Origin of the sequence: Carboxylicivirga agarovorans (assembly GCF_050589845.1) — a bacterium.
GTDB classification, from domain to species: Bacteria; Bacteroidota; Bacteroidia; order Bacteroidales; family Marinilabiliaceae; genus Carboxylicivirga; species Carboxylicivirga agarovorans.
The window spans coordinates 1-57,671 of record NZ_JBNGPA010000018.1; the positions used below are offsets into that span (position 1 = coordinate 1).

At 39.0% G+C, this 57,671-nt stretch carries 49 protein-coding genes (1 of these 49 running past the window's edge); 26 read left to right on the plus strand and 23 right to left on the minus strand.

The features are described 5' to 3' along the window. Positions 1 to 470: 470 nt before the first annotated feature. Genes ACRD69_RS16365 through ACRD69_RS16375 form a run of 3 tightly spaced genes read right to left on the minus strand, consistent with a single transcriptional unit; the run spans position 471 to position 3,890 of the window. Positions 471 to 1,670 carry a carboxylate--amine ligase gene (locus tag ACRD69_RS16365; RefSeq protein ID WP_430816193.1) on the minus strand — a complete coding sequence of 400 codons (1,200 nt, stop codon included), beginning with the start codon at positions 1,668 to 1,670 and terminating at the stop codon, positions 471 to 473. A 2-nt stretch (positions 1,671 to 1,672) separates the two neighbouring features. Then, entirely contained in the window at positions 1,673 to 2,791 is a 1,119-nt protein-coding gene (locus ACRD69_RS16370) for a glycosyltransferase family 4 protein (protein ID WP_430816194.1), read from the minus strand. A gap of 40 nt (positions 2,792 to 2,831) precedes the next feature. Next, complete coding sequence (locus ACRD69_RS16375) at positions 2,832 to 3,890, minus strand: glycosyltransferase (protein WP_430816195.1); 1,059 nt, start codon at positions 3,888 to 3,890, stop codon at positions 2,832 to 2,834. 182 nt (positions 3,891 to 4,072) lie between these two features. On the opposite strand from ACRD69_RS16375, the gene ACRD69_RS16380 reads away from it, so the two are divergent. The 15 genes from ACRD69_RS16380 (at position 4,073) to ACRD69_RS16450 (ending at position 19,193) form a co-directional block, all read left to right on the plus strand. Next, entirely contained in the window at positions 4,073 to 4,888 is an 816-nt protein-coding gene (locus ACRD69_RS16380; RefSeq protein WP_430816196.1) for a hypothetical protein, read from the plus strand. Between the two features lie 5 nt (positions 4,889 to 4,893). Continuing rightward, entirely contained in the window at positions 4,894 to 5,427 is a 534-nt protein-coding gene (locus tag ACRD69_RS16385) for an acyltransferase (protein WP_430816197.1), read from the plus strand. Positions 5,428 to 5,441: 14 nt separating this feature from the next. Beyond that, complete coding sequence (locus ACRD69_RS16390; protein ID WP_430816198.1) at positions 5,442 to 6,542, plus strand: glycosyltransferase; 1,101 nt, start codon at positions 5,442 to 5,444, stop codon at positions 6,540 to 6,542. Beyond that, positions 6,523 to 7,776: a pectate lyase gene (locus ACRD69_RS16395; protein ID WP_430816199.1), complete on the plus strand. Its 1,254-nt coding sequence runs from the start codon at positions 6,523 to 6,525 to the stop codon at positions 7,774 to 7,776. The genes ACRD69_RS16390 and ACRD69_RS16395 overlap by 20 nt, the downstream gene beginning before the upstream one ends. 212 nt (positions 7,777 to 7,988) lie before the next feature. Next, positions 7,989 to 8,231, plus strand: coding sequence for an acyl carrier protein (locus ACRD69_RS16400; RefSeq protein WP_430816200.1), 243 nt, complete (start codon positions 7,989 to 7,991; stop codon positions 8,229 to 8,231). Between the two features lie 6 nt (positions 8,232 to 8,237). Then, on the plus strand, positions 8,238 to 10,211 hold the full coding sequence (gene asnB, locus ACRD69_RS16405) for an asparagine synthase (glutamine-hydrolyzing) (protein ID WP_430816201.1): 1,974 nt from the start codon (positions 8,238 to 8,240) through the stop codon (positions 10,209 to 10,211). 11 nt (positions 10,212 to 10,222) lie between these two features. Continuing rightward, positions 10,223 to 11,203 (plus strand): NAD(+) synthase, encoded by a 981-nt coding sequence (gene nadE / locus ACRD69_RS16410; RefSeq protein WP_430816202.1) that lies wholly within the window; start codon positions 10,223 to 10,225, stop codon positions 11,201 to 11,203. A gap of 10 nt (positions 11,204 to 11,213) precedes the next feature. Next, complete coding sequence (locus ACRD69_RS16415; RefSeq protein WP_430816203.1) at positions 11,214 to 12,668, plus strand: class I adenylate-forming enzyme family protein; 1,455 nt, start codon at positions 11,214 to 11,216, stop codon at positions 12,666 to 12,668. Positions 12,669 to 12,905: 237 nt separating this feature from the next. After that, a complete protein-coding gene (locus ACRD69_RS16420) occupies positions 12,906 to 14,036 on the plus strand; it encodes a sugar transferase (RefSeq protein ID WP_430816204.1) in 1,131 nt (376 codons plus the stop codon). 55 nt (positions 14,037 to 14,091) lie between these two features. Continuing rightward, positions 14,092 to 16,158: a ComEC/Rec2 family competence protein gene (locus tag ACRD69_RS16425; RefSeq protein ID WP_430816205.1), complete on the plus strand. Its 2,067-nt coding sequence runs from the start codon at positions 14,092 to 14,094 to the stop codon at positions 16,156 to 16,158. A gap of 97 nt (positions 16,159 to 16,255) precedes the next feature. Next, complete coding sequence (gene trkA / locus ACRD69_RS16430; protein ID WP_430816206.1) at positions 16,256 to 17,596, plus strand: Trk system potassium transporter TrkA; 1,341 nt, start codon at positions 16,256 to 16,258, stop codon at positions 17,594 to 17,596. 13 nt (positions 17,597 to 17,609) lie between these two features. After that, the gene (locus ACRD69_RS16435) at positions 17,610 to 17,837 is read left to right on the plus strand and encodes an immunity 17 family protein (protein WP_430816207.1); all 228 of its coding nucleotides are present in this window, start codon (positions 17,610 to 17,612) and stop codon (positions 17,835 to 17,837) included. Positions 17,838 to 17,912: 75 nt separating this feature from the next. Beyond that, positions 17,913 to 18,275, plus strand: coding sequence for a DUF6249 domain-containing protein (locus tag ACRD69_RS16440; RefSeq protein WP_430816208.1), 363 nt, complete (start codon positions 17,913 to 17,915; stop codon positions 18,273 to 18,275). Continuing rightward, on the plus strand, positions 18,275 to 18,826 hold the full coding sequence (locus ACRD69_RS16445) for an RNA polymerase sigma factor (protein WP_430816209.1): 552 nt from the start codon (positions 18,275 to 18,277) through the stop codon (positions 18,824 to 18,826). The genes ACRD69_RS16440 and ACRD69_RS16445 overlap by 1 nt, the downstream gene beginning before the upstream one ends. Positions 18,827 to 18,842: 16 nt before the next feature. Further along, entirely contained in the window at positions 18,843 to 19,193 is a 351-nt protein-coding gene (locus tag ACRD69_RS16450; protein WP_430816210.1) for a hypothetical protein, read from the plus strand. On the opposite strand, the gene ACRD69_RS16455 is transcribed toward ACRD69_RS16450, so the two are convergent. The 4 genes from ACRD69_RS16455 to mnmH form a co-directional block, all read right to left on the minus strand. Continuing rightward, positions 19,190 to 21,622 carry an ABC transporter substrate-binding protein gene (locus tag ACRD69_RS16455; RefSeq protein WP_430816211.1) on the minus strand — a complete coding sequence of 811 codons (2,433 nt, stop codon included), beginning with the start codon at positions 21,620 to 21,622 and terminating at the stop codon, positions 19,190 to 19,192. The genes ACRD69_RS16450 and ACRD69_RS16455 overlap by 4 nt on opposite strands. 95 nt (positions 21,623 to 21,717) lie before the next feature. Then, the gene (locus ACRD69_RS16460) at positions 21,718 to 23,556 is read right to left on the minus strand and encodes a sulfatase-like hydrolase/transferase (RefSeq protein WP_430816212.1); all 1,839 of its coding nucleotides are present in this window, start codon (positions 23,554 to 23,556) and stop codon (positions 21,718 to 21,720) included. 525 nt (positions 23,557 to 24,081) lie between these two features. After that, positions 24,082 to 25,113, minus strand: a complete 1,032-nt coding sequence (selD, locus tag ACRD69_RS16465) for a selenide, water dikinase SelD (RefSeq protein ID WP_430816213.1) — start codon at positions 25,111 to 25,113, stop codon at positions 24,082 to 24,084. After that, positions 25,100 to 26,134 (minus strand): tRNA 2-selenouridine(34) synthase MnmH, encoded by a 1,035-nt coding sequence (gene mnmH / locus ACRD69_RS16470; protein ID WP_430816214.1) that lies wholly within the window; start codon positions 26,132 to 26,134, stop codon positions 25,100 to 25,102. Before mnmH ends, selD begins: the two co-directional genes overlap by 14 nt. A gap of 501 nt (positions 26,135 to 26,635) precedes the next feature. Here mnmH and ACRD69_RS16475 point away from each other — a divergent pair. Beyond that, positions 26,636 to 27,352, plus strand: a complete 717-nt coding sequence (locus ACRD69_RS16475) for an NUDIX domain-containing protein (protein WP_430816215.1) — start codon at positions 26,636 to 26,638, stop codon at positions 27,350 to 27,352. Between the two features lie 20 nt (positions 27,353 to 27,372). Here the strand turns inward: ACRD69_RS16475 and ACRD69_RS16480 are convergent, their stop codons facing one another. The 13 genes from ACRD69_RS16480 to glmM form a co-directional block, all read right to left on the minus strand. Then, positions 27,373 to 27,687 carry a cupin domain-containing protein gene (locus tag ACRD69_RS16480; RefSeq protein WP_430816216.1) on the minus strand — a complete coding sequence of 105 codons (315 nt, stop codon included), beginning with the start codon at positions 27,685 to 27,687 and terminating at the stop codon, positions 27,373 to 27,375. A 205-nt stretch (positions 27,688 to 27,892) separates the two neighbouring features. Next, positions 27,893 to 28,933: a GMP reductase gene (locus tag ACRD69_RS16485; RefSeq protein ID WP_430816217.1), complete on the minus strand. Its 1,041-nt coding sequence runs from the start codon at positions 28,931 to 28,933 to the stop codon at positions 27,893 to 27,895. Between the two features lie 464 nt (positions 28,934 to 29,397). After that, positions 29,398 to 29,598 carry an exodeoxyribonuclease VII small subunit gene (gene xseB / locus ACRD69_RS16490; protein ID WP_430816218.1) on the minus strand — a complete coding sequence of 67 codons (201 nt, stop codon included), beginning with the start codon at positions 29,596 to 29,598 and terminating at the stop codon, positions 29,398 to 29,400. 5 nt (positions 29,599 to 29,603) lie between these two features. Beyond that, positions 29,604 to 31,844 carry a tetratricopeptide repeat-containing sensor histidine kinase gene (locus tag ACRD69_RS16495; protein ID WP_430816219.1) on the minus strand — a complete coding sequence of 747 codons (2,241 nt, stop codon included), beginning with the start codon at positions 31,842 to 31,844 and terminating at the stop codon, positions 29,604 to 29,606. 60 nt (positions 31,845 to 31,904) lie between these two features. After that, entirely contained in the window at positions 31,905 to 33,290 is a 1,386-nt protein-coding gene (xseA, locus tag ACRD69_RS16500; RefSeq protein WP_430816220.1) for an exodeoxyribonuclease VII large subunit, read from the minus strand. Between the two features lie 4 nt (positions 33,291 to 33,294). Further along, positions 33,295 to 34,899 carry a S8 family serine peptidase gene (locus ACRD69_RS16505; protein ID WP_430816221.1) on the minus strand — a complete coding sequence of 535 codons (1,605 nt, stop codon included), beginning with the start codon at positions 34,897 to 34,899 and terminating at the stop codon, positions 33,295 to 33,297. Further along, positions 34,899 to 35,753: a toxin-antitoxin system YwqK family antitoxin gene (locus ACRD69_RS16510; RefSeq protein ID WP_430816222.1), complete on the minus strand. Its 855-nt coding sequence runs from the start codon at positions 35,751 to 35,753 to the stop codon at positions 34,899 to 34,901. The genes ACRD69_RS16505 and ACRD69_RS16510 overlap by 1 nt, the downstream gene beginning before the upstream one ends. 142 nt (positions 35,754 to 35,895) lie before the next feature. Further along, positions 35,896 to 37,812, minus strand: a complete 1,917-nt coding sequence (gene dnaK, locus ACRD69_RS16515) for a molecular chaperone DnaK (RefSeq protein ID WP_430816223.1) — start codon at positions 37,810 to 37,812, stop codon at positions 35,896 to 35,898. Between the two features lie 188 nt (positions 37,813 to 38,000). Continuing rightward, a complete protein-coding gene (locus tag ACRD69_RS16520) occupies positions 38,001 to 39,248 on the minus strand; it encodes an efflux RND transporter periplasmic adaptor subunit (protein ID WP_430816224.1) in 1,248 nt (415 codons plus the stop codon). A 4-nt stretch (positions 39,249 to 39,252) separates the two neighbouring features. Continuing rightward, positions 39,253 to 40,749 carry a TolC family protein gene (locus tag ACRD69_RS16525; RefSeq protein ID WP_430816225.1) on the minus strand — a complete coding sequence of 499 codons (1,497 nt, stop codon included), beginning with the start codon at positions 40,747 to 40,749 and terminating at the stop codon, positions 39,253 to 39,255. A 3-nt stretch (positions 40,750 to 40,752) separates the two neighbouring features. Beyond that, a complete protein-coding gene (locus ACRD69_RS16530) occupies positions 40,753 to 42,129 on the minus strand; it encodes an ABC transporter permease (RefSeq protein ID WP_430816226.1) in 1,377 nt (458 codons plus the stop codon). A 13-nt stretch (positions 42,130 to 42,142) separates the two neighbouring features. Next, positions 42,143 to 43,441 carry an efflux RND transporter periplasmic adaptor subunit gene (locus ACRD69_RS16535; protein WP_430816227.1) on the minus strand — a complete coding sequence of 433 codons (1,299 nt, stop codon included), beginning with the start codon at positions 43,439 to 43,441 and terminating at the stop codon, positions 42,143 to 42,145. 109 nt (positions 43,442 to 43,550) lie between these two features. Further along, positions 43,551 to 44,933 carry a phosphoglucosamine mutase gene (gene glmM / locus ACRD69_RS16540; protein ID WP_430816228.1) on the minus strand — a complete coding sequence of 461 codons (1,383 nt, stop codon included), beginning with the start codon at positions 44,931 to 44,933 and terminating at the stop codon, positions 43,551 to 43,553. Between the two features lie 278 nt (positions 44,934 to 45,211). On the opposite strand from glmM, the gene ACRD69_RS16545 reads away from it, so the two are divergent. Both ACRD69_RS16545 and ACRD69_RS16550 read left to right on the plus strand, forming a co-directional pair. Beyond that, a complete protein-coding gene (locus ACRD69_RS16545) occupies positions 45,212 to 46,099 on the plus strand; it encodes a pseudouridine synthase (RefSeq protein ID WP_430816229.1) in 888 nt (295 codons plus the stop codon). Positions 46,100 to 46,197: 98 nt separating this feature from the next. Continuing rightward, the gene (locus ACRD69_RS16550; RefSeq protein ID WP_430816230.1) at positions 46,198 to 48,570 is read left to right on the plus strand and encodes a DUF5686 family protein; all 2,373 of its coding nucleotides are present in this window, start codon (positions 46,198 to 46,200) and stop codon (positions 48,568 to 48,570) included. Here ACRD69_RS16550 and ACRD69_RS16555 read toward each other — a convergent pair. Together ACRD69_RS16555 and ACRD69_RS16560 are read right to left on the minus strand one after the other, a co-directional pair. Further along, positions 48,567 to 48,824: a hypothetical protein gene (locus ACRD69_RS16555; RefSeq protein WP_430816231.1), complete on the minus strand. Its 258-nt coding sequence runs from the start codon at positions 48,822 to 48,824 to the stop codon at positions 48,567 to 48,569. The genes ACRD69_RS16550 and ACRD69_RS16555 overlap by 4 nt on opposite strands. A gap of 571 nt (positions 48,825 to 49,395) precedes the next feature. After that, positions 49,396 to 50,091, minus strand: a complete 696-nt coding sequence (locus ACRD69_RS16560) for a Crp/Fnr family transcriptional regulator (RefSeq protein WP_430816232.1) — start codon at positions 50,089 to 50,091, stop codon at positions 49,396 to 49,398. A gap of 353 nt (positions 50,092 to 50,444) precedes the next feature. On the opposite strand from ACRD69_RS16560, the gene ACRD69_RS16565 reads away from it, so the two are divergent. The 7 genes from ACRD69_RS16565 to ACRD69_RS16595 all read left to right on the plus strand — a co-directional run bounded on the left by ACRD69_RS16565 (position 50,445) and on the right by ACRD69_RS16595 (position 55,819). After that, positions 50,445 to 51,539 carry a collagen-like triple helix repeat-containing protein gene (locus tag ACRD69_RS16565; RefSeq protein ID WP_430816233.1) on the plus strand — a complete coding sequence of 365 codons (1,095 nt, stop codon included), beginning with the start codon at positions 50,445 to 50,447 and terminating at the stop codon, positions 51,537 to 51,539. 90 nt (positions 51,540 to 51,629) lie between these two features. Beyond that, positions 51,630 to 52,010, plus strand: a complete 381-nt coding sequence (locus tag ACRD69_RS16570; protein WP_430816234.1) for a hypothetical protein — start codon at positions 51,630 to 51,632, stop codon at positions 52,008 to 52,010. A gap of 11 nt (positions 52,011 to 52,021) precedes the next feature. After that, positions 52,022 to 52,900: a DUF5777 family beta-barrel protein gene (locus ACRD69_RS16575; protein ID WP_430816235.1), complete on the plus strand. Its 879-nt coding sequence runs from the start codon at positions 52,022 to 52,024 to the stop codon at positions 52,898 to 52,900. Positions 52,901 to 52,925: 25 nt separating this feature from the next. Beyond that, the gene (locus tag ACRD69_RS16580) at positions 52,926 to 53,339 is read left to right on the plus strand and encodes a c-type cytochrome (RefSeq protein ID WP_430816236.1); all 414 of its coding nucleotides are present in this window, start codon (positions 52,926 to 52,928) and stop codon (positions 53,337 to 53,339) included. Between the two features lie 91 nt (positions 53,340 to 53,430). Continuing rightward, complete coding sequence (locus ACRD69_RS16585; RefSeq protein WP_430816237.1) at positions 53,431 to 54,378, plus strand: hypothetical protein; 948 nt, start codon at positions 53,431 to 53,433, stop codon at positions 54,376 to 54,378. 1 nt (position 54,379) lies between these two features. Next, a complete protein-coding gene (locus tag ACRD69_RS16590) occupies positions 54,380 to 54,997 on the plus strand; it encodes a cytochrome b/b6 domain-containing protein (RefSeq protein ID WP_430816238.1) in 618 nt (205 codons plus the stop codon). Between the two features lie 3 nt (positions 54,998 to 55,000). Continuing rightward, positions 55,001 to 55,819 carry a hypothetical protein gene (locus ACRD69_RS16595; protein WP_430816239.1) on the plus strand — a complete coding sequence of 273 codons (819 nt, stop codon included), beginning with the start codon at positions 55,001 to 55,003 and terminating at the stop codon, positions 55,817 to 55,819. 70 nt (positions 55,820 to 55,889) lie between these two features. Here the strand turns inward: ACRD69_RS16595 and ACRD69_RS16600 are convergent, their stop codons facing one another. Further along, positions 55,890 to 57,143 (minus strand): aminotransferase class I/II-fold pyridoxal phosphate-dependent enzyme, encoded by a 1,254-nt coding sequence (locus ACRD69_RS16600; RefSeq protein ID WP_430816240.1) that lies wholly within the window; start codon positions 57,141 to 57,143, stop codon positions 55,890 to 55,892. Positions 57,144 to 57,508: 365 nt separating this feature from the next. Between ACRD69_RS16600 and ACRD69_RS16605 the strand changes: the two genes are divergently transcribed. After that, on the plus strand, positions 57,509 to 57,671 hold the start of the coding sequence (locus ACRD69_RS16605) for an outer membrane protein assembly factor BamD (RefSeq protein ID WP_430816241.1). The gene runs 671 nt beyond the window's last position; the window shows 163 of its 834 coding nt (coding positions 1-163); the start codon lies at positions 57,509 to 57,511; its stop codon lies off the right edge, out of view.

The window sequence follows — 57,671 nt, forward strand, 5'->3', positions numbered from 1 at the left end:
AAACTGATTGTTTTAACTTTCCGTTGCATAAGCCTCTTGTTTATTAATTAGACACTTGTTACTTTATCTAATTTACGACACAATAGAGGCTTATGTGTTTCTTATTACAAACATACAGCCTTTTTGTGCGGAGGAGAGCTGATTTACATGATGCATAGATCTATACGTTTATAAAACTTCTTTTCGAACACTAAAAGGCAAAGCGCAGCGACGCCCCAGGTTACCTAACGCCCATCAATCCGGTGCAACAGCAATTGTTCTTCAATGCATTTGTGTTCCATGCACCGGCATAGCAAATCCCCGATTGTGTATAAGTTATATTGATGAACTAAGAAAATGATTTTTGAAACCAAAGTTTCTTTTTTTGATTACAGATTACACGCCCCGTTAGCCACCGGGGTTAACGGATTAAATCCTTCGGATTTGATTACCAAGCTATAAATAGCAGGTCTACGTCCTGTTATTGACAGCTAACTTTTTCCATTGAGCATTCTTCTTAAAAAGTGCCCCGTCAGTCTTCTCGTTACATGGTACAATATCCGTAAACTGATATTAGGATCAACAGTAGAAAGGTAGCGAAAATGCTTCTTTCCTTTTATTGAAGATAACCATTGGCCCACCGTTAAGCCATATTTAGTGTTGTACTCAAAGAAGCTTTGTATTTCATTAACTTCGTCAATGAACACGGCATTATCGTTTTGTTTCTCAAGGCCATGTAGCTGATGCCCTGTCATGTCACAATACGCTTTTAACGGAATGTTATTCCCCGAACAGGTAGCAATGTATTGTTGCGTGTCAACCCGTCCTACAGTAGGTTCTATCATATAGAAATCACCTGTGATCTGGTGCTTTTTAAATTCGATTGAACCCAGGCCATTGTAGCCTATGGCATCAAATATCCTGATGGATTCATTGGTGACAAAGGCTTCGTTAACCGGTTTTGTCGATGTGGTAGAGCCGGTAAGGATTCGCCATTGCCTGATCTTTTGACCGGTAAAATGACTTTTTAATTCACCATTAACGCTATAATAGGCAAGGCAGTAATAGATGTGATCATCGCCACCGGGAATAAACTCCTGGGCAATGATCCTGTTTTCCGCTTCAAACATTTTCGGAAACACTTCTGCAAACTCGTCATAAGCATTAAAAATAATTGCTTTGGAAAAACCGGCTTTATTCCATTTCTCTGATTTTAGAAACGGTTTTACAATAACCGGAAAGGTCAGTTCTGCAACCTGTTTTCCATGTTCAATGTTTTCAATGTTGATTGTTCGGGGAACCCTGATGTTTAGTTGGTCAATAATGGCATTAAGCTTTATTTTATCAATCAGTTGCTGCACGGTTTGTGTCGTCGGCATATTAATGATAAAATGCTTCTCAAGCTCCTCCCGTTCGTCCAAAACAAACTCAACCTTTTCGTCGTTGGTCAGCATTAAAACCGGCCGCTGCGGTAATTTTTGAGCAAGTGATATTAGTTTTTGCCTGAGGTCATTATTGGAACTGTATACAAATGTTTCTTTGGTAAGTTTTGTTTTTAACTCAAGGTGTCCGGCGTCGTAAGTAAAGCCGTATAGTGGTATGTTGTATTTATGGAGCGATCGCAATATGCCATAGCCAGAGTGAGTTATGTCTAAAACAACAACCGGGTTGAGAGTTGATTCCGTTTTCATAATTAGTGCTTAATTGTTTGTTGGTAAGTTTGATCATAACTATTGGCAATATTGGCCCAGTCATATTTCGTTTTAATATGCGTAAAAGCACTTTTGGCTTTTTGGGCAGTCATATCACTATTGGCTTCAATAAGCTTAATTTGTTGTGCCAGGTCCTCACTGTTCTGATCTTCGAAAAAGGTCAGGTGCTCATCATTAAACACCTCTTTGTTTTCTTTAATATCACTTGCCACAATTGGTGTTTGGGTCGATGCTGCTTCAAGCAGCATAATTGACATGCCTTCTGTTTCAGACGGAAAGATGAATAACCTGGCTTTTTTGATCAGGGTCAGTAACAGTGGTAAATCGCCAATGTAGCCGGGGTAAATAACGTTAAGGTGTTTGTATTTATCTTTTAAATCGGCAACATACTCTTTGGCATGACTCAGATCGCCGGCAATAACGATTTTGCCTTTGAACTGAAGCTTATCCAGAGCTTCGAGCATGGTGTGACAGCCTTTGGTTTTCATGATCCGACGTGCGGCAAAGAAATAATATTCACCTTCCTGAAGTTGGTATTTCTTAAGAAGTTCATTGGCTTCCTTCTCTTTATAATCGTCTTTTATTGTTATACCGTTAGGAATGTAGGTGACATTCTTTACTTCCGATCCATTATTGTAGATTTTAGTCAATGGATTAGATATGCAGGTCAGTGTGGCATCAGAGTTAAGGAATATTTTTTCGGCTCTGCGAAGGTACCACTTTTCAACACTGGACCATTTATCTCTTAAGTAGGCAGATTCATGTGATGTTGCAATGATCTTGGTTTTGCTCCGGAAAAGAGGCAGGAAGAATGCTGCATCAATTTTATGCACATGAATCAAATCGAACTTCTTAAATTTCAGGTATAACGCGCTTTTAAGAAAGTAGAGCAAGGCACCGATACTACCGCCCGGCCATTGACTGAACTCAACAACCTTAACCCCGTCCATATGTGTATTGGCCTGTTTGTTTTTATAACACAGTATGGTTATATCATACCTGTCCTTTAGCTGGCTGATAATGTTTTCAGCTACTCTGCTGGTACCTCCTCTTGAAGGAAAGTACTTAATACCGTAAAATACAATCTTTGGTTTTTTCATGTGTGAGGGATTTGTATCTGGTTAATATACGGGTTCATCCTTATTGACTTTCAATTAGCTGCTTATAGCGTTCTTTAAATTTATTGGTTGAATAATTGTTTTTTAAATGGATGTAGCCCTCTTTTCCCATCGATCTTCCTGATTCAGGGTGATCAATAAGGTATTGTAAATAATTGGCAATATCTACAGGGGCTTTGTTTTTAGTCAGGTAGCCTGTTTGGTTATGGATAACAAGCTGGCTGTTATCACCAACATCGGTAGCAACTACAGGGAGGCGGTAGTTCAATGCCTCCATAATTGAATTGGATAAACCTTCAAAAATAGATGTACAAAGGTAAATGTTGGCTTTTTTGTAGTAATCTTCAATATTATCGGGCTTAATAATGAGCTCTGCTGTATCATTTAAATTTTCCCTGTCGACCAGTTCTCTGATATTCTGTTCTTCAGGGCCAAAACCAACAATATAATACTTGATTTTCCGGGTGCTTGTTATTGTTAATCGCTTAATGGCTTGCAGGGCCGTTTCATAGTCCTTTGCTTTGACAAAACGCCCAATGCTGATAATGTTAATACGTTCACTGTTTTGTCTGTCTGCATCAGTACCATTTACATTTATGGCATTAGGAACCACAATTGATTTGCTCTTCAAAAAACCATTACTTATAAACAGGTCTTTACCCGCATGGTTATTGAAGATGGTAGCTGTTTGAAAATGCTTGTGCAATAATTTTAGGGTAATGAATTTGTGATAGGGCAACCTGGAACTTCTGATGCCCCCGTAAACCTTGCATTGCGAAAGTCTGAGTGTTGCTATGGAGGCAATAAGGTTATCACTGCTTAGGTAAGCGAAAATACATTGTATGTCATTTTTAACAATGTTTTTTCTGAGTTGGCTGGCTTTAGAAACAATATTACCGTTCAGGTGAACCTTTGTAATGTTTTCACGATCAATAAGTTTTAAGTTAGCGGGAGATGCTTCCTTGTATTGATAAAAGACAAAAACACTGTATTCATCACTTAGCACAGAAGCAAGAAGCGCACTTTGCTTTTCTGCACCACCAGGTTTAAGCGATCGTATTAGGATTCCGATTTTCTTCATTCGATAACCTTTTCTCCCTAAACTAAGAAATATATGTCATTGATGCCTGATTTTTTGACTGTTGGTCAAAAATGAGTGGTTAACAACTTCTTTTTTTTGTAATTTTTTAAACAGCATACTTTGAATCATGGTGAATTATAATTTCTGGATAAACTATAGGGGATTACTAAAAACTAATGGATATGAGTAAGAAACTTCTATTTATGACACTGGCTTTAAGCATTGCTATGTCATGTTCAACAAATAATGATACTATGGAACCTAATTCTATCAATTCTAAAGCAATTTTTCTACACCACAGCACCGGTAAAACATTGTGGCGGGGCGGCAATACTTTTGTGCAAAAAGTCAAGCTCAAACTGGGTTTAACATCAGCAATGGAATTGTGGTTCAGAAAATACAACCGTCAGCAAGGCACAAGTTACCAGATAGAAGAAAGGGCTTTTCCGGCAAAGGAGCCGTATGGCTGGAACAATTACCCATACGACTATTATAATATCTGGGTCAAAAACGGCCATGAAGATTATTATATGGAAGAGCCCACTCTTAAAACACTAAGCAAAGAATATGGTGTCATCATTCTAAAGCACTGCTTCCCCGTGAGTAAGCTAAAGAGTGATGAAGAAAATGCTGATATTAATTCGGATGAAAGAACCATTCAGAATTATAAGTTACAGTATGAGGCTCTGCATAAGGAGTTTCAAAAGTATCCCAATACCAAATTCTTAGTATGGACACCACCGGCTTTAACTGAAAAGAAATCAAAAGAGGAATGGGCAATTAACATGAAAGAATTTTATCACTGGGTTAAAAATGAATGGGATAAGCCGGATGATAATGTTTATTTATGGGACTTTAGAGAGTTAGAGACTGAAGGAGGTTTATATCTTCTTGATAAATACGCTGAAGATCCTTCTGATTCGCACCCTAATACGCTTATTGCTGAGAAAGCATATCCTTTGTTCTGCAAGAAAATTGTAGAAGTCATTAATAAATAGACTCTATGCTTAGTAAAATTTTGCATTTAACGGCTCGTATACTGACCCGCATTACCATCGGAAAATTGCGTATTGCCATTTTAAGAAGGAGAGGAGTGACAATTGGTGATGACTGCATGATATTTAGTGCGGATTTTTCAACAGAACCATATTTGATCTCAATAGGAAACCATGTGGCAATATCTAACGGTGTTAGGTTTATTACACATGATGGAGCAGTATGGATTTATAGAGATGAATATCCTGATCTGGATATTTTTGGAAAGATTGTTGTTGGAAGCAACTCAGTAATTGGTATGAACGCCATTATTTTACCCAACACGGTAATTGGTGAGAATTGCATTGTGGCAGCCGGAGCTGTTGTTAAAGGAAAGTTTGAAGATAACTCTTTAATAATGGGTAATCCGGCAAAAAAAATAATGAATACGCAACTGCAAAAACGAATGTACTTAATGAGTCCGGCAAAGTTTAATTTAAAGAAAATGAGTGATAAGCAAAAACGCAAGGTTCTCAAAGAGCGGTTGAAGTTGCAAAGTTAACAGGGGATATTTACATGAAGATTTTACACGTTGCTGATAATTTAGTTATGGGAGGGCGCGAAAGGCGTCTTTTAGAGTTGATTAAAGGGCTTTTGGGAGCAGGGCATGAAATTGTTTTAGTGCTTTTTCGCGATGCTATACATTATAAGGAAGTATATGATTTGCCAATTAAACTGATCGTGCTAAAGAAGCGCTTCAGGTTTGATGCCTTTGTCTATTTTCAGTTGTTTAAAATATGCAGGGAAACCAATCCGGACATCATTCATTCATGGGGTGGCGTTCCATCCGTATTTTCAGGCTTGTCTGCCTTATGGTGCAGAAAAAAACTGATCAATGGAATGATCGCTAATTCGGAGTGCAAGCCTTTTACAATGGATTGGAGACGTTCAAAACTTTCCTTCCCGCTTTCTCATGTTATTGTGTCTAACTCCAAAGTTGGTATTAAAGCTTACGGAGTAAGTGATAAAAAGGGAGTTGTCATCTCAAATGGGTTTAATACAAAGCGTTTGGATGTGGCCTACAACAGAAAAGAAACATTACAGGAGATGGGAGTATCCAATGGTGAGGCATTGATTGGGATGATTGCCAGTATCAACTGGAGAAAAGATTTTCCGACATTCATTAAATCGGCTTTACTGGTTTTAAAACATACGACAAATGTTGGCTTCATTATTATTGGTGATGGAGAAGACAGAGCGGAAGTGGAAGGTATGATCCCCGCCGGACAAAAGCATCACTTTCATTTTCTGGGGAAAAGGCAGGATGTGGATCGTTACATATCGGTTTTTGACATTGGTGTCCTGGCATCTTTCGCCGAGGGTATTTCCAATTCAATTATGGAATACATGGCTTTTGAAAAACCTGTTATCGCATCTGATGTAGCCGGCAACAGGGAGTTGGTTGAAGCAGACCGTTCAGGCTTCCTGGTGGAGGTTAGAAATGAGCATGAAATGGCAGATAAAATGCTGAAATTATTGTCTGATAAACCATTGTCAGTGCAAATGGGAGAAGCTGGTAAAAGAATTATTTTGGATCGATTTACTGAAGAGCAAATGACTGAAAGGTATATTAAGCTGTATAGTAATCTGTTGAATAATGAAAAACTGGAAGTGTAGTATAGTATTGGTTTTCATATTGGGGTACTTGCATGTATCGGTATGTTCACAGAACATGTTTCCCGGAGCAGAAGGGTTCGGGTCTCATTCAAGGGGAGCATATGCCGGTGAACAATTACCGCAAATCATTAAAGTAACCAACCTTAACGATGGTGGGCCAGGCTCGTTACGAGCAGCGGTCAACCGACAGTATCCCCGCATCATTGTGTTCGAGGTGAGTGGTGTCATTGAGTTGAGCCGGACACTAAGAATTCAATCACCATATGTATTTATTGCAGGGCAAACAGCGCCTGATAGGGGAATAACGCTTAAAAATTATCCTTTAGGCATATCAACACATGATGTATTGGTTCAGGGACTTAAAGTCAGGCCGGGAACTGCATCGGGTAAGCAAATAGATGGAATTAATATTGCCGATGATTCAACAAAGTTGTTTAATGTCATGGTTGATCATTGCAGCATCTCATGGGCATTGGATGAAAACATAGGTATTTTAAACGGTGGAAACGGTATTACTATCAGCAATTGTATCATTAGCGAATGCCTCACCCATATGAATCATTCAAAAGGTTTGTTATCGATGCACTCGAAACGCTTAAGCATTATCAAAAATATGTTTGTGCATAACTCCGACCGTAACCCGCTTGTTTGGGGAGATACCTACGAAGTGCAGATCATCAACAACCTGATTTATAATAGTGATACCCATGCTGTGTATTTGGGCATGTCGGGAAAAAAAAGTACGCCTCTCAAAGCTGATATTATTGGAAACTATTACATATTAGGAGAGAGGAACCGTAATGATAAACTGCTTTCTATTCATGAGAATTTTCAAAACAATGGAAGGGTTCATATGGAAGGTAATATGACCAAGGGGATTAACTCCAGCAATCAGTATGGTAGTAACATGTTGCACAACCCGGGTAATAAGTATGTTTTTGATACACACAGGTCAGATAGTGTTTCATCAATCAAGGTTCTTAATGCTGTTGTATTAAAAGAATACTTAATAAAGAATTGTGGAGCACAGCCACGTTCGAGAGATGAAATTGATAGCCGTATCGTTAACGATGTTATTAAGCAAAGAGGTCAACGAATTGCACTGCCATCAGATGTTGACGGATGGGTGTATGAGTCGGGCGAAAGACAACTGACTATACCGGATGAACCACATGCCGACGAAGATGGCAATGGTTTTACCAATATCGAAGAGTGGATTCATAGTTTTTTATAAGTGAAGAGCTAATCGTTGCTTTAGACATCAATTTTAATGTATTGGTGTAAAGATTCTTCCCATATAACAAAAAACAGAGCATTAAAAATCTTATATCCTTATCTTATTCTAACGAATTGAAAGCTTATTCAAAATGCATGTGTAATTGAAAAATTGCAGCTTGGATGATGCAGTAAATGAGAGTACTATAGTAATTAATCAAATTCTTAGGTATGAAGGAAGATATCAGAACATTTATTTCGGAGATAACATTTGTGGATAAGAGCAAGATTTCTGATGAGGTGAAGCTTTTTGAAGAGGGAATTTTTGACTCAATGGGTTTATTGAGTCTTATAACTTTTCTGGACGAAGAGATGGGGGTTAAAACCGATGATTCAGATTTAACTGAAGAGAATTTCGAAAGTATCAATTCAATAGTGGCTTTCTTAGAAAAGAAAAAAGCATTGGTAAACTAGTAGCTTATGTGTGGTATTGTCGGGTTTATAAACGATGGATTTAATGTTGAGCAAAAAGAACTTGTTCTTAATCGTATGCTTACACAAATAAAGCATCGTGGACCTGATGAAACCGGACTTTATATAACGCCTGCATGCTCAATGGGAAATGTACGATTGAGTATCGTGGATTTAAGTTCGGGTCAACAGCCACTTTCTAATCAGGATGAGTCTCTTTGGATTGCCTACAACGGTGAAGTGTATAATCATGTTGAACTTAAAGCGAAGCTGGAGAAAAAGGGGCATCAGTTCAGAACTAATTGCGATACGGAGGTAGTATTGCATATGTATGAAGAGTATGGTCCCGAATGTTTGTTACAGCTAAACGGACAATTTGCTTTCTCAATTTGGGATGAAAAACGGCAAAGTCTGTTTTTGGCCAGGGATAGGTTTGGTATCAGACCTTTGTTCTACACGCAAAAATATGATCAGTTGGTGTATGCCTCTGAAATAAAGTGTTTGATGGAGCACCCTGAAGTAAGACGATCAATGGATTATAAGGGTTTAAAAGAGTCTTTGATATTCTGGGCTACATTATCACCCAACACTGTTTTTGAAGGGATCAAGGAGCTTCCTCCGGGTCACTTTCTAAAGGTAACTAATGGACAGGTTGAAATTCAGCAATACTGGAAGTATGACTTTAATAAAGACAAATTCAAAGGCTCTATTGGTGAAGCAGCTGAAGAACTTCGGGGCTTATTAAAAAGTAGTGTTGATCTGCGCCTTAGAGCAGATGTTAAGGTTGCTGCTTACTTAAGCGGTGGGCTTGATTCAAGCATAACAACAGCTTTGGTTAAGGAGATACAACCCCAGGTACTCAATACCTTTTCCATTGGCTTTGATGATCGTAATTATGACGAGTCGGCTTTTCAAAATGAAGTAGCTGCTTTTTTCAATACCAGCCATAAGAGTATTTCTTGCAATAATAGTCAGATCGCTTCCTGGCTGCCGAAAGCCATATACCACTCTGAAGCACCAATATTAAGAACTTCGCCGGTCCCCATGATGTTGCTGTCCGGGCTTGTTCGTCAGAACGGGATTAAGGTTGTTCTGACAGGAGAAGGTGCCGATGAAATGTTGGGAGGCTACAACATATTTAAAGAAACCATTATTCGACACTTCTGGGCGCGTCAGCCGGGTTCCAAATTGAGACCTTTGCTGTTGAGGAAGTTATATCCTTACATACCTCAGTTAAAGGATGCTTCGCCCATGATGCTCAAGTTGTTTTTTGGTTATCAGCTGGACCAAACCAACTCACCGGTTTATTCTCATTTATTACGTTGGAAAAATGGTCAGCAATTAAATAACTTGTTTGGCGCTGAACTGGCCAATGGTGTTGGTGCATATGATCCAATTACTGAGCTTTCAGATAAGCTGGAGAAAGAGCTCAATGGATATTCGCCACTTGAAAAGGCACAGTTAATAGAGTCCCGATTATTCATGTCAGGTTATCTCTTGTCTTCTCAGGGCGATAGGGTTGCCATGGCTAATTCCGTTGAAGGGCGATATCCGTTTCTTGATCACAGGGTAGCTGAGTTTTGTGCTACTTTACCCGATCATTACAAGTTAAATGGTCTGAATGAAAAAGTTCTTCTCAAGGAAATGATGAAGGGTGAACTGCCCGACGTGGTATTAAATCGCCCTAAGCAAGCCTACAGAGCACCGGTAGCGCAGGCCATTTTGAACGATAAGTTACTGCTTGATGAATATTTAAATCCTGATGTTATTAGTAGTTATGGTCTTTTCGATGTGGGTAAGACCAAGCTTTTACTGGATAAAATGCAGAGTGGTAAGCCTATAACCGAGCAAGACAATATGGCTTTGATTGCTGTTTTGTCGACTCAAATATTGCACAAGCAATTTATATCTGATTACCGGCATACTGATGATCAGTTATTATTGAAGGGAGATGTAAAAAATAAACAAGTAATTATCCGATAAATCTTTAACCAATGACAAAACCTAAATTTACTAAAGAGATTATACAACTGGAGGATGTTCAAACGGTCATAGATCAAATTGTTGCAAAGCTTAGAGAAGATGTTGGCAGGAAGCTGCGGAGGCGCGGTGGTGTTGTTGGGATCAGTGGAGGTATTGATTCCTCTGTTACATTGGCTTTGGCAGTAAAAGCTTTTGGAGCAAAGAATGTTTTGGGTGTTATGTTGCCAGAAAAGGATTCGAGTGATGACAGTAAGGAATTTGCATTGGAGTTAGCCCAAAAATTCGGAGTTGAGGTTGTTGAAGAAAATATCAGTGGAGCCCTGGATGGTTTTGCTTGCTACAGTCGTCGTGATGAGGCTGTTAAAAGGGTTATTCCTGAGTTTGATCCGGCTGTTGACAAAATGAAGATTGGGATTCCACAGGAGTTTATCAATTCAAATTTGCCACCGGTTTTCTTTGTGACAGTCGTTTTTGCCGATGGTTCAGAGAAAAGTGAGCGTTTGCCAATGAATGAGTATCTGCAAATTGTTGCCGCTTCTAATTTTAAGCAGCGCAGTCGCATGTCAATGTTATATTATCACGCAGAGGCAAAGCATTATGCTGTTATTGGTACTCCGAACAAACACGAAGTGCAGCAAGGCTTTTTTGTCAAGTACGGAGATGGAGGAGCTGATGTGATGCCAATAGGGAATTTATATAAAACCCAGGTATATGAATTGGCCAAAGAATTGGGAGTGCCTCAAAAAATAATTGACAGAACCCCTACCACCGATACCTATACGGCGGAACAAACACAGGAAGAGTTTTTCTATCAGATGCCTTTCGAAATGATGGATCTGCTGTGGTGTGGTTGGGAAAATGAGTACGACCCTGCGGAAGTTGCCGCTGCTTTGCATAAAGAGGTTTCGGATGTTGAAAAGGTGTTCAAGAATTTTGAAAGAAAGAAGAACACAACAGAATACCTTCGAATGCCTCCAATTCACAACTACTAATACCTGAATTATGAATTGCATTGATTACTTATTAGAGGAACACCAAAAGCATAGCGGCGATTTTATCCTGGGAAGAGGTACTCCCTTGTCATATCAGGAGCTTATTCAGGGTGTGATACGACTGAGTAATTGGTTCGAAAGTAACATCGGAACAGGGAATAAGGTCATTTTGATAATGCCCAACAGCAGTCAGTCGGTCATAAGTTATCTTGCAATTATGAAGTCAGGAAATGTGGTGGTACCACTTAATCCGACTATTGAAAAAGACGGTTTTAATGACATTGTTGAACGATGCAATAGCAGGTATTTAGTTACTACTTTGCAATTGAAGCTACGGTCAGATTTTCAGATAGAGACTATTTTTACGGAAGAGAAGATTGATGCCATCATTCAAAAAGATGAAGCTCCAGAGTGGAGATCAAGTGCTGTTACGCCTGATGCTTTAGCCCAGATCATATTTACCTCTGGTTCTACAGCCAAACCCAAGGGAGTGATGATTTCACATAAAAATATCATTGCCAATACCAGCTCGATTATTGAGTATCTCAGCTTAACAAGTAATGATATAATTGAAATAGTGTTGCCGTTTTTCTATTGTTACGGTTTGTCCTTACTCCACACTCATTTAAAAGCAGGTGGAAGTGTGGTGCTCAATAATACATTTATCCTTCTTAGTTCTGTTTTAAATGACTTTCAAAAGTATAAATGTACCGGCTTTGCAGGTGTGCCAAGTCATTTTCAAATCTTGTTGCGAAAATCCAATACCTTTAAAACATCGAAGTTTCCTTATTTGAGATACGTCACCCAGGCAGGAGGTAAACTGCACACTACCTTTATCAAAGAGTTCCGTGAAAGTCAGCCAGACATTAAGTTTGTTGTTATGTATGGGCAAACAGAGGCAACTGCACGCCTCTCCTATCTGCCGGTTGAACGTTTGAGTGATAAGCTGGGCTCGTTAGGTAAGGGAATACCAAATGTTGAATTACGCGTTGTTAATTCAGATGGTCAGCCGGTTAAACCCGGTGAGATTGGTGAGATTATCGCACAGGGGGATAATGTCATGCTTGGTTACTATAATGAACCTGAGGAAACAGCTAAAACAATAAAAGATGGCTGGCTTTATACCGGTGATCTGGCAAGAGTTGATGAGGATGGTTTTATCTACCATGCTGCACGCCGTAAAGAAATGATCAAAGTTGGTGGCAGGAGGGTAAGTCCAAAGGAAATAGAGGCGGTTATTGTAGGTATAGACGGTGTTATTGACTGCTCTATTGAAGCACAGGAAGATGAAGTATTGGGAGAGGCCATAAAAGCTATATTGGTAACGAACAAAACCATGCATATTACTGAGGATATGGTTAAACAGATTTGTGCTGATAATCTGGCTAATTATAAAGTTCCACAGGTAGTAGAATTTATTGATAATATAAAGGTTAATGCAACAGGTAAAAAGGTTAAGGTATAGCCAATTAAATGGCGATTTGAACGATTATCCTGTTTTTTTAACCATTGGTAAAAAGCAAATTCCGACAGATATTTTTTGATAAACGTAATATTTTGTTGGAGGAAATATAAGTTATGAGTGTTTAATGTTCTGTATTATTAGTCAATCATATTGAATTTGAATATTACTCGTGTAAATAGACTGTACAAAAGTATTAAATGCACGTAAATTACCGCAACGAGATTAAAATGGTGGGAAATGAGGAATGTTGAATCTGTAAATGCGATTGGTAGGGTAGTGGAAGTACCAAATGAATTGGTTACTTCGCTTGCGGTAGAAGAAACAGTTTCTTCTTCAGAAGAGTTACTTCGTTCTGCTTTGAGTCAGGAAGTGCGGGATTACATAGGTCAGCATGTATCAATAGGATCTGATTCAACAGTTTTAATCTCTGATAATTCACACCTTCGCATACCGATCCAGAATACTGTTAATCTGCGTAATATTGTTAATGTGCGACAGATAAATGACGTCAGGTACATTAATAAATACTTGAGTAAAGTCAATGAGTGTCTTCCGGATGCAGGTATTTTCATCGGTTGTGTCGAGTCGACAAGTAATCGCAAAGAAAAGCTTTTCAAAGGGCGCCATAACATACTAACCCGACTGGTTTGGTTGTATTGTTTTATTATTCATAGGGTATGGCCAAAGGTTCCCAAACTCAGGCGTCTTTATTTCTTCCTGACAAAAGGGCGTTACCGCTGGTTAACGGTAGCTGAAGTTCTGGGGCGTGTTGTGAGCTGTGGATTTGAGATCATCGAATTCAAAGAGCTTGATGGGAAAGTGTATTTTGTTGTGATGAAGACCCATGAACCCGATCATAATATGAATCCCTCGTATTCGCCTATATTTGCAATGCGCAGGGTTGGTAAAAACCGAAAAGTCATCAGGGTATTCAAGTTTCGGACAATGCACCCTTATTCTGAATATTTACAGGATTATGTCATTCGCCTGAACGGTTATAATGAGGTGGGAAAACCGGCCAATGATTTTCGATTGACAAGGTGGGGACGTTTTTTCAGAAAGTATTGGTTAGATGAATTGCCACAACTGCTGAATGTGTTAAAGGGAAACATGGTAATTGTAGGAATGCGGCCCTTAAGCCGAACGCGATTTAATGAGTTACCCAAAGATGTTCAGGAGAAGCGTGTTAAATTTAAACCGGGTTGTATTCCTCCTTACGTTGCACTTAATATGCCCGATAGTGAAAGCAATATAGAAGCAGAACGTATTTACATGGCGGCCAAAGAGAAATCGCCATTTATGACGGATATTAGATACTTCTTCATGGCGCTTTACAATATTCTTTCAGGAAAGATTTCCAGTTCGTAATATGACTTGAAATTAAGCTAAGGATATCATACATTTATTTTGTTGATAAAATCCTATGCTTAACCTTTTTCTCAAGAAATCACCTTTTATCAGGCTTATCCTTCCTCTTATTGCAGGTATATGCCTGGGAATGAATTTGCCTGACAAAAAGCTTGAGTTGTTCCTTGCAGCACTTGTTTTATTGATCTGTTTTGTTGGTCTTAGTTTTTGGTTAAGAAAAAGCGCAAGCTACAGATACCGTCACCTTTCAGGAATCCTGGGATTGGTAATGTTCTTCTTTTGGGCGTCGCTTTATGTGCAGTTACGTATGCCTCGTGTTCTTGATGTTGATGGGGAAGGTGTTGTTAAACTTCGCTTAATTGAGAATATCGGAGAGACCGATAAAAACCATAAATATGAAGCTCAATTGTTGAGCCTGGAACAGGATTCGCTAGAGGGTATATTTCAAGGTAAAGGTGTTATTTATTTATCCGGAGAGCATAAAAAAAGTCAACCCAATGCGGGCGATGTAATTTATGCGCGCGGTTGGTTTATTCCATTCTCAAAACCAGATACTCAGTTCGATTTCGATTATTCAGGCTATCTTCGAAATCAGCGAATTTCCTTTCGGTTTCTTGTTCAGGATCATAGTATTGCAACTGAAGATTCTGAGAGCATTGATTTATTTATCTTAAGTGCCCGCTTAAAAGAGCATTTGAATAACACGTTTATATCGGCCGGCATCCCAGAGTCTCAACTGGCTATACTGAACGCACTTTTTCTTGGTGATAAAAGCAAGTTGAGCTATGAGCAGAAGGTCTCTTTTTCCAATGCGGGAGCCATGCATTTATTGGCTGTGAGCGGACTTCATGCAGGCATAATCTACATGCTGTTAATTACAATAATCAGCTCACTGGGAATTAGAAAGAACAGTGTTGTTTCAGCCTGCATTGTTATAACTTTTTTGTGGATATATGCCTTTATAACCGGTTTTTCTCCATCTGTTTTAAGAGCAAGCCTGATGTTAACCATCCTTGAAACAGGAAGGGTTTCCAGGCAAAAAACAGGGATTTTTAATTTACTTGGTGCCTCCATGTTCATAATCCTGGTTATTGAACCATTGTCTGTTTTCAATATTGGTTTTTGGTTAAGTCATAGTGCTGTTGCTGCTATTGTATGCTTTTATCCTAAGATCAATAGTTGGTTTATGTATACATTCCCGCCATTTCGCTGGCTTTGGTCTTTAGTGTCAGTTTCACTGGCGGCCCAAATAGGTACCTTGCCGCTTTGTATATATGCCTTTCACGGTTTTCCATTATACTTTTTAATTACAAATATATTGCTGATCCCTGTGGTAACACCTATTATTTTACTTGCTATAAGTGCTTCTCTTTTTTCCTTTTCAAGTCTGGCATTATCATTGTTAATACCTCCTTTAGATGAGCTTTTGACTTTTATGGAGCAAACAGCTTTATGGATTGATTCCTTACCTTATTCTATGATTACGAATTTATACATTAGTGGTTTTCAGCTGGTATGTATATATGTATCAATCGTCTTATTGCTTGTGTATTTCGATCATCGTTTTATCCGATACCTGAAGCTTGCACTTGGTACTATAGTTGTTGTATTTGCCAGTATGCATTTAAGGAACTATCATTTACCTGATGAGGTACTGTATGTGGCAAATATTAAAGGCAAAAGCGTGGTTAACCATTTTGGACCAGGTACTAATACTATATATACTAATGAGGCATTAACAGAAAAGGAAGTTGATTTTGCTTTTAGCGGCATTTGGGCTTATTATCTGGCTGATAGCAATTATTCCATTTCGCTGATGAATCATAAACAGAATACTGATCCTGTTGTTAAACTTATAGGTAATCAAAGTGTTGCAATAGTGCCGCACCATGCCATGTGGGATGAACAAGCAGAGTTTGATATCGTGGTGTTACTAGGTAAGCCAAAGATGACAGCAGAACACTTGTCAACAAGTTTGCGGGTCCAACAACTTGTTATACCCAATGGCTGGAAATGGTACGATAAACGAAAGTGGCTGAAAGCGTATTCTGACCACATTGAAAATGTTCATAATGTATCAGATGATGGTGTGCTTATAAAAGTTAGCGGTAACCCGATGTGATTTAAATTCAATTTTATTTGGAGGATTGGGGGTATTATCTATTAATTTGCGTTGTTTTTGTCGGGCGGCAAATCATACTAATGAATAAACAAACGTTATGAGAATATTTATAGCAGGTGCAGGAGAGGTAGGAACGCATTTGGCCAAAATGCTTTGTTCTGCTAATCATGATGTTATATTGATGGATGAAGATGAGGAGAAGTTGAAACAAATAGATTCTCATTTTGATCTGATGACCATTGTCGGAAGTATATCTTCCATTGAAGACTTGCGGGAAGCGAATGTTAAATCATGTGATTTGTTTATTGCTGTGCCGCCATACCAGGATATGAGTATCTTATCATGTATTCTGGCTAAGCAATTAGGGGCAAAAACAACTGTGGCAAGGGTTAATAACTACGAGTACCTGCTTGAAGAGAATAAAGAGTTTTTTGGAAAGTTGGGTATTGACGAGTTAATCTATCCTGAACAGTTAGCGGCTAAGGAGGTATTTGCCTCTCTCAAGCAGGTTGGTACACGGCAGATGTACGAGTTTACAGGAAGTAAACTGGTGATGTTTGCCTTAAAAGTTCGTGATAACGCGCGCATTGTCAACAAAACCCTGGCAGAGATCTCTGCCATGTATGAGAATCAGGAATACAATATTGTCGCCATTAACCGCGATGGAGAAACCATAATACCACGAGGTAAAGAAACGCTTCAGCATAATGACCTGGTTTATATTATTACGACCAAATCGGCCGTGAAGCAAGTGATGGAAGATGCCGGCAAGAAGCAGTTTGAGATCAAAAATGTAATGATCCTGGGAGGAAGCCGTATTGGTAAAAAGGTGGCTCAGAGGCTTGAAGGAAATTACAGTATTAAACTGATTGAGATAGATAAGGAAAAAGCGGCTCGTTTAGCCGATGTGCTGGCCGATACTTTAGTGATCAACGGAGATGGCCGCAACCTGGAGCTACTGAAAGACGAGGGTATTAAAAAGATGGATGCATTTGTTGCCGTTACAGGTAACTCTGAAGTAAATATCCTGGCTTGCCAGTTAGCCAAAAAAATGGGTGTCAGGAAAACAGTGGCCGAGGTTGAAAATATTGATTACATCGATTTGGCTGAGAATATTGGTATAGGTACCCTTGTTAATAAAAAGCTGATTGCAGCCAGTCACATTTACCGCTATACACTACGAGCCCAGGTTTCCCATGTAAAATGCCTGACGGCTACCGATGCCGAGGTGTTAGAGCTGAATGCCCAACCGGGTTCTAAAATAACGAAAGGGCCTTTGAGGAAATTAAGCTTACCCAAAGATGTTAATATTGGCGGTGTTATTCGTGGAGAAAAAGCCATTATCGCCAGTGGCGATACCGTTATAGAGCCACATGATAAAGTAGTGCTTTTTGCCATGCCATCGAGCTTTGTGAAAATAGAAAAGATGTTTAGTTAATAGCCTTACAATTATGAATAAAGATGTTCTGTTTTATCTCATGACGGGAGTTGGCGCTATCATATTTGTAGCTTCGCTAACAAACTGGGAGTGGTTTTTTAAGCAACGTCGTGCACAAATATTGGTAAAGGCAATGGGACGTAACGGAGCTCGTATTTTTTATGCCTTGCTTGGTATCTTCTTTGCTGTTTTCGGATGGATGGTTCTAAGCGGTCGCATTGCTATTGATTCACTGTTTTAATCTTTTTTGAAAAAGTTTGTAACCATTCTTTTCTATCTTGTATCTCACCAGAGAAACAAATAAAACGATAGAATTATGAATGATTTCGCACTTGCAATTATTTGGCTGGCCTTATTTGCCGCCATATTTTTCTCCTGGTATTTCTTTTTACAGGCTCGAATCAAAGAACGTACTTTACTGATTGAAAAAGGAGCTGATGCCAGTAACTTTTACGCCAAAAAGCCAGAACGCAGGAGTTTTCGTTTTCCTTGGCTGAAGTTTGGACTTTTATTAGTTGGTATTGCTTTTGGTTTAATTTTCGGATTTGTTATGACACATGCTATATTCCCAAATTCCCTTAACAGGATTGATGAACCATTCGTATTTGGATCAACCATATTATTTGGTGGAATTGGAATGATCTTAGCGCACTTTTCAGCTCAAAAGAAAGACCAGTAGTGGAAGATATTTACATCAAAAAGGTAATAGAAGGCGATGAACAGGGCTACCGATACTTTATCAGACGGTACCAGGACATGGCCTTCTCCATTGCTGTTTCTGTTGTAAAAGATGAGTTTTTGGCTGAAGAGGTTGTTCAGGAAGCTTTTATGAAGGCATTTGAGAAAATGAATTCGTTTAAAAGACAATCAAAGTTCAGTACATGGCTCTACCGTATTATTGTCAATATAGCCTTTAGAAAGCTTGATAAGGAAAAGAAATGGAGGAATGAACCTTTGGTAACAGTTGCCGATACCATTGATGAAAGTAGCTTTGATGCGCTTGAGAACGATGAGCGAAAGTACTATATCAATGAGGCCCTTAAACGGATGTCGGCCAATGAAAGCCTGGCTTTACGCCTGTTTTACCTTGAGGAGCTATCGCTTAAGGAGGTAAAAGATGTAAGTGGATGGTCTGCCAGTAAAGTAAAGGTGGTTATACACAGGGCACGCAAAAGCTTCTATTCACAGCTGAATGCTTTATTAAAGAATGAAACACGTTTAATAATCTGATTTAGCCTTATTAATTATGGATGAACTAAATGATAAAAAACTAAAGGCTTTACTGAGAGACAGCAAACTGGAGATGCCATTTTCTGACTTTGAAGATAAAATGATGTTGCGTGTTAAGACCGAACTCAATGGTAAGCAATCAATTACCAAGAATCTGCGACTGTCGTGGTTATTCTTTGTACTGGGATCGGTTTTTGGTGTAATCGTAAGCATCACATTACCAATGTTTCAAATCGAACTGGGAGGTATTGATATTAAAAATCTCAGGTATCCGGTAATGGCTGTTATTTTGTTTGTCATTATCTGGCAATTGGAAGAGATGATAAAACTGACGGTGCGTCAAAAAAAACAGGATAGGCCAGGCTAATTCTTATAAGGATGGGTGAAATAGAAGTTAGCACCCTCGCCCGGATGGCTTTCAACACTTATTGTACCGCCCAACAGCTCAACAAGGTTTTTGGCTATTGATAAGCCTAGCCCTGTTCCGCCAAGGTTAGCACCAAAGCGCTCTTCTTCCCTGAAAAAGCGTTCGAAAATCTGCGATACACGTTCTTTTTTTATGCCAACTCCTGTGTCTTTCACATAAAAAGTGATCTTTTCAGAGTCATTAGCAGGGTATACGCCAAATTCGATTGTGCCGCTTTCAGTAAATTTGGCTGCATTTTCCAACAGGTTGGTAAGCACCTGCCTAAGGCGTGTTATATCACTGTTGACTATCAGTTTTGAACCATTGAGAGGTGAATGAATATTGTATTGACAGGTAATGTGTTCTTTACCCAGTCTTTTGAGGCGAAGCCTGAAGATATCGAGTAAACGCTCAAATAACTGCTGAATATCGATGTCGCTTTTCGCTATTTTGAGCTGAGAAGCTTCAATTTTTGATATATCGATTATATCTGATATTATTCGAAGCAGCTGCTGAGAGTTCTCTTCAATGATATCAAGGTAGCGCTCACGATCAGCCTTTTCAATATCTTCGTCTTTAAGCAAGTCGGTAAACCCTACAATGCCATTCATGGGTGTTCTGATCTCGTGACTCATATTGGACAGAAATGCGGTTTTTAAGCGATCGCTTTCTTCAGCCTTGAGTTTAGATCTTTTAAGTTCTTCATTGATGCCTTTTAATGCTTCGTTTTGCTGGCGCAAGAGTACTTCTTTATACTTTAGCTCATCAGCTGTTTGCCTTAAGTCGGTTATGTTGATCAGTGAGACAATGACTTTGCTCCATGAATCTTCGTAGCCAAACGGAATCTTAACTGTTATGGATACAAATATCTTGTTGCCTTTAAAGGTGATATGTTCCGATTCGGTTTCATAAATGGTTTTACCACTGCAAAAGGTAATGATCTCTTCAGCAAAGTCCTGCAGTGTCTTATCGGTAAACACATCAGCGACATTGTTGATGATAGAGGCTTTGTCAGTGGCTTCGAGGTACTGAACGGTTGCTTTATTAATGTTATTGATCTTAATGGTTTTGGCACATCGTTCAATAAATTGAGGATTATTTTGTATGTAGTTTTCAATATTGTCAACACCACTGGCCATAAGCCTGTCGACCATTTGTTTTGTTGCGCTGAAGTCTTCTTCCCACAGCGAAATGGGCGAATCTTCAAACAACAGTTTGTAGCGCTCTTCGCTCAGCGTCAGATTTGAGTGAGCCATCTGTCTTTTACGCATTTCTTCCTTAAGGCTGGCGTTAAGGGTTTGTAGTTGTTCGGTTCTGTGAAGTACAGCTCTTTTAAGTCGCCTGTTAAATAAAAAGAACACCAGTAAGCTGAGCAGTGAGAGAAACACTATACCCAATAAAATGACAAGTAAAGATCTTATCCGGTTGTTATTGAATATTTGGTAATCTTCAAACAAAAAGCCTTCAATGGAATACAAAGGTTGCAGATGCCCCATCTCCACGAATGAATCGGCAATGTATATCCACCTGTCACGATTCATGTGTCCTGGTTCAATTAGTTTTGGCATGACAAGGTCTTCCATTGTTCTGGCTTCATAGCGGAGCAGCTCTTTCGAAATTGTTGGTTTGTATTTTTCAACAATCAGGTCAACCAGCTCTTCTTTGTTGTCCATGGCATACACCCATCCTTTCATTGAGGCATTTATAAACTTCTCGCAAAAGGCTTTGTTTTCCTCAACCATTTTTTGCGATGTAAATAAAATGTCGCCATACAAGTCAATGCCATAAGAGCGGGGTTTAAATATGAGCGGTTCAACGCCTGCCTGTTCCATTTGAAAAGGAGCATCGGTAATGTAGGCTGAGATAACATCGGTGCTGTCGCTTAGCAACTCATTGACATAGCCCACTGAACTTCCGTATGAGTATAATTCTTCTGAAATATTAAACTTGCTTAACAATGCTTTGGGCGATACCAGCCCCTGAGAACCAACTGAAATACGCTTATCTTTCATGTCTTCAATATAGCGTATGCCCTTATCTTTGCGGGTAAGCAGTATTTCGGGCGAATGTTGAAAGATGGCCGCCAAAGCAACAACAGGTTGATTGTTATTTCGGGCTATTACAAGCTTTGATGATTCTAAGCCAAAATGTGCATTGCCCTTTATTACTTCCTCAACAAAATTAACCGATGTGCTTCCTTCCTTAAGAATTACCTCAATGCCTGCATCTTTATAGTAACCTTTTTCAATGGCAGCATAAAAACCTGCAAACTGAAACTGATGCTTCCACTTTAATTGCAATACAACAGTATCAAGTGATTGTTGCGCCAATGATACGTTACAGAACAATACTATTTGTATAACTAAAAGAAGCTTAAAAGCTGGTTTCATTAATCAGGATGTATTTCATTTTATGCTGATTGAATATACAATCTTTTTTTGAGCCTTTAAAATGAGTTACTATAAGTCCTGTAATGTGATAGTGGTTAGTTAACAATAATTTCATCAATAAAGAGCCATGCCGGACTGCCTTTTCCGTTATGCCAATCGGGGCATTCTCCGGTGTTTCTGACTTTTACTTTTAGGTAGCGGGCATGTATATCTTCCTGTTCAATACGAAGGGTATGTTGTAGAATACCTTTACGTAATAGTCCGGGTTCAAGTGTCTTTTGAATTGCGTTGGAGAAAGTTGTTCCATTGTCTGACCAACTGAGCTCAACAGAACGGGGCAGGAATATCCAGGCTTCAGGATTATTAAGTGCACTTACCGCTATGCTATTGATAAGTGTGTTTTGACCAAGGTCGATAATAACTTCGGCGTCTTTTCCTTCAAAACCAAGCCATTGTCCGTCATTATAAAAGCGTGTGCCTGTTTTGCCATCATTAAGTGTTTCAGCACCTTTGGACTTGTATTTGCCATGTGGTGGAGTTAACAGTTCAATGTGCCTGTCAACAGCTTTGTGTTTAATGGTTTCTTTTTTCTTTGGTATATCTTCAGGATGGGCATATTCCCAGCTCAGGTAGTCTTTAATTAAGGCATCTGTCTTCTCAGGATACTGGCTGGCGAGGTTGGTCATTTCTGATTTATCTTTTTTAATGTTAACAAGGAATAGTAAGTCTTTATCCGGATCAAGTGTTCCTTTGCCACTATTGTCCTGAGGATAACCCAAAAGCTTCCAGTCACCCTGACGTATGGCCCAACTGCCACCACTTTTCCAGATAAATTGCTTGTGAGCACTTTCAGTATCGTTCTCTATCACACCTTTCAGGCTTATGCCTTCTATGTCGTCAGGTAAAGACTCAATGTTGCAATAGTCGGCTATTGTTGGCAGCCAGTCAATGTTCAAAGCCATTTGATTTCGTTGCTGACCTGCTTTTATCTCCTGCGGATAGCTAATGATAGCGGGTACCCTGATGCCGCCTTCAAAAAGAGAGAACTTAGAGCCCCGGTATGGTCCCGCACTGCCACCGCCACCAAAGGTACGTGTTTCATTACTGTGCCCATGGTCTGATTGCAGTATTACGATGGTATTATCGCGTAATCCTTCTTCTTCCAGTGTGTTAATAAGGCGGCCAATGTATTGGTCAATGGTTGAAATAAAGGCTGCGTAATCGCGACGAGGCATTTCAAGATCCTTGTAATAGTCGCGCCATTCTCCTTTGGGCTGCAAGGGGTAATGGGGCATGTTAATGGCATAGTACATGAAAAACGATTGTTCTTTATGTGCTTTTATATATTCGTCAGCTTTTTCAGCCATGAGGTCCCCAAAGTATGTTCCATCGTACCATACCTCCTGTCCGTTTTCCCACAGGTCGTGACGGTTTGGCCCGTTCCAATAGAAAAAGTGAGAGTAATTATCGATACATCCGCCCATGTGTCCGAATGAATAGTCAAAGCCCTGACCCAGGGGTCTTGTTTCAGGCGTATAGCCTATATGCCATTTGCCAATATGGGCTGTTTGATAGCCTTCGGCTTTAAGTATTTCGGCAATAGTAAGTTTTTCAGATGGCATGCCCCTGTGCCCTTTTTGAGATGATGCATTACCCGGTAACCCTGCCTTGTGTGGGTTTTGCCCGGTTAGCATTGAAGCACGCGATGGAGAGCAGACCGGTGCAGCAACATAAAACTGGTTAAACTGAACGCCCGAGGCCGCCAGGGCATCCATATGAGGCGTATATAAATCATCAGCTCCGTAGCAATTCATATCAATGCTTCCCTGGTCGTCTGTTAAAATAATAATGACATTGGGACCTTGGGTTTGCGCTAAAGTATAAACTGTAAAAAAGAAGATATAACTCAATGAAATAAGCAAGCGTTTTGTCATGACCTCGTATTTGTTTTATAACAAAATTACGTCGAAAGCCATTGGCTTGCCGTTAGTAGGGGTTCAGATAGCTGTAAAGATGTTCATGTTTAACTGTTGAATTGATTATCCCGATAGATATCGGGAGTCGAATTGTTGAACTGATTAATTGTCGAACTGTCGAACTGATTAACTGTCGAACTGATTAATTGTCGAACTGTCGAATTGTCGAACTGTTGAATTGTTTAAGAGTTTAAAAGCTGAAAAAATAAACTGCTAAACTGTTAAACTTCTCAACTACTAAACTTTTCAACTGCATAAATTAACCAGGTTGCAAATAGCGGGCTGTAGACCAGCAATGATTTGCTGGTATTTGTTTGCAGCGGAACGAGCAGGAGTTGATTGTCGAACTGATGAACTGTCTAGTCGTCTAATTGTCGAACTGTCGAATTGTTTAAGAGTTTAAAAGTTTATAGGTTGAAAAAATAAACCACTAAACTTCTCAACTGTTAAACTTCTCAACTACAAAACTACCAAACTATCTAATTACTCAATGTAAATCAGTTTATCGTTCTGTTCAATCAGTTCGCCAAAGCAAACAGGTTCAATGTTGTTTTGTGTCAGCAATGTTTCCACTTCGGCAATGGCATCGTCTTCAACAGCAATTAACAGGCCGCCGCTTGTTTGCGGGTCGCAAAGTATGTTTTTGTATTCTTCGTCAGATATATTAACCTGTGAGCCATAGCTTAACCAGTTGCGGGTAGTGCCACCCGGCATGCATTTTTGCTCAATGTATTGTTGCAGCATATCAAGTTTTGGCACTTTGTTATAATCGATCCTGGCAGATAGCTTGCTGCCTTCGCACATCTCGCTAAGGTGTCCTATTAAGCTGAAGCCTGTTACATCGGTCATGGCTTTTACTCCTTTAACAGGGGCTATTTTCTGACCTAAAGTATTAAGTTGGCTCATCAGTCCCGGTGCTATATGTGCATGCTCTTCTTTAAGGAGACCTTTTTTCTGAGCCGTTGATAAAATACCAACACCAAGAGGCTTTGTCAGGTATAGTTTACAGCCTTTGGTAGCCGTGTCGTTTCGTTTTAGTTGAGTTAATTCAACACGACCGGTTACTGCCAATCCAAAAATAGGCTCGGGACTATCAATGCTATGCCCGCCAGCCAGCACTATGCCTGCTTCTTTGCAAGCCTGTCGTCCACCGTCCATTACTTTTGAGGCCTCTTCAGCCGGTATTTTATCAACCGGCCATCCTAAAATGGCAATGGCCAGTAAAGGCTGACCACCCATGGCATAGATGTCGGAGATGGCATTGGTTGCTGCAATCTTTCCAAAGGTAAAGGCATCATCAACAATGGGCATAAAAAAGTCGGTGGTACTTATAATGGCCGTTCCGTCGCCCATATCATACACGGCAGCATCGTCGCGACTGCTATTGCCTACGATCAGCTTATCGTCGTGAACGGGAGTAATGTTGCTTTTTAATATGTCGCTTAAAACAGATGGAGCGATCTTACAGCCACAGCCGGCTCCATGACTATATTGGGTAAGTTTAATATCTGACATTTTGTTGGGTGTATTCAATTAATGTTTCAGCATTTTTAACAGCATTGGTACCTGGCATGTTGATAAAATGAATATTGTCTTTGGGACGTTTATCCATGCCACGTTTATAATATTTATCGTAGTAACCAAGGGTTAGCAATGCTACTTCGTAAAAGTTATTCTCTTCAAGCAGCTGATGCGCTTTTTTTGTAACATCGTTTCCGAGTCGCTTCGATATGCGGTTAATGCCGTTAGCCAGTCTGGCTTTGTCGCCCAGGGCATATTCTTCAACCAAAAGTCTGGCTCGCTCTTCTTTGCTTATTTCAATGAAAAACAGTTTCGATTCGCGCATTTTTTGAAACAGGTGCATTGGAATATTAACATCACCAATATTCGGGCTTTCGTCTTCAACCCAAATTGGCTGAGAATAGTCAAACTGCCGCCATTGCCAAAACAGGTTGTTTTCAAACTGCTCGGTTGTAGGCTGTTTAGCCATGCCAATGTTACCAAAGGCAGAGCCTTTGTGCGAAGCCAATCCTTCGAGGTCGAGCACCTGGTGTCCCTGTTCTTCTATTTGGTGCAGAATGTGGGTTTTACCACTGCCTGTGTAGCCACCCAACAGGTTGATGGTTCCCACATTGAAATTGTTAAGTGCTTGGCGGCGGTAGGCTTTATAGCCTTTGTCGATCACATAAACCTGGTTAAAGCCGTTGTCTTTCAGGTGCTGTGCGAAAGCATGGCTTCGCATACCACCTCTCCAGCAGTGGATAACAATATTTTTATGGGGAGCAGCTTTTAGCGACTCGTCAATGAACCACTGTAGTTTGGGAGTTACATACCGGTAACCAAGTTCTATGGCTGCCTCCTGCGACTCTTGTTTATACACTGTTCCAACATGCGCCCGCTCATCGTTGGTAAATAGGGGTATGTTAATAGCATTAGGAATATGCCCTTTTTCAAATTCGCCCGGAGAGCGAACATCAATTAAAGGCAGTTGTGTATATGATTGTAAATAGTTTGTTATGCTTATATCTGTTGGCATGGCGCAAAGTTAGTCATTTAGTTGGAAGCGGATTAATGAATGGCGTGCAATGATTAGTGATTAATGATTTCGATGTATAATGAAAAATCAATAAGCTCTGTACGAGATAAAAATGAGACAGTGAGAAATAGTAAAAGTGCACGAGGGAAAATCTAAAAAAGCTAAAGAGCAAAACAAATATTACAGAGGGAATAATAAAAACGACTAAAGGGATGTAAATATATTACGATATAAATATCGGGGATCTCGCTTTACGTGTTGTTTGTAAAATAATAGAACCGCAAATCTCACTAATTAACACAAATAGTTCCGCTCTGCGGAACCAAAATTTGAGTAATTAGAGCAATTTGTGGCTGAAAAAAAGAAAGGATTATCAATTGGTATTTTGAAAGCAATTTCCTTGATATAAATATTGAATCAGTCATTATTTGCTGGGCTTTCCATTATCTTTGCCTATCTATATTAAACAGGTCTGATTTCAATTAATTAGTTCTCATTTACATGTTAACATATACGGAAGACCGCTATAAGGGGGTGACGATTGACCCATTGAGTTTGCCAGGCACAGTTGCTGACTTTGAAAAGCATGTGACTGAACTGCTATTGAATTTAGATGGCAAAAAGCTGCTATGGTGCAAAATTCCCATTGAAAAGTCAGACTTTATACCTGCTTTAACTAGCCGGGGCTTTGAATTTCACCATTGCGATGAGCGAAGTGTGATGTTGGTAAAGAAGCTTATTCCAGATGCTTATATCCCTACCGGTCGTAATTACATTGTCGGCGTTGGAGCTGTGGTATTGCGAAATGAGCAACTTTTGGTCATTAAAGATAAGTATTCGCCGGGCTATAAGCTGCCAGGTGGACATATTGATAAAGACGAGTCCATCAAAGCTGCCATAAAGCGCGAGGTGATGGAGGAAACCGGGATTGAAATTGAGCTGGAATCCATTATGAATATCGGTCATTTTAACGCCGGTCAGTTTGGTGAGTCAAACCTGTATTTTGTGTGCACGGTAAGGGCTTTAAGCTTTGATATTTCCATTAATGACGCTGATGAAATAGTTGAAGCACTATGGATGGATGTTGATGAGTTTTTAAAGCATGAAGAAGTTAATGCCTATAATAAAAAAGTGGTTGAAGCAGCCATTAACAATAGCTGCCTTAAGCTGACCGAGCAGGAAATAGAGTTACGTATTCCCGGTGAGATGTTTCTGTAATAACTGGTAAAAACTTAGATCTAGACGATCACTTCTTTAATTACCAAGAGCTTCAGGTCCGTTGTACCTGTATTTATCCATGAGCGCTCCTGGTTAGCCTCTACTGTTAGCACGTCGCCTTTATAGGCTGTAAAAGTATTACCGTTGACAGTTAAAGTACCCTGACCTGATACCAGGTAAAATGTAACATGAATTGGTAAGGCATGCGCAGGCACTTCACCATTGGGAGCCAGGCTTAATTCAACCAGTTCATTGTTATTGCTGGTCGCCAGCTTATAACCTTTGGCTAAAGGCGTATTGAGCACTTCTGTTTTTTCATGATTGTAGTAATGCATAATGTTACTTTTTAATTGAAAGCTGTAGTGATTAGTTTTTAACGAGCTGGAGCGTTTAATGTTCTTACAACTGTTTTCTATGATCAACTCCCGATGATGATAAACCGGATGGATAGGCTACAAGCCATCTGTACATATGCTTCAGGTATACAAACAACAAAGCCGCTTAAATAAGCGGCTTTATCTATCTATTTGTCAAAAGGCATTACTTTGTATAAACGCGATTTTCTTGTTCGGCCACACGAATAAAGGTAGTACGCTTGGTTAGTTCTTTTAACTGTGAGGCACCAACATAAGTACATGTGCTTCTTACACCACCCAGAATATCCTGTACGGTTGATTCAACAGGTCCGCGGTATTCGACTTGCACTGTTTTTCCTTCGCTGGCGCGGTATTCGGCAACACCACCAGCGTGCTTATCCATAGCAGTGGCTGAACTCATGCCATAGAATTGCTTGAACTTCTTACCGTCTTTTTCAATGATATGGCCACCACTTTCATCGTGTCCGGCAAGCATACCGCCAAGCATCACAAAGTCGGCTCCGGCACCAAATGCTTTTGCAACATCACCTGGAATAGCACATCCGCCATCGCTAATGATCTGACCTCCCAGTCCATGGGCGGCATCGGCACACTCAACAATAGCCGAAAGCTGAGGGTATCCAACACCTGTTTTAACACGTGTGGTACAAACCGAACCAGGTCCGATTCCTACCTTAATAATATCAGCTCCTGCTAAGAGTAATTCTTCAACCATTTCGCCTGTTACCACGTTACCAGCCATAATGACTTTGTCGGGGAATAACTGACGGGCCTTTTTAACAAAGGCTACAAAGTGCTCTGAGTATCCATTGGCCACATCAATGCAAATAAACTTAAGGTGTGCATTGTTTTTGAAAATGGCCTGTACCTTTTCAAGGTCATTGGCACCTGTTCCGGTACTCACGGCAATATAATTCTCTATACCTTCAGGTGCAGCGTTTAAAAAGCTATTCCACTCATCCACTGTATAATGCTTGTGGATAGCAGTAAACATTTCTTTTTCGGCTAATTTAACAGCCATCTCAAAAGTCCCAACTGTGTCCATGTTGGCCGCCATAACTGGTACACCTGTCCACTCAATGCTTGTGTGCATAAATTTAAAGGTGCGTTGCAAGTTAACTTGCGAGCGGCTTTTAAGCGTTGAACGCTTAGGTCTGAACATGACGTCTTTGAATCCCAACTTAATGTCGTATTCTATTCTCATCTTTCAATTCCGTTTTTGATTACAGACAAAGATACACCAATACATTTAAAAAATGCAATAGTTTAAATTAATAAGCCGTGTTCTGGATTAAACCCGGATTATGTATTACGGATTCGTGATGAGCATTGGAAATACAATAAAACACGAACTTGCCGAAACGAGGTATAGCATCGTTCTGGTAAGTTGAGACATCGTAACAATAAAGAATTGAGTATTCTTTATTGTTTCAGTAGTTTACGCCTTGATTAGTAGTTTCATTGCGTAATAGAATATCTAATGCATATTGCGGGTTAAAATTCAACCACAAGTCTATTGTCGCTTTCTTTGGTTTTAAGGCAGAAGTGCGATGGACGAAGCATGAAGGAGGGAGAGAAGAGTGGAGGGCTTATCGTATGAGGCAGCGTGATTAAGTAAAGTGTCAAAACCGAATCCAGTATTCAGCTAACGAACAGTAGACGGAAAGCTTAATCATCTATATCATTAAGTATTTTTTCAACTTCTTCCTCTGTTTTATGCAGTTTGTCTTTACATGTTTTAATTAAAGCACTCACGCGTTTTACCTTGGCCGATAACTCATCCACATCCAGTTCTTCGTTTTCTATCAGTTGTAAAATTTCTTCAATTTCGCTAACGGCTTCGTTGTAAGTAAGCTTCTTTTTAGTCATTCTGATCAGTTATTAATGTTGTCAAGCAAAGGTAATGTAAAATAGAATGTACTGCCCTTCTCCAATTCACTTTCTGCCCAAATAGTTCCTTTGTTGATCTCTACAAACTCTTTGCATAGAACAAGTCCCAGTCCTGTACCTTTTTCATTTAAGGTACCTTTGGTGCTAAACGTATTATCAACCATGAACAGCTTTTCAAGGTTCTCATGTCTGATGCCAACACCCGAGTCGGCCACAGATACTTCGATCATATCGTTTTTTATACCTGCAGCTACATAAATAACGCTTCCAATGCGCGAAAACTTAATGGCGTTACTGATAAGGTTACGCAAAACAGTATTGTACAGGTTTTCATCGGCCCAGGCAACCAGTCCACGCTCAATTTTAGGACTGATAACAATGTCTTTTTCTTCAGCATTAAGGCGTAACAGAGACACGATGTTATGAGTTTGAATCGATATATCGAGCTGACTGGGTTTGTATTCGGTGGTTCCTATCTGTGTTCGTGACCATTGCAGCAGGTTTTCAACCAGTCCAAGCAGACGCTTGGTTGAATTGTGAATGATCTGCGAGTACTCAATAACGGTGCTTGTATCTTTGTTTTCGGCATTGAGCACCAGCATTTCGGCAAAACCCATTAATGAACTAAAGGGGCTTTTCAGGTCATGAGCAATGATCGAAAAGAATTTGTCCTTGGTAGCGTTTAGCTGTTTTAATTCCTCATTTTTTTCAGTCAGCAGTCGCTCGGTCTTTCTTCGCAGTCTGAAAGATATAAACAGCACTATCAACACGATCAGAAGCAAGCCTGAAGTGATCAGGTAAACGGTCCGTGTGTTTCGAGCAGACTGCAGGCTTTCGGTTTTGTCAATATTATCCTGTTCAAGGATCGATATTTGTTCTTCTTTTTGCAGCAGGTTGTAGACAGCTTCCATTCTGGCACTGCTCAGCATTGCCTGTCTGTCGGTTATTGAGTCCTTTAAATCGGCATATTCCGATTTGTAGTTTAAGGCCTCTTCATAATTACCCTGTATACTATACCATTCAGACAAGCTATTGCAGGCTTGTGACTGAAGCGTTTTTTCATTCAACGAAGCAGCCAGCTTATAAGCATTTTCGAGGTAGGCCTTTGATTGGTCAAAATGTCTGTTGATCATTAGCGTTTGACCAAGGTGCAGGTAGGTTTCTGCTTTTAAAGACGGATCATCGAAGCTCAACATCAGCTTTAAGGCTTTTTCATAATAGCTTATGGCCTTGCTGTATTGTTTTCCGGTTTGGTGAGCCCGGCCAATATTGACATATGACACAGCAATGTTGGCACTATCGCCTTCGGCCTTTATAATTGATAAGGAAGTTTGGTAGTTTTCAAGGGCCTGAAGTATATTTCCCAGTTTAAGGTATACTTCGCCCAGGTTATTGTAGCACCTGCTAATGCCATCTTTGTTGCCCAGTTCGGTATATAGTTTCAGCGCATTCTTATAGTTTTTGATGGCAGTTTCGTTACGATTAAGCTCAATATTGATATTGCCGATGTTATTAAGCAGTGAAGCCCGGTTACTTTTGTCATTGTCGAGGAGTGCTATTTCAAGTGCCTGCTCAAAGCATGCCAGCGCCTCACTGTATTGCGCCAATGTGTTAAGTATAACCCCTTTGTTAGTCAGTCCTTTGCGAATTAAGGCCGAATTTTCTGTTTTTTCACCTATTCTTAAAACATCATCAAAGCAATCGAGTGCCATTGGATAATTACGAAGGTACCAGTACATTGCTCCAATGCTGTTGTATGCATTACCTGATTTTTCAAGATTGTTGGTCTCGCTATATAGTTTAAGTGCGTTTTTAAAGTGTACAATGGCTTCTTCAAATTGATTGTTGGCACTTGCTATCCAGCCAAGGTAATCATATACGTTAGCTATTAAGTTTTTATCACTTATGTATCTGTCCAGGCTTAAAGCCTCGTTATAATATTGTTTTGACAGGTCATATTGCTTGTTGTCATATAATACAAGCGCCACTTTTTGGTAAATATCGAATTGCAGGGTTTCGTCTAAACCATTATCAATTGCGGCAATTGCCTGTTGGCAATAGTTAAGGACTTCATCGGTGAGCGTTGCTTCTTCAGCATTAGCAATGAGCTGATAGGCTTTATGCTCTGTTTGCTCCTGGGCGTTTATAGTAAAGCAGGCCAACAGCAAGGCGGTTATGAATATGGCAAAGATGGATTTTCTTTTCCAATAGAGTTTGGTTGTCATCAAAAAAAGTGCTAGGCTTATTAAACAGAGCACAAAATATAAAAAGAGAGGCACATATTTTTAATTTTCAGGGCTTATTTTTTCAACTCGGCTAATTATTTCACCTTCTTTGGTATGTGTCTGTATTTCATCGCCTATCTTTATATCTTTCAGGCTTTTTATCAGCTCCTTACCTTTGAAAGTAATGGAATACCCCCTGTTTAGAATGGTCTTGGGATCGCTTAACTCAATTGTGCGTTGCGCAAGGGCCATTTTTTGCTTCTGATTTTTAATAAAAGCGCCCACTTCAAGTTTTAAGCGGGTAGCATAAAAGTCCTGTTTCTGCAGGCCTGAGCGAACCTGCTTTTTTGTCAGGTAATTGGCTGTTTCTTTAACGTGCGCAAAAAAGCTTTGTTGTTTGTGAAAGTAGTTTTTGACCGTGTAAGCCAGGCGATGGGCAGCATCGATCTGAAATTGTTTCTTTTGTGCTAATGCTCTTTTGACCGCTGGCTGAAACTTAAGAGCTGCCACTTCAAAACGATGTTTTTCGTCATTAATAAGCTGTTTGGTGGAGCTCATAAACTGCTCTTTTAAATCGAGCAGGTATGCATCAAAGTTTTGGATGCGGTCAATAATGAACTCAGCAACAGCTGTTGGTGTTTTTAAGCGCGAGTGTGCCACCATATCGGCCACTGACTCATCTCTTTCGTGACCTATACCAGTAAGCACCGGCAAAGGAAACTGAGCTATATTAAGGGCCAGTTCATAATTGTCAAAACACATCAGGTCGGCACTTGAGCCTCCGCCACGTATAAGCACAACGGCATCAAAAACCGATTCATGCTCATAGATGCGATCAAAGGCAGTGATAATAGAGCTTTCAGCTTCGTCACCCTGCATAATGGCCGGAAATAATTTGTGGTAGATCTTATAGTTGCCCGGGTTATTTTCAAGCTGATTAATAAAGTCTTCGTAACCTGCTGCGGTGGGAGAGGATATAACGGCAATGTTCTGAGGTACCTCAGCCAGATGAGTCTCTTTGTTCATCTCCATAACACCATCTTCCTGCAATTGCTTGATCACCTCAAGCTTTCGACGCGCAATATCACCCAGTGTAAACGTAGGGTCGATATCTTTGATGTTTAAACTATACCCATACACTTCCTGAAACTCAACACTTACCTTTACAAGTATTTTCAACCCGGCTGTTAATGACTGTTTGGTAGTGGTTTCAAAATATGGTTTTAGCATGCGGTAGGTAAAGGCCCATATTGTAGCCCGAGCTTTGGCTTTTACCTGGTCTGAAGCCTCATCTTTTTCGATTAGTTCAAGGTAGCAGTGCCCGCTTCTTACTGTTCTAATTTCGCTTATTTCGGCCACAACCCAATAGCTTGACGGAAAAGCATCTTTTATTTGCTCTTTAACGTTCTGGTTGAGTTCAAACAGGCTAAGGTGCTTTTGCGACATAGTTTTAATGGCTTTTTATCACTTTAACATGCTGTCTGAAGTGTTTGTTTTCGATGCTTACAATATAAATGCCATGTGGCAGGCGGCTTACTTCGCCAATAACGATTCGTTGACCGCTGTGCATCCTTTTGTATTTAGTCTTGCCGGTCAGGTCAATAATGGAAACGCTTATTTGCCCATCGGTATGACCCTCTAAAACAAGTTGGTTTTTAAAAGGATTAGGCGATACGGTCCATTTCGCATTGTCTGTGATATTCTTAGGAATATCAACGCTGTAAGCCGTGTCGAAATCAGGAATACCATAGCCCATTTCATTATCCGGATCATTAGCTTTATGAGCACTGTCAATTATTAACTGCCTTATTTCAGCTGCTGTTTTATCAGGAAGAGATTGCCATAAACAGGCTGCCAGCCCTGTAATAACAGGAGCAGAGAATGATGTGCCATTTCCTGTTCTAATATCACCGGCAGAGCTTTGTACTGCTACAGAAACCCCCATTGCAGTAACGTCGGGTTTTATGCGGTCATCGGGAGTGGGACCAAATGATGAGAATCCAGCTTTAACACTGTCTGCCGTCATGGCACCAATAGCCAGGCAATGCTTTGCATCGGCAGGTACTCCAATGTATCGCCAGTTACTATTGCCTTCATTGCCTGCACTTGTTATGACCAGCATTCCTTTTGACGAGGCAATATCAGATGCTCGTGAGGCACGCGTTGTAGCATTCAGATCATCATAAGTATAACTTATTGACGGAGAATCAAACCCATAGTATCCAAGTGATGTATTAATGACGTCAACCCCGGCACTATCTGCAAATTCAGCTGCACAAACCCAGTAATCCGGTTCTATTGGATGCTCGGTTCCCGCGTCTTCTGTTCGCAGTAACCAAAAAGAAGCAGCAGGCGCTGTGCCTGTATATGTAGCATCCAGTTGACCGCCAATAATGGAAAGCACATTCATGCCATGCGTATGCTCCGTATAAATATCAGAATAAGGATTAACAAAGTCTTTAGTGCCAACGATCTGCTTGTTGCTCCATAAGTGCTGGAAGAGCGGTAACTCATCAACCTTATAAAACCCTGCATCAATAACTGCGATCAGCATGCCTTCACCATTGTAGCCTTTCTCATGGAGCTTATGACCGTTGACAGTACTTACCTGGTTCCATGCTTCACCGTAGCTACTTACAGTCGTACGTTTAAGAAGGGGGGAAGTTGTTTCAAACTTTTGAATAGCGGAGTTGCTTGTGGCGGGTTTTGTTTTTTCGACGTGGCTGATAAATGATACCCGGTCTAGGGTATCCATCAGTTGCGTATTGTTTGAGAATACAATTGCTCCATTCAGCCATTTACTTGTGTGCCTTACTTCAATGCCGGCTCTTTTCAGACTATCAATATATGACGGGTTAACAGGCAGATCTTCTTCGTTGATCTGTATGTTTTGCTTTTGTCGTCGTTCAATGGCACGGTCAGACAAAAAGTCTTCAGGAACCTCAACGGAGTATGGAGAATCTTTTTTATCGGTGAAAGAGATCCAATAGCCACTTTGTGCTTTAAGCGTATTAAAGCAGAGTGCAAAAAATAATATGGCTATCAGTTGTTTCATTAATATCCTCTCATATACATATCCGGGTTATTACGCATTTTCTCCGGATCTTTTAATGAATCTTTATTACGTTCAAAATCCTTCTGCTCTTTAGCTCTTCTCTCATCCAGCACTTCAGGATTTAACAGTTCTCCGTTTTTGTATTTTAAAACATAATTCACTTTACCATCGGCATGATAAAAGGTCCAGTCACCATCTTCCTTATCATCCTTGTAGTTAGCATCAATTTCAAGCTGACCACCTTTGAAATAGTACAAATATTTGCCCTGAAGCTTATTATCCTGGTAACTGGCTTTTAACAATGGCGCTCCATTATCGAAGAACTTCAGCCATTCACCGTGCTTATTGCCATTTTCCCAGTGCAGCACTTCAGCAATAGCCCCGTTGTCATAAAAAACTTTGTATTCACCATGGGGTTTTCCATCAACAAATTCTTCAGTAGCCAGTATTTGTTCCTTGGCAGTGTAATACGTCCAGGTTTCAATTTTTTGTTGGCCTTTGTATTTACCTTTAGATGAAAGCTTCCCTTCTTCGTTAAATAGTTTAGCATTACCGTAAACGCCATTCTCATCATAAACTATCTCCAGGCTCATTGTGCCATTGGGGTAGTAACGCGTGTATTTGCCAACCGGTTTATTGTTTTTAAAAGTGGCTTTATATAGCGGCGTTCCATCTGTGTAACGCTTTTCCCATGGTCCTTGTTTTAACCCATTGGCATCAGTTTGGTTGTAATTGGCAGGAATAGGGGTAACGGTCTTTTTCTTAGACGGTATGCGATTACCAAATACATCGGTTTGTGCTGATACACTAATGCTTAGAAACGCCATTATGGCTGATAGAAAAAATAACTTCATTATAACTACTTCTTTACAGGTCTTTAAAACACAAATGGTGTGTGTTTGATTGTTACTTTTAATTTATCAAACAGGTTTCAAAAATATAAAAAAAGTCCCCTTAAAAAGGAGACTTTCTTTATAATATATATGTCAGTGGTAATTATTTCACTTCTTCGAAGTCAACATCTGTTACTTCATCATCTTTTCCACCCTGAGCGCCTGCGTCTGGTCCAGGCTGTGCACCTGCATCAGGTCCCGGCTGACCACCTGCCTGCTGGCTGGCGTTATACATCTCCTGCGATGCAGCCTGGAAAACAGTGTTTAACTCGTTAGTTGCAGCATCAATAGCCTCAATATCCTGAGCTTTATGCGCTTCTTTAAGCTTTTCTAAAGCAGCTTCGATAGGTTGTTTTTTGTCAGCTGGCAATTTGTCACCAAACTCTTTCAGTTGCTTTTCAGTTTGGAAGATCATACTGTCGGCACCATTCAACTTATCAATTTTCTCTTTAGCTTGCTTGTCAGCATCAGCATTTGCATCAGCCTCATCTTTCATACGCTTGATTTCGTCATCAGACAAACCTGAAGAAGCTTCGATACGAATACTCTGCTCTTTTCCGGTTGCTTTATCTTTAGCTGTTACATGTAAAATGCCGTTAGCGTCGATGTCGAAAGTTACTTCGATCTGAGGTGTGGCACGTGGTGCTGGTGGAATACCGTCTAAGTGGAAACGACCAATGGTTTTATTGTCGTTAGCCATTGAACGCTCACCCTGTAATACGTGAATCTCAACCGATGGCTGGTTGTCAACAGCAGTTGTAAATGTTTCTGACTTTTTAGTTGGAATCGTTGTATTAGCTTCGATCAACTTAGTCATAACACCACCCATTGTTTCAATACCCAATGAAAGAGGAGTAACATCTAACAATAATACGTCTTTAACCTCACCAGTTAATACACCACCCTGAATAGCAGCACCAACCGCTACAACTTCATCAGGGTTAACACCTTTTGAAGGAGCTTTGCCAAAGAAGTCTTCAACGATCTTTTGAATAGCAGGGATACGTGTTGAACCACCAACTAAGATCACTTCATCAATGTCAGAAGGTGTTAAACCAGCATCGTTCAAAGCTACTTTACAAGGCTCAAGTGTACGTTGTATTAATTTGTCAGATAATTGTTCGAACTGAGCACGCGACAGTGAACGTACCAAGTGCTTTGGAATACCGTCAACCGGCATGATATATGGCAGGTTGATCTCAGTGTTAGTTGAAGAAGATAACTCGATCTTCGCTTTTTCAGCAGCATCCTTCAAACGCTGAAGCGCCATTGGGTCTTTGCGAAGGTCAATGTTTTCGTCTTTCATGAACTCATCAGCCAACCAGTTGATAATGATATCATCGAAGTCATCACCACCTAGGTGAGTATCACCGTTAGTAGACTTTACTTCAAATACACCATCACCTAATTCTAATACAGAGATATCGAAAGTACCACCACCAAGGTCAAATACGGCTACCTTCATATCACGATCCATCTTATCCAAACCATATGCTAATGAAGCAGCAGTTGGCTCGTTGATAATACGGCTTACTTTCAAACCTGCAATCTCACCGGCTTCTTTAGTTGCTTGACGTTGAGCGTCGTTAAAGTAAGCAGGAACGGTAATTACAGCTTCTGTTACTTCCTGGCCCAGGTAATCTTCTGCAGTCTTCTTCATTTTTTGAAGCGTCATAGCTGAAATTTCCTGAGCTGAATATAAGCGATCGTCAATTTTTACACGAGGCGTGTTGTTATCACCTTTTACAACTTCATATGGTACACGAGTTACTTCATTTGGAATCTCATCGTACATCGATCCCATGAAGCGTTTGATCGAATAAATAGTTTTATGAGGATTGGTAATAGCCTGACGTTTTGCAGGATCACCTACTTTGCGTTCTCCACCATCAACAAATGCCACAATAGATGGCGTTGTTCTTTTTCCTTCACTGTTTGGAATCACAACCGGCTCGTTTCCTTCCATTACTGAAACACATGAGTTGGTTGTTCCTAAGTCGATACCAATAATTTTTCCCATTGTTATGTAATTATCTTGTTATTCTTTAATTATTTCATTTCAACGGAAAGCTTTTAATCAAATGGTGTGCCAATACTAAATCAGCAATGTTTTGTGCAATATTGACAGTGAAATGAAATAAAATGAGCTAATGCTGTCAGTAAAAATGACAGATTGACAAGACGGCAGTTCATTGCCGGTTAAATGTGTCAGTTAAGCCGGATTAGTTTTGCATCGCCAATATTGTCAGAATACTCAAGAATAACTTTTTCATTTTCATTCAAGCCATCAATGATTTGAAAATGATCTTCAGTTTCAAGACCAGTTATCACCTCTTTGCGAATAAATGATAAACCTTTTTTTTGTACGACATAGTTAATCGTGTCATTGCCTAAAACTGCTTTTTTATCGATGAAAAGGGTATTATCAATGCGATTGGTTATTATGTAGTTGGTCGTTGTCATGCCAGGAAGAAGTTCCTCCTTAAAGTTCTGCAGCTTGACTTTGACTTTAAAACCGTTTTGAAACTCCCCCGGTATCTCCTGTCCAATATTTGCAATACTAATGATCTGTCCGATAAAGGTTTTATTGGGGAATGCATCTATTACAATATTGACCTGCTGATCAAGTTTGATCTTGGCTATGTCAATTTCTTTCACATACATCTCTGAAATGAGGGTGTTTAGATCAGGCAATGTTGCGATAAGCGGCATCCACCTTCCTACGCGCGACCCGACTTTTACTTTTTGTCCGTTGTAACCATTACCATAAATCACCATACCATCGGCTGGTGATTTTACAGTTAATTCACTACGGAGTTGCTCCATCAGGTTTTTTTTGTTTTCATACCGTTTTACTTTTCTCTCGTTTCTGGCAATGATTGTTTTGTGTTTTTGAGTTTTGGTTATCAGATCACGCTGGGATTTGGACAGTGATCGTTGGGCTTTTTCAAGCTCAATGGATGTTTGTCGTTGTACCGCCTTAGACTCAAAAGATGATTGCTCTACTTTTAATTCAGCATCCAATACTCTGTCACGCTCTTTTTGAATGGTTTCACGTTGTGCTTCTAATGCCAGGGTTGAATCAATTTTGGCATCTTCAACCAAAGTATATAATTCATTAAGCTTTTCATTGACAGAAGTAAGATTTTCTTCTACTTCGGTAGGTTCAAGTTGAGCTACTTCGTCGCCTTTTTTTACGATTTTACCTTCTTCAACCAGACTCATGATTTTCATGGCCCAGATATCCACTTCATCATTAAAGCTTACCTCCGGTACTGTGATATCAACTGCTTTTTCAGCTTTCAGCTCACCTGTGACTTCAACGAATGTTTCAAAAAGACCTTTTTCGACTGTTACGGTCTTGTGTGAATCCGACATCACTTTCCAGGGTTGCCAAACGATGACAATTAAAAGTATGACTGGGGCTACAATAAAGCTTAGTTTTCTTTTGCTCATATTACTATTCAAGAAGGTAGTCTAACGATTTGATTAATGATTCATCGCGCTCAAAATCATACAGTGTGATTTGTCGTATAATATAATAGCCACGCCAATAACTTGATAACGCGTTTATATAATTGCGTTTTGCATTATCAAGATTATTACGGGCAGCATTTAATTTTAAGACATCAACTTTGTCGATCATAAAACGTTGTTTGGTGACATTGAATCCTAATTGTGCCACCGTATCTGCTTTTGCAGATATTGCCACTTGCTCTTCCTGTAAATTGAACTCCAGGATATTCATAATGACATCTTGTTCAAAGTCAATAAGAGCTTGCTTTACTTCTGCTTCTGTAACTTGTTTGTTTGATTTAGCCATTTTGATCTGTCCGCGTCTTGTTCCCCAATCGATAATTGGGGCATTCAGACTTACGCCCAATCCGCGATCGTCGCCAAAAGGTGAGGAATAAGAATCACTAATGTCATTGGCTTGTTTATTAATTCCCAGATTGGCTCTTAGATCAGCGCTAAGGCCACTGGTTGCTTTTGTTCTGGCAATGCTTTCATTGGCAGCTATCATCCGTCCCTCAAGAGCCAGTATTTGAGGATTGTTTTCTTTAGCCAGTGTCAAAGCCTCTTCAGCCTTAACCTTTAAGGAAGGTATTTCATCGGGGATAAGTGGTATTATAACCAGGTCTTTGTCAAAGCCTAAAAATGAATTCAGAGTATTACGGGCCTGTTGCAGGTTCACTTGTGCGCGTGTTCTTGACATCTTGGCATTAAGGTAAGTTAATTCAAGATCAAGTAATTCATCCTGGGTAACGGTTCCGATCTGAAAACGACCTTTACCTACATTGAACAAGGTATCGGCATTGGCCAGGTTGGTTTCAGCTATTTTAAGATCTATTTCTGCACCAACAGAATTGAAGAAAACGCGCACAGCCTGTTCTGATAAAGCTTCCATATCTGAAAGGAATGACTTTTTGGCTTGTTCAAACTCAAGGGGTTTAAGCTTTGATTGCCATTTAAACTCATTATATCCTGTTAAGGGTTGACTCAATTTGATGCTTATTGGTACTGTTCTGTAGCTGATATTGCCCGATTCAATATTCTCCATGCGAGAGAAGTCAGAGTTAAGGCTTAATCGACCGCCTGTAAATGTAACATTCTGGTTAAGTGACAAGCCAATGTCTGATGAAATGCGTTCGTCAGGAACAAAATCATATTCACCGGTAACAGAGTTGTATTGCACTGAAATTGAGCGGTTATAATTAAAAGGTGTGGTGTTAATTCTTAAGCCGGGTAATTGTGAAGCTTTAAAACTGCGATATTCCCAGTAGCTGGCCAGGTACATATTTTTAGACCGGAAGCTGGAAAGTGATTGAAGTTTAGCTAAGTTAATGGCTTCTTCAAGTGTTAATCGCATTTGTTGTCTGGTAGTATCAGGTACCGATTGGGCATTAGCGGTAAAGCTGACTAATAAAAGTAAAAGTATATATTTTATTAAGCGCATGGTTTAATGTCTTAAGGATTCAACAGGATCTTGGTTGGCTGCACTTTTGGCAGGAATGTATCCGAATATTATTCCGACGGTTGCCGAAACGCCAAAAGCTACAATTATTGAGAAGAATGATACAATTGTTTTAATGTCTGCCGTTATCTGAATAAGGTGCGCAAGTAAAACGCCAAGTACAATGCCGATGAGGCCTCCTGAAATACTAATTAAAGTAGACTCGGCTAAAAATTGTACAATAATATCTTTACGGGAGGCACCAATTGCTTGTCGGGTTCCGATTTCCCGTATACGTTCCCATACAGATGCCAGCATTATATTCATAATGCCAATACCACCAACAATTAGTGAAATTCCGGCAATGGCACCTAAGACAATATTGAATATCTCATTGGTTTTTTGTTGTTGCTTGAGTAATAGCTCCGGGACTGTTACCTCAAAATCATACATGTTTGAATGTCGTCTGAGTATAAGTCTTTTAATGATATCGGCAGTGGCCGATAGCTGTTCCGTTTCATCAACCTGAACAATTATTTTATCAAGTTGGTGCATGGTTTTTCCACTTGACTGAGGTATTTCCTCTTCATCATTACCTCCCATAAAAAACACGAAGCCACCACCAGCCATGTTATCCATTACTTCAGGTTTTATGGCTCCTTTATCCTGGAACCGTAACAACATGGTTTTAATCGGGATGATAATTTTATTGTCGCTGCTACTAATGCCCATTTCATCAGAAGCAGAGGTTGTAAAGTCTCTTTTTTCGATGGTGCCTATAACTTGTAGCCAAACTTGTCCACATTTAATATACTGTCCTATCGGATCAATTTGGTTGAAAAACTTCTCTTTTATATTATTGCCAATAATACATACAGGAACACCTTTAGCTGTTTGTTGCTCGCTGAATATTCGTCCTTTATCAATCCTGATATTCAACATCTCAAAATAGTCTTTAGATGTTCCTTCCAGAGTGACCGGATAGCTTTTACCCTGCTTTATCGCATGATAATTTATTGAAACAACCGGGCTGACCTTCTTTACCGATGGAATGGTTTGAGCAATGGCTGATGCATCCATAGAGTGCAGGCCTCGTGAGAATTTTCGTTTGGTTTTTTCACCATTAGCGGTATTGGTTTCAACTTCAGTTGATTGTTCAACCGGTGTAATAATGATGTTATTGACACCAACTAATTTTATTTGCTCCAGCACTTCTTGCTGTGCGCCTTTTCCGATTGCCAGCATACTAATTACTGCTGCTACTCCAAACATAATACCCAGCGCTGTAAGCAGCGATTTAAGTTTATTGGAAAGAATAGCCTCAATGGCGATAATTACATTATGCGAATAACGTAAATATATTTGATGGGGTGATTTTTTCATTGGTTTGGCATTGTTAATTATTTTTTAAACTGTCACTCGCCATAAGCATTTGCTTATAAATGTCAATGCCTTCAAATGCTAATTTTTCACTCTCAGCAGGTTCATTCATTAATAATATAGCTCCTTCTGTGCCTCCTTTAACTATTTGAATGTGATTTTCATTGCTTATTCCCGGTTGAATTATTTGCTTACGATATTTGCCTGCATCATCTTTAACATATACATAACTCAGTGAGTCGTTAGTGAATACAGCTTCAATAGGAATGTATAGTGCTTCTTTCAAATTCGCAGTGTTTATGACATTACTGGTTGTCATTGCCGGACGCAGATCCTTATCAGTTCCATCAACTTTGATGGTAACTTCAAACACTTTTGCATCACCGTTAGGAATGACCTGTCCGATATTGGCTACAGCTATCACTTCGCCATCAAACGATTTTTCAGGAAATGCATCAATACCAACTTTTACTTTTTGACCTGTTTTAATTTTTGAGATATCTATTTCATTGATAAACGTTTTAGATATCATTGAACTCAAATCGGGTAGTTCAGCAATCTTAGGTCGCCAGCGACTAATGGTAGAACCAGCTTTAATTTTTTTTCCAAAGCGATCGAAGCTATAGATTACCAAACCCGGTTTGGGAGCCTTAACATCCAGGACCTTAAATAACTTGTTGATGTCATTAACCTTATTTTGCCTGTTTTTGACTTTTTCATAAGCGCGGTATACCTTGTATTCATCCTGCTTTTGTTTTAGCGTATAGTTTCGTTTCTTCTGTTCCAGGTCCCTCAATGTACGCTCAACATCCAGTTTTGACTGTCTTTTTACTGCGGGAGATTCATAAACCGACTGTTCCAGAATTAGTTTCTTCTCTTCCAGATCAACAGCTGCATTCAGTAGCTCATCACGTAAAGTGCTTAAATTTAAATTGGTGTCTATTTTGGCATCTTCATAGGCATTTAAAGCTGTTTCCAATTCATCATCGGCTTTGGTTTTCAATTCTTCAACTGCTGCATGATCGAGTGTTGCCACATAACTGCCGGAATCAACAACGGTGCCTTCCTCGATAATATGCGTTACTTTAATTTCATAAAGATCAATGTTTCTGCTTGATATTTCCTTGGGTAAGACAATGAGTTCGGAGTTTTCTGTCTGAAGCTGACCTGTAGCATAAACTTCAGCTATAAATTCGCCCTTTTTAATTTTTGTAGTCAGGTAAATATCTGAATCATCGGAATTTGGGAGTAGAAAGAAAAGCGCAATAATTGCCAGTATAGCAATACTTAGGATTAAGTAGATTCTATTGTTCATAATTCTCAAAAGGTTTTCAACTACGATTATAGTTAAAAACTTATAGATATGAGCGAAAAAAAGCCCGCTAATTAGCGGGCTTATTGTTAAATGTTGTTAAATATTATTGTTAAATCAACGCTTTAATATCGCTTATGATAGTCTGTGCTAAATTATCAGCAGCTAACATTGATTGACCTTCTGCATAAATACGAATAATAGGCTCGGTATTGGACTTGCGCAATTGTACCCATTTATCAGGGAAGTCAATTTTTAAACCGTCTATGGTATTAATATTTTCGTTTTTGTATTTTTCTTCAATGCTTTTTAAAATACCATCTACATCAATTTCAGGGGTTAGTTCAATTTTATTTTTTGAGATGTGGTATTCCGGATATTGAGCTCTGAGATCAGAACATTTAATACCTTTTTTTGCCAAATGAGTCAGGAATAAGCCGATACCAACTAGGGCATCGCGGCCATAATGGCTTTCAGGATAAATTACACCGCCATTTCCTTCACCGCCAATCACTGCATTGTTCTCTTTCATTTTAGCGACAACATTTACTTCACCAACAGCAGCAGGTTCATATTCTCCGCCTTGCGCACGGGTTACATCAGCGAGGGCACGAGAAGATGACAGGTTGGAAACAGTGTTGCCTTTTTTATGTGATAAAAGGTAATCAGCAACAGCAACAAGGGTATACTCTTCGCCAAACATAGAACCGTCTTCATTAATGATAGCCAAACGGTCAACATCAGGGTCAACAACAAAGCCAACATCAGCTTTCTTATCTTTTATAACTTTCGAAATCTCGGTTAGATTTTCAGGCAGTGGTTCCGGGTTGTGTGGGAATTGGCCATTAGGCTCACAATATAATTCAATTATTTTTTGAACACCAAGAGCTTTCAACAGAGCTGGTATAGCCACACCACCCACACTATTAACGCAATCAATTGCCACTGTGAAATCGGCTTTCCTGATTGCATCTGCATCAACCATCTTAAGGTCTAAGACATGTTGAATGTGGAAATCATTATAAGTGTTATTAACTGAAACTTTCCCTAAGTCATCAACTTCTGCAAAGATAAAGCTTTCCTCTTCTGCAATTTTTAATACCTCTGCACCATCTTCTGCAGTTAGGAATTCACCTTTTTCGTTGAGAAGCTTTAAAGCATTCCATTGTTTCGGATTGTGGCTTGCGGTTAGAATAATCCCACCTTGTGCGTGTTCGTTAGTTACGGCTATTTCAGTTGTAGGAGTAGTTGCCAGTCCAATGTTGATAACATCTATACCTAGTCCCTGAAGACTACCGATTACAAGGTTGTTAACCATTTCGCCGGAGATGCGGGCATCCCTACCAACAACTACTTTGATACGGCCGTTATGTCTCTGTTTCGCCCACTGGCCATATGCAGAAGCAAATTTAACTACGTCGAGGGGAGAAAGTCCTTCTCCTGAGCGACCTCCAATGGTGCCCCTGATTCCAGAAATGGATTTTATTAAGGTCATAAGTCAATCGTTTTTATTGTGAGTATGCAAATTTGGTTGATATTTTTTAAAAAGCCAATATTTTCTTACGAAACATTTTTTAGTTGAATTAAACGCAAAAAACAATCTTACATATACTTTCGAATGCTTGAGTAGTGTAAGTCCTGTTTCTTTCATTTTATATTTTACTTTTATTTTTAAACTATTAGTCTCTTTTTCAACTCTTTTTTATCAACTTTGCAAAATTATTTAAATGTTCATGCAATGTTTTGTGCATGAATGAGGTAACTGATTATAGAATGAGTAGAGATTTCAATAAAAGGGGCGGAAAGAAGCAATTTGGGAAACCATCTTATGAAAAAGAAGGTGGTAAATCTTTTAAAAGAGCGGGAAGAGAAGAAAATATTCCTGAATTTTCACGTCGCAAACCTGTTGCAAAAAAGGTGGATCAAAAAGAGCCTGTGGTAAAGGATACCATGCGATTAAATAAATATATTGCCAATTCGGGTGTGTGCAGTCGACGAGATGCAGATAAGCTGATCGAGAAAGGTGAAATTACTGTTAATGGTAAGGTGGTTAAAGAACTAGGAACTACTGTTAGTTATAAGGATGATGTTCGTTACAAAGGGAATAGACTGAATCCTGAAGAAAAGGTATATGTTCTCTTGAATAAGCCCAAAGGCTATGTTACAACGGTGGAAGATAAGCATGCTAAACAAACTGTTATGGATTTAGTGGTGGATGCTTGTGATCAACGTATTTATCCGGTTGGAAGGTTGGATAAACAAACAACGGGATTGTTACTTTTAACCAATGATGGAGAGTTAACTAAAATGCTGACTCATCCAAAATATAATGCCAAAAAGATTTACCATGTTTTTACAGATAAACCTGTTTTTGCAAGTCATATTGATCAGCTGGCACAGGGTATAACTCTTGAAGACGGACCAATTCATGCTGATGCGATCAGCTTTGTTGAGAAAGAGGATAAAACACAGGTTGGTGTTGAAATTCATTCAGGTCGTAACCGTATTGTAAGGCGTATGTTTGAATATCTTGGTTATAAGGTAATGAAACTAGATCGTGTGTATTTTGCCGGGCTAACGAAAAAGAATGTTCCGCGAGGTAAATGGCGATATTTAACCGATAAAGAAGTGACCAGACTAAAAGCCGGAATGCTTAAATAATTCTTTCCCCTGTTAATCTCGAATAACAGGGGATATTTTTTATTTCCATATCTGTTTTTTAAATTTCGATATTATAACAATACATAATCAGCCGATTAATGAAAAAGATATTGAGTGCTTTGTTTCTTTTAATCATAACAAGTGTTTATTCCTGGGCGCAAATACAATCGTATAAAGGACAGGTGCTTGATATAGAAACAAACCAGCCAGTAGCTTTTGTAAATATCGTTTATGGCGAAGGAGCCGGTACCGTAACTGATATTGATGGTCGATTCGAAATACAGACAAATCTATCAGTAAAGGAATTAAAAGTAAGCTGCCTTGGATACGAGCTTAAGGTTATTGGAATTAGAGACTTGTCGCCTGACGGTATCATTTATCTTGATCCTTTAAAATATACCCTGCCAACAATTGATGTATTGCCATCTGAAAATCCGGCGCTAAAAGTCATGAGGCAGGTTGTTGAGAAACGCCATACGCACAACCCTGACAACTATGAGCCATTTAGTTGTATCATGTATCATAAAATGATTCTGGATTACGAATGGCCCCGGATGTTGAATGAAGAAGAGATCAATGAACTGAAAGATTCGCTGGGGCTGGAGAAAGATAGCTATTTGTTCTTATTTGAATCTGTTTCAGAGAAAAGGCATCTGAAAAAAGGAATTGGAAAAGAGAAAGTTATATCAGGACGTGTGAGTGGTCTAAAGGATCCATTATTAGCTTCATTTCCTGCTATGTTGCAACCTTTTTCTTTTTATAATCAATACATTAAACTTTTAGGGTATTTGTATCTCAATCCTGCCTCGAAGCCCGGGCTATCATCTTATCAGTTCATATTAGAGGAAACATATACAAATGCTGAAGGAGATTCGGTTTTTTATATCTCCTACAGGCCAAAGTCAGACAAGAGTTTTAGAGGATTGAATGGTGCATTTCATATCGATGGGAAATCAATGGCAATTAAAACAGTCTCTGCCACAACAATAGGCACGGAGAATGGCATGCGATTGTTTATAAGGCAGAACTATCAACCCGCAAATAATGGTTTGTGGTTTCCAAAACAGCTGGAGAGTAGTTTGGAGTTTGGAAGTCTCGGGGCAGCAAGGCAATTGCCTTTCCCAATGATAGGAACAGGTAAGAGCTATATAACGGCTATTAATACAAATCCGGATTTCGATGCGAAAGAATTCGACAATATTGCAATGGAAGATGTGTCCTCATCTCCTTCATCTCCTTCTGTAGAAGGTTTCAGGTATGAACCATTAACTGCCCGTGATTCATTGACGTATCATATCCTGGATAGCATTGGTCGCAAAAATCATCTTGACGCATTGATAAAAACGCAGATCTCATTATTAAAGGGTTACCTGCCAATGGGTAAGCTCCAATTGGATTTGTCCAAAATAATAGACTATAATGATTTTGAAGGATTGAAACTGGGAGCTGGAATTTATACAAGTCCGGAATTGTCTGATAAGTTTTCAACCGGTGGTTATTATACATATGGTTTCGGGGATAAAAGAAGCAAGTATGGGTTGAAGTTTGAACTTACTCCATATAAAAATAAAGATTATCGTTTTTACATTAAGTATCATGATGATGTTTATGCAACAGGTACTTACGAGTTTATTGATGGAGTTAAAACATTGTCCAGTGAACGCTTTAGTCGATTTTTAACTGAAACAATGGATTTAAGTGAAGGTTGGACAACGGGTGTTGATTTGAGGTTTCTTAAGTATTTTAAAGCAGGTATATTTTATGCCGAGAATGACATTGTGCCACAAAAGACCTATAAATTTCAGGATGATGATATTGCCGCTTCTTTTGACATTAAAGAGGTTGGTATTAAATTGAAATGGGCCAATAAGGAGAACTTTGTGAATTCTCCTTTAGGCATGATATCTAACGGCACTAATTGGCCTGTCATATGGTTAAATGCTACAATGGGAGATGGCCAGTCTGCAGATGAAAAGTATTCGTATAAGCACTTTGAGTCAAGGCTACATAAGCAATTTAATTATGCTAATTCAATGTATACTACGTTTCGCATTGAGGGAGGCTATATGAGTGGTGATTATCCAAATACATTGCTTTATAGTGCAATGGGAAGCTATAAATCGTTTACTGTTTTGGTTCCCTATACATTTGGTACTATGCGGCTGAATGAGTTTGGGACCAATAAGTTTGCAGCTTTGTATTTTTCGCACGGTATACCCCTGGCCTTAAATAATGATAATCGCATTAAACCCGAGATTGTTTTTAGTACAAATGTGGCCTTTGGTGATGCGCCGGAGGGCGTTTCAACATTTAATAAGGGCTACTATGAATCAGGGCTTTATTTAAAGAATTTATTCTCTAACTTTATCTTCCAGTATGGATTGTCAGTGCATTATCGCTATGGTGAATATCAGTTGCCAGATGCGGCAGATAACTGGGCTTTTAAGCTTGGGCTTGAGTTTGCTTTCTAAAGAAGTGTACTGATAAAGCTGAGAAGTAACCATAGAATTGGTAAACCTTCAATATTCAGGTTGATATAGTCTTGTGATGAATTATTTCTGACTTTATTTAAGGCAACCAGGCCTATTACAAGGAATGCGGTACTTGTAATGAGTAAGGGGTATGAAAAGAAAGCCGATAAATGGATCAGGACTGCGCATGTCAGACATGCCTGAGATAGAATGATAGAATTGCTGATACCTATTATTTGGGGTATTGTTTTCATTTTTTTGTTGTCGATATTTGTATCACGGATGTCAAACGGAATAGTGATTGCAAAAATAAACAGCCATATACAACTGTAAATTGATATTGCCTGGCTTTTATCAAGAGGGTTTAATGGTAGTGTGCATAGTAGTGTACAGACAGATGTTACTATCAGTATTTTAATGCCGGGTATCCAGCGTAACCCCATGTTTCTGCTTGTGGGCAAGATATATAAAGCCGATAAAAAGCTAAAGATGACGAACTCTGGTCGTATTAATTTAAATATTTGAATCACTAATATATAACAGGTTATTATTGTCGAGAATACTGCAATAAGCATAGGGAGCTTAAATTGCTCCATCCACTTTCTTCTGTCCTGATTTAATTTATATGGTGATATGAAAAAAACTAACCAGTACATGTAATTATACCCGATAAATGCAATCAATAGAATGAAAAAGTGAAGTAAGGAGGGAGAGGGAGTATCATGTATAGTTGTAACTAAACTAATGGATGCTAATGATAAGGCAACCAAAAAGTTAGAATAGACTATGGTCTCTTTGATTTTTTGATAGTTAAGAAATTTACTCTTAGCCAACTTTACTTATATTGTGGAGTGTTGAAGGCGCTTTAATGGCGATGTGGTTACCATCAATACTTATTATACCACTATCTTTGAAATCTTTAAGTACACGAATTAAACTTTCCTTGGAGACGCTTGACAGATCGGCAATATCCTGACGGCTTAATGTAGTGTGAAAATGCTTGGCATCATATACCTCAGACAAATATAAAATAGTGTTGGCAACCCGTCCGGTCATTTTTTTATGCGAAAAGTTGATTAGTTGACTATATAAATCGTTGGTTATTTGGTGGTTGAGTTTGAGTATGTTTTCTGCAAATAAGTTGTTATTACGGAATGCCTTTGTAAACGCTTCAACACTGATCAGGCATGTATCCATCTCAGTCAGTGCACTAACCGAAAAGTGATTGCGATTGTCGGTAAATAAACCTGGGCTAACAATGAAATCGCCCTCTTTCAGTATTTTTATGATTATGTTTTTGTTTTCAAGACCTTTGATGTAAAGTTTGGCATATCCCTTTTTAATGCATATGATATTTGTACACCGGGTACCTTCTTTAACGATCGTTTCACCTTTCTGATAGATGACTTTGCAATGCGATTCCTTAAAAGAGTTTAGTTCATCTACACTAAGAGTGTCAAAGCCTTGGAACTTAACATGGCATAGGTTGCAGTCTGTTATATCAATAATCTTATTTGTCATCCTAGTACTTTAATGATGAAATAATGTGAATTTGAAAATAGATATATTTTATTAAATCAGCAAATGGGTAACCCTTGTGTGTTATGTATTTTTAGTTGCCATACTATTAATGGGATTGTGTATGAGAATGATATGGTTCTTTTGTTTAGTTGGATTGAATATAAATAACGATAGGCTTCTTTAATTGAATGTGCTCTCGTAAGTATTAGGTAATCAGGTTAATAGATGTCATTTATTGATTTATGTCAATGATTAAATGTATAAGTTACATCGTGAAAAATCAAGTATTAATGTTTAAAATTGTTTAAGAAATTTGTAAATAAAATACGTAATACTTCATTAAGTCCAATGTTATGAAAAAGTTTAAACAAGTAATTTTTCTGGTAATTATGGCCATGGCGGTGGCTTTTACTAGTTGTACAAAAGAAGGACCACAAGGCCCTCCGGGAGAAAACGGAACTGATGGGATAGATGGTACAAACGGAGTGGATGGAATTGCGGGTTGTGTGGAATGTCATAATAATGATGCAGATATTAAGCTAAAGACATCGCAATTCATGTTTTCTAAGCATTATCTAGGTGGTGTTGAGAAAACTGGTTATGGTGACAGATATGGTGGTTCATGTAGCATGTGTCACACACACCAGGGCTTTATCCATGCTGTTGAGAATGGAAATAATGATGGTGGCGCTCATGCAGAAGCAAATGCAATGACGTGTTATACTTGTCACCAGATTCATGTAAGCTATACGCGCGACGATTATGCAATGAATCATGAAGGTGCTATTAGTTTGATTATGAATGATGCCGCTTATTTTGATGGTGTGACTGTTGATGTTGGTGAGCCTTCAAACACATGTGCTAAATGTCACCAGGCACGTAACCGAGGAACGGATACTCCTGATTTAAACTCTACCGAAAGTAAATTAATAACTTCAGGTCATTATGGCCCACATTATGGAACGCAAGGGATTATTCATGGTGGTAAAGGTGGGTATTTTGCACCAGATGCCGAGGATGGAGCTCATAATTGCGTGAGTTGTCATATTAACCGAGGTGCAACAACAGAAAATGGCGGCGAATATTACGGAGGACATGCCTTCAATCTTAACCGTAAAGTATATGATGAGGAAACAGGTGAGATGACAGAATACTATGCATATACAGATGCTTGTACTGAGTGTCATACATCACTTGATGGTAATTTTGATGTTAACGGTATTCAGGCTGGTGTAAGAGCTAAGTTAGAAGCTTTGAAGGCAGAGTTGATGCTGCAAAATATTATGGATGATCACGACCATATTATTACAGGTGGAACATATACACAAGAACAATTGGCAGCATTCTGGAACTATAAGTTAGTTAAAGATGACGGTAGTTATGGAATCCACAATAAGACATATGCCAATAATCTATTGGATGGCGCATTAAGTGCTCTTCAAAATTGATAAGTTATTTTAAGCTGCTTTTAATTTCTTAAAGGCAGCTTTTAAGGTTGTCAGAATCAGTTTAGTACTCAATTTAAACTTATCAACTCCATGAAAGAGAAGAACAGAATTTGGTTGCTTTTGTGCTTGTTACTTATGGTAGCTTATGCATGCGACTATAAATTTATAAAACCAGATGAAGGTGATCCTATCGATCCGGAAGAGCCAATAAGCTTTTCGGCTGAAGTTGAGCCTATTTGGACAACGCAAAGCTGCACTAACTGCCACAATGGTAGTGGTTTGTTTAGCTTGAAGCAGGGTGAAGCTTATCAATCTTTAGTTAATAATAATTTGTTGGACTTGGAGAATTCAGATAATAGCTTGATTGTTAAGGTGCCTGGCTCAAGTGGATTGCACGCTGATTATACATATGTTAGTAACCAGAAATTAATTATCACTACCTGGATTGATCAGGGAGCAGAGGATAACTAAAAACGATTACAATGAAAAAATTATTATACCTGATTGTTTTGGTGTTGTTTTCTGGTAACTTAGCATTGGCACAGGAAGAAGCACCCGTTGAAAAGAAAGTAGATAAACCAGTACGTTCTCCATGGGAGTCCGGTACCCTGGTTAATCATCAAACAAGTGTAACGCAATATAAGAACACCCTGGAGATGGTGATTAGTCACCGCTTTGGTACTATTGATAATGGTATCAGTGATGTGTTTGGTATTATGGCACCAGGTGCCAATATTCGTATTGGGTTTAATTATTCTATTCTGGATAATCTGGTTGTTGGTTTTGGTACAAACAGCCAAAAGAAATACCAGGATTTCCAGGCAAAGTACACGCTTTTTCAGCAAACACGTGAAAACACCATTCCATTAAGCTTAACTTTTTATGGAAATGCAGCAATAGATGGAAGGGAAGATGAAGTATTTGGTGTAGATTATGAATTTACTGACCGAATGTCTTATTTCTCCGAGGTGATTATCGGCCGAAAGGTGAATGATTGGCTATCGCTTCAGGCAAGCGCTAATTTTACGCATTATAATGCAGTAGATAGTTTATTGGATAATGATAAAGTCGGCCTTGGTTTCGGGGGGCGTATAAAGTTTAGTCCACAATCATCATTAACACTTGAATTGGGTGTTCCGTTAAAGATTGAAAGCGTATCGCAACATACCTCATTTACGAATCATCCAAAACCTCATTTTTCAATTGGTTACGAAGTGTCAACAAGTACACATGCATTTCAAATATTCCTGACAAATGGTCTTGGAATCTTGCCTCAGGAATTATATATGCATAACTTGAGTGAGTTTGATAGTGAAAGCATTCGTTTTGGCTTTAATATCACACGATTGTGGAATTTCTAGTTAATAATCGATAAAAGTTGAAATAATGAGAAAGATGAAAATGTCCTTAGCATTAAGCTGCATGTTAGTAATGTTAAGCTTTGTATTAATGTCATTTGTTCAGGAAAAGAAGCCTTGGGATATTCCTGCTAAATACCAAAGTATGAGGAATCCGCAGGCTGCTGACGATGCTGAGATGATCAAAGTAGGCAAGATGAATTATTCACGCCACTGTAAATCATGTCATGGAAACATTGGGCAAGGCAACGGACCTAAAGCAAGAAGTATTGATGCAGATCTGGGTGACTTTACAACAGCTGAATTTCAGGCACAAAAAGACGGTGTTATTTATTACCAGTCCTTTATTGGACGTGATGAAATGCCAAATTTTGAGAAGAAAATTCCTGATGAAGAAGATCGTTGGGCAATTGTAACGTACATCCGTACTCTAAAAAAATAGAGGAATCGCCATTATTAATAAAACTGCCCGTACAAAAGGTTTCGACTTTTTGCAGGCAGTTTTTTTGTTTTATCTATTAGTGAATTTTATAATGATTCAAAAAATACGAATATTACCAATTTGTTTCATCATTTATTTGACCGGCTTTGGCTGGAGTATGTTAGCTCAGGATGTTGCTGATAATACCCAATGCTTAAAGTGTCATGGTCAGGTTTTTTATGAATACCACAATGAATGGACAGATCAAATAGACAGGAAACCACTCAATCCGTTTCATCATATCGATAGTGTTAAATTACATTCGTCTGTACATAAGATGTTTGCCTGTGTTGATTGTCATTCGATGGAGTATGAGACATTTCCCCATAGCGGTGAATTAAGACTTGAAGAAAAGTATCAATGTATGGATTGTCATGGAGGTGACGATACATTTGCTAAGTTTAACTTTGAGGGTATTGAGGCTGCATTTATGGAAAGTGTTCATTACAAGAAATCAGATGAACGTTTTAATTGCTGGATGTGCCATGATGCTCATGGATACGAGTTGGCATTAAGGGAAGATAAACCAATTGTCGAAGTTGTGAAGACAAGTAATGGGATGTGTCTTAGTTGTCATGATAATAAATTCAAATACGGCTTGTTATCTGACCAGGAGCCTCAAAGCATGGCCGACATACACTCTTGGTTGCCAAACCAGACAAGGCACTTCAACAAAGTTAGGTGTGTGGATTGCCATACAAAAGTACAGTCTGATATCCTTGTAGCCCATACGATTTTACCAAAAGAGGAAGCTCTAAGAAATTGTGTACAATGTCATAGTTCCAATTCGGTTTTGATGGAGTCTTTATATGCACATCGTGCTAAAGAGAGTCGTGCGGAATCTGGTTTTTTTAATGCTGTTGTCCTGAATGAGGGATATATAATAGGGGCGAATCGTAATAAGACTCTGAATTACGTGACGATAACTCTGTTTGGATTGTTGATTTTAGGTTTATTAATTCATGCAAGTTTACGTATCATCTTATCTAAAAAGAAATAACATGAGTGATAAAATATATTTATATCCTGTTTGGGTAAGAATCTGGCATAGTCTTAATGGTCTGCTTTTTCTGGTGCTGCTGGTTTCAGGCTTAAGTATGCAATATTCCAACCCCGAGTATCCTCTATTGCCATTTGAACTGGCTGTTTCAAGCCATAATATTTCAGGTATAGGAATCGTTTTTTTATACATATTCTTCCTGGTTGCATTTGTATTTACATCCAACAAACGACATTATCGAATTAATAGTAATGGATTGTTTGTTCGCTTGGTTACTCAAATTAAATATTACACCATTGGAATATTTAAGGGTGAACCTACTCCATATCCAATAACTGAAGAAGGTAAATTTAATCCATTACAACAGCTGACCTATGTTTTGATGTTGTTTGTATTGTATCCTATGCTGATGCTGACTGGTTTGGCCTTAATGTTTCCTGAAGTTATAGTTGACAATATATTTGGAGTTGGAGGGACATTGTTGACTGCATTATTACATGCCGGAACGGGCTTTTTTGCCAGCCTTTTTTTAGTGATACACCTTTATTTTGCGACCATTGGCGCAACTTTTTCTTCTAATTTTAAATCGATTATTAACGGTTATCACGAAGTACATTAGAATATGGATGAAAAATCGAATCGAAGAGGGTATCTGTTTGGTATCCTCGTAGCTGTAGGCATAGTTGTTATTGGATATATCTTGAATCCTATTATTGGTATTTTAGGAATTGTCAATCTGCTTTGGCCACAAAATCTTTATTTTGTACTCCTGTTGGCAGGAATTGGTATGGTCCTGGGGCTGATGTCTGAATCGGTCACTAAAAAGGTGACAAATCATAAAATGCTCTTACCTTCAGTAGTTGCATTGGGAATATTAGCTGTGTTCGTTTTGCTTAAGCCAAATGGTTTTGATAGTATAATAATGAATAAAATGTTGGCAACGCCAGCATTGCTCTTATCAATTGTTGTTTTTGTAGCAGGGGGAGCATTTGTTTCGGCAAAACTCCGATTCTTTAAAAACAATTGGTCACAGATTCTATCTATGATCGCTTTCCTTCTTTTTAGTTATTCAACTGTTGTGTCACAGCATGATTACTATCGGCTTTCAATGCGAATTGGAACTGACAGAACGTTGTTTGAAGCCGAAGATAGTAATGGAAAATATTACCGATTACCATTTGCGGTAAAGCTTTTGCCTGAGGTGGAAGGAGGGAGTGAAACTTTGGTTCGCTTCTTTAAGACTGTTGATGATTTTATTGATGTAAACATGAATTCTACAGGTAATTATAGGCTAAAAGGCTGGGATATCAGGAAGGATAATGCTAGCGAGGTTAATTCCGGGCATATTGATCTGAAGTTAATCTTTGATCGATGGATTGAGCTAAAGTATATCAGTTTAGGTTTGTTAATTATCAGTTTGATAATCAGACTTAAATATTAGTGTTGAGTTTTATATAAAAAGAAAAGGGTAATCTAAACAGATTACCCTTTTTATTTTATCAAAAGAGGTCTTAGATTACGCTCGCAATCTTATCGCTCTTGTATTTGCCATCTTTAAGTTTTTCCTGAACTTCACGGAATGCTTTAATAGTATAATCCACATCTTCCATAGTGTGAACAGCTGTAGGGATGATACGAAGCATAATCTGATCCTTAGGAATTACCGGGTAAACAACGATCGAACAGAAAATGTTGTAATTCTCACGAAGATCCATTGTTAACTGTGTTGCTTCAGCTACATTTCCTTCTAGGAATACTGGAGTAACAGGAGATTCAGTTTTACCTAAATTAAAACCAGCATCTTTAAGTCCTGTTTGTAATCTTTCAACTACTTTCCAAAGGTTAGCTTTGTGCTCGGGTTCGTCACGCAACATTTCCAAGCGTTTAAGGGCGCCCATTACCATTGGCATTGGTAATGATTTCGCAAAAATTTGCGAACGCATATTATAACGAAGGTAGTTAACAACCTCTTCAGTACCCGCAACAAAACCACCAATTCCGGCCATAGACTTGGCAAATGTATTAAATACAACATCAATTTGATCTACAACACCATAGTGCTCGGCTACACCAGCACCGGTTTTACCCATTGTACCAAATCCGTGTGCATCATCAACCAGGATACGGAAGTCGTATTTTTCCTTTAATTTAACAATGTCTTTCAAATTACCTAAGTCACCTGCCATGCCAAATACACCTTCAGTGATCACAAGAATACCACCTCCTGTTTCGTTGGCACGTTTTGTAGCGAACTTCAGCATCTTTTCGCACTTGTCCATTTCGTTGTGTGCAAAAACGAAGCTCTTACCACCTTTAGCTTTATGCAGGAAGATACCGTCCATGATACATGCATGTGATTCAGAATCATATACAATTACATCATTACGGCTCACCAATGTATCAATGATTGATACCATTCCCTGGTAACCGAAGTTAAGCAGGTAAGCATCTTCTTTTCCTACGAATTCAGCTAGTTTCGATTCTAACTCTTCGTGTTTACTTGTTTGTCCTGACATCATACGGGCACCCATAGGATATGCCATACCGTATTCAACAGCAGCATCTGCATCTGCCTTGCGAACATCAGGGTGGTTAGCTAAACCAAGGTAGTTGTTTAAACTCCATGTAAGTACTTCTTTTCCACGGAATTTCATTTTTGGACTTATTTCCCCTTCTAGTTTTGGGAACATGAAATAACCGTGTGCTTCTTTTCCATATTGGCCCAAAGGACCCATATGTTCTTTTATTTTATCGAAAATATCCACTATACTGAGCTTTTAAAATTTTCGCAGCAAATGTAATGTTTTATCTTATCTTTTTGAAAGAAACCTTGTTAAAAAAGATAGGATGTTTGATTGAGTTGCTATTGTTGAGTCATTTGTTGTTTTGTGTTGTTTGAATAATAGACTGTTAGGGGGTTTTGTTCTTGAAGTCCGATTCTTTTGTTGAAGGGTAAAAACTTTGGTTGAGAAAATGTCATTGATGATTAGTGCAAACTGTTGTGCTTGTTGAATATATCAAACAGAGGGTTGTGAGGTTTAATACTAAAGATTATCTTTGCACGTTGTAAAAACAGTTTTAAGTTAACTGTGTTTATTTATAATATAAGAATCTCATAATATTCAAATATATGAAGTTGAAATACTTAGTGTTTGTAGTTGCGTTGTTAGGACTTGTGGGAACGAGTTGTAGTAAATACCAGAAGTTATTGAAAAGTCAGGATTATGAACTTTGGTATACTGAGGCAATGAACTATTATGAGAAAGAAGATTATACCAGGGCTGCAACCTTAA

What these genes read in the sequence shown, in the direction of transcription:
- ACRD69_RS16365 (WP_430816193.1), bottom strand. Translation starts at nt 1,670, where the DNA reads ATGAAAACGGAATCAACTCTCAACCCGGTTGTTGTTTTAGACATAACT.
- ACRD69_RS16370 (WP_430816194.1), bottom strand. Translation starts at nt 2,791, where the DNA reads ATGAAAAAACCAAAGATTGTATTTTACGGTATTAAGTACTTTCCTTCA.
- ACRD69_RS16375 (WP_430816195.1), bottom strand. Translation starts at nt 3,890, where the DNA reads ATGAAGAAAATCGGAATCCTAATACGATCGCTTAAACCTGGTGGTGCA.
- ACRD69_RS16380 (WP_430816196.1), top strand. Translation starts at nt 4,073, where the DNA reads ATGAGTAAGAAACTTCTATTTATGACACTGGCTTTAAGCATTGCTATG.
- ACRD69_RS16385 (WP_430816197.1), top strand. Translation starts at nt 4,894, where the DNA reads ATGCTTAGTAAAATTTTGCATTTAACGGCTCGTATACTGACCCGCATT.
- ACRD69_RS16390 (WP_430816198.1), top strand. Translation starts at nt 5,442, where the DNA reads ATGAAGATTTTACACGTTGCTGATAATTTAGTTATGGGAGGGCGCGAA.
- ACRD69_RS16395 (WP_430816199.1), top strand. Translation starts at nt 6,523, where the DNA reads ATGAAAAACTGGAAGTGTAGTATAGTATTGGTTTTCATATTGGGGTAC.
- ACRD69_RS16400 (WP_430816200.1), top strand. Translation starts at nt 7,989, where the DNA reads ATGAAGGAAGATATCAGAACATTTATTTCGGAGATAACATTTGTGGAT.
- asnB (WP_430816201.1), top strand. Translation starts at nt 8,238, where the DNA reads ATGTGTGGTATTGTCGGGTTTATAAACGATGGATTTAATGTTGAGCAA.
- nadE (WP_430816202.1), top strand. Translation starts at nt 10,223, where the DNA reads ATGACAAAACCTAAATTTACTAAAGAGATTATACAACTGGAGGATGTT.
- ACRD69_RS16415 (WP_430816203.1), top strand. Translation starts at nt 11,214, where the DNA reads ATGAATTGCATTGATTACTTATTAGAGGAACACCAAAAGCATAGCGGC.
- ACRD69_RS16420 (WP_430816204.1), top strand. Translation starts at nt 12,906, where the DNA reads ATGAGGAATGTTGAATCTGTAAATGCGATTGGTAGGGTAGTGGAAGTA.
- ACRD69_RS16425 (WP_430816205.1), top strand. Translation starts at nt 14,092, where the DNA reads ATGCTTAACCTTTTTCTCAAGAAATCACCTTTTATCAGGCTTATCCTT.
- trkA (WP_430816206.1), top strand. Translation starts at nt 16,256, where the DNA reads ATGAGAATATTTATAGCAGGTGCAGGAGAGGTAGGAACGCATTTGGCC.
- ACRD69_RS16435 (WP_430816207.1), top strand. Translation starts at nt 17,610, where the DNA reads ATGAATAAAGATGTTCTGTTTTATCTCATGACGGGAGTTGGCGCTATC.
- ACRD69_RS16440 (WP_430816208.1), top strand. Translation starts at nt 17,913, where the DNA reads ATGAATGATTTCGCACTTGCAATTATTTGGCTGGCCTTATTTGCCGCC.
- ACRD69_RS16450 (WP_430816210.1), top strand. Translation starts at nt 18,843, where the DNA reads ATGGATGAACTAAATGATAAAAAACTAAAGGCTTTACTGAGAGACAGC.
- ACRD69_RS16455 (WP_430816211.1), bottom strand. Translation starts at nt 21,622, where the DNA reads ATGAAACCAGCTTTTAAGCTTCTTTTAGTTATACAAATAGTATTGTTC.
- ACRD69_RS16460 (WP_430816212.1), bottom strand. Translation starts at nt 23,556, where the DNA reads ATGACAAAACGCTTGCTTATTTCATTGAGTTATATCTTCTTTTTTACA.
- selD (WP_430816213.1), bottom strand. Translation starts at nt 25,113, where the DNA reads ATGTCAGATATTAAACTTACCCAATATAGTCATGGAGCCGGCTGTGGC.
- mnmH (WP_430816214.1), bottom strand. Translation starts at nt 26,134, where the DNA reads ATGCCAACAGATATAAGCATAACAAACTATTTACAATCATATACACAA.
- ACRD69_RS16475 (WP_430816215.1), top strand. Translation starts at nt 26,636, where the DNA reads ATGTTAACATATACGGAAGACCGCTATAAGGGGGTGACGATTGACCCA.
- ACRD69_RS16480 (WP_430816216.1), bottom strand. Translation starts at nt 27,687, where the DNA reads ATGCATTACTACAATCATGAAAAAACAGAAGTGCTCAATACGCCTTTA.
- ACRD69_RS16485 (WP_430816217.1), bottom strand. Translation starts at nt 28,933, where the DNA reads ATGAGAATAGAATACGACATTAAGTTGGGATTCAAAGACGTCATGTTC.
- xseB (WP_430816218.1), bottom strand. Translation starts at nt 29,598, where the DNA reads ATGACTAAAAAGAAGCTTACTTACAACGAAGCCGTTAGCGAAATTGAA.
- ACRD69_RS16495 (WP_430816219.1), bottom strand. Translation starts at nt 31,844, where the DNA reads ATGACAACCAAACTCTATTGGAAAAGAAAATCCATCTTTGCCATATTC.
- xseA (WP_430816220.1), bottom strand. Translation starts at nt 33,290, where the DNA reads ATGTCGCAAAAGCACCTTAGCCTGTTTGAACTCAACCAGAACGTTAAA.
- ACRD69_RS16505 (WP_430816221.1), bottom strand. Translation starts at nt 34,899, where the DNA reads ATGAAACAACTGATAGCCATATTATTTTTTGCACTCTGCTTTAATACG.
- ACRD69_RS16510 (WP_430816222.1), bottom strand. Translation starts at nt 35,753, where the DNA reads ATGAAGTTATTTTTTCTATCAGCCATAATGGCGTTTCTAAGCATTAGT.
- dnaK (WP_430816223.1), bottom strand. Translation starts at nt 37,812, where the DNA reads ATGGGAAAAATTATTGGTATCGACTTAGGAACAACCAACTCATGTGTT.
- ACRD69_RS16520 (WP_430816224.1), bottom strand. Translation starts at nt 39,248, where the DNA reads ATGAGCAAAAGAAAACTAAGCTTTATTGTAGCCCCAGTCATACTTTTA.
- ACRD69_RS16525 (WP_430816225.1), bottom strand. Translation starts at nt 40,749, where the DNA reads ATGCGCTTAATAAAATATATACTTTTACTTTTATTAGTCAGCTTTACC.
- ACRD69_RS16530 (WP_430816226.1), bottom strand. Translation starts at nt 42,129, where the DNA reads ATGAAAAAATCACCCCATCAAATATATTTACGTTATTCGCATAATGTA.
- ACRD69_RS16535 (WP_430816227.1), bottom strand. Translation starts at nt 43,441, where the DNA reads ATGAACAATAGAATCTACTTAATCCTAAGTATTGCTATACTGGCAATT.
- glmM (WP_430816228.1), bottom strand. Translation starts at nt 44,933, where the DNA reads ATGACCTTAATAAAATCCATTTCTGGAATCAGGGGCACCATTGGAGGT.
- ACRD69_RS16545 (WP_430816229.1), top strand. Translation starts at nt 45,212, where the DNA reads ATGAGTAGAGATTTCAATAAAAGGGGCGGAAAGAAGCAATTTGGGAAA.
- ACRD69_RS16550 (WP_430816230.1), top strand. Translation starts at nt 46,198, where the DNA reads ATGAAAAAGATATTGAGTGCTTTGTTTCTTTTAATCATAACAAGTGTT.
- ACRD69_RS16555 (WP_430816231.1), bottom strand. Translation starts at nt 48,824, where the DNA reads ATGAAAACAATACCCCAAATAATAGGTATCAGCAATTCTATCATTCTA.
- ACRD69_RS16560 (WP_430816232.1), bottom strand. Translation starts at nt 50,091, where the DNA reads ATGACAAATAAGATTATTGATATAACAGACTGCAACCTATGCCATGTT.
- ACRD69_RS16565 (WP_430816233.1), top strand. Translation starts at nt 50,445, where the DNA reads ATGAAAAAGTTTAAACAAGTAATTTTTCTGGTAATTATGGCCATGGCG.
- ACRD69_RS16570 (WP_430816234.1), top strand. Translation starts at nt 51,630, where the DNA reads ATGAAAGAGAAGAACAGAATTTGGTTGCTTTTGTGCTTGTTACTTATG.
- ACRD69_RS16575 (WP_430816235.1), top strand. Translation starts at nt 52,022, where the DNA reads ATGAAAAAATTATTATACCTGATTGTTTTGGTGTTGTTTTCTGGTAAC.
- ACRD69_RS16580 (WP_430816236.1), top strand. Translation starts at nt 52,926, where the DNA reads ATGAGAAAGATGAAAATGTCCTTAGCATTAAGCTGCATGTTAGTAATG.
- ACRD69_RS16585 (WP_430816237.1), top strand. Translation starts at nt 53,431, where the DNA reads ATGATTCAAAAAATACGAATATTACCAATTTGTTTCATCATTTATTTG.
- ACRD69_RS16590 (WP_430816238.1), top strand. Translation starts at nt 54,380, where the DNA reads ATGAGTGATAAAATATATTTATATCCTGTTTGGGTAAGAATCTGGCAT.
- ACRD69_RS16595 (WP_430816239.1), top strand. Translation starts at nt 55,001, where the DNA reads ATGGATGAAAAATCGAATCGAAGAGGGTATCTGTTTGGTATCCTCGTA.